We start from the raw sequence: 57,671 nt of genomic DNA, 5'->3' as shown, positions 1-57,671 counted from the left end.
GCAGGGCCGGCAGCTCGGGAAGCACCCGGTCGGCCAGGCCGGTCCCGACGAGCAGGGTGAGCCCCTTGCGCGGGAAGGCGGACAGGACCAGCTTGTTCAGCTCGTCCCGGACCCGCTCGGCGGAGACGATCTCGATCCGTCCCGCCATCTCCTCCATCGCCGTGACGACCTCGGGAGCGACCTCGAAGTCGAGCTGGGCGGCGAACCGCGCGGCCCGCATCATGCGCAGCGGGTCGTCGGAGAACGAGTCCTCGGGGGCGCCGGGAGTGCGCAGCACCCGCGCGGCGAGGTCCTCCAGGCCGTGGTGCGGGTCGATGAACTGCTTCTCCGGCAGCGCCACCGCCATCGCGTTGACGGTGAAGTCCCGCCGGACCAGGTCCTCCTCGATGGAGTCGCCGTAGGACACCTCGGGCTTGCGCGAGGTGCGGTCGTAGGCCTCGGACCGGTAGGTCGTCACCTCGATCTGGTAGCCCGCCTTCTGGGCGCCCACCGTGCCGAAGGCGATCCCGACCTCCCACACCGCGTCCGCCCAGGGACGCACGATCCTCAGCACGTCCTCGGGCCGGGCGTCCGTCGTGAAGTCCAGGTCGTTGCCGAGCCGGCCGAGCAGCGCGTCACGGACCGAGCCGCCGACCAGGGCGAGCGAGAACCCGGCCTCCTGGAAACGGCGCGCGAGGTCGTCGGCGACGGGGGCCACGCGCAGCAGCTCGCTCACCGCGCGCTGCTGTACCTGGCTCAGGGCAGGGAGGGTGTCATCGTTGGCGTTCGGCACAACAGAAAAGGGTACGTGCCCCGGACGCGGCCCCGTGTCGCCCTCGACGACGCCAGGTCCCGCATCGCCCTCGACGGCCCCCGCTCCCGCAATCCCCGCCTTTGTGAGGTAACGAACAGCATCCTTGGATACGCGGATATGCGGGGCGGCTCCCGCTCGCAGGCGATCTTGAGGTGGGCTCCGCGGCACTTCCCCTCGGCGCGCATCGTTACCATGCGGGGACGTACATACAGACGACCACTGACGACGAGGGACGGGCGAGCGCGTGGCCGAGCCGGCAGACTTCCAGGCGACCAGTCCCTCACCTGCCGGGCGTCTGCTGCGGCGGGCAGGTGCACTGCTCGCCGGAGCGCCTCTGCTGACCGGACTGCTCCAGGCCGGCGCCGCCCCCGCCGCGCACGCCTCCGGTCAGGACGCGTCCGCAGCCGCGTCGGGGTCGCGCACGGTGGCCGTCTCCCTCGACTCGATGACCCCCAGCGCTCCCGCGGACGGGGACACGGTGACCGTCTCCGGAACGGTGACGAACAACGGCGGGCAGGCGGTCACCGGCGCCCACGTGGGCCTGCGCGTGGGCCCGGAGGCGAACAGCCGCTCGGACATCGACTCCCTCGCCCGCCGCACCTCGTTCGACCCGGGCGAGGACGGGGCCGAGATCGGCGGGAAGTACGTCCAGAAGTTCCCGCAGCTCGCTCCCGGCGTCGCCCAGCACTTCAGCATCGCGGTGCCGGTCGACAAGCTGAACCTCGGCGAAGACGGCGTCTACCCGCTCTCCGTCTCGCTGTCCGGCCAGACCTCCGCACAGCCGTGGGAGCAGGTCCTGGGCATCCAGCACACGTTTCTGCCCTGGCGGCCGGACGCGGCGTCGGCCAAGACGAAGACGACCTTCCTGTGGCCGCTGATGTCCTCCGTCCATATGACGGCGGAGACGGGCCCGGGAGCGCAGCAGACGCCGGTCTTCCGCGACGACGACCTCGCCCAGGAGATCGCCCCGGGAGGCCGCCTGGAGCGGATGCTCACCCTGGGCAAGGATCTCGACGTCACCTGGGTGATCGATCCCGACCTGCTGGCCTCCGTCGACGCCATGACGCGCGACTACCGGGTGCAGACGAAGTCGTCCCCGAACCCCGTCGCCGGCACGCATCAGGACATGGCCAAGCGGTGGCTGGCCGAACTCCAGCAGGCCGTGACCGGCAAGGAGGTCGTGGCGCTGCCCTTCGCCGACCCGGACGTGGCCTCCCTCGCCCACCACGGCACGAGCGTGACCGGCTCGCTCAGCGAGCTCAAAGACGCCACCGACGTCGCCGCCAGCACGGTGGAGACGGTGCTCCACGTGAAACCGTCCACGGACTTCGCGTGGCCCGTGGACGGCGCGATCGACCCGTCGATCGTCAGGGTCGCCACCTCTGCGGGCGCCGACAAGGTCATCGCGCGCAGCGACAGCCTCGAGGATCCGCACGGGCTGTCCTCCACGCCCTCCGCGGCCCGGCCGATCGGCGGAGGCACCACGGCGGTCGTCGCCGACGCACGGCTGTCCACGGCCTTCCAGCGAGACCTGACACGGCCCGGCGCCGACACCCTCGCCGTCCAGCGGTTCCTGGCCCAGAGCCTGGAACTGGCCGACCAGACCGGCCGTCAGCGCAGCTTCGTCGTCGCACCGCAGCGTCTCCCCGACGCGAGCCAGGCGCAGGTCATGGCGAAGGCCGCCACCGCGTTGCAGCAGAGCACGTGGTCGCAGCCCGACACCCTGGCCTCGGCGGCCGCGGCCAAACCGGACCCGGGCGCCGCGACGGCCGTCCCCCCCACCTCGGATTACCCGTCCTCGCTGCGCAGGCGGGAACTCAGGCGCTCCGCCTTCGCGGCCATCGCCCGGACGCAGGACAAGGTCGACGACTTCAAGACCGTGCTCACCTACGAGTCCCGCGTCGTCACCCCCTTCGGGCGGGCCATGAACCGCGAGATGTCGACGTCCTGGCGCGGCGAGAGCGGCGCGGCGGAGACCTTCCGGGACGGCGTGGAGGCGTACCTCGACGACCTCTCCGGGCAGGTCAAGCTGATCGACAAGTCGGAGACCAAGCTCTCCGGCCACAGCGCGACGATCCCGGTGACCGTGCAGAACAGCCTGGTGCAGGGCGTCGACCACCTGGTGCTGCGGCTGACGTCGACCAACCCCACCCGGCTCAACATCGGCGGCAAGAGGTACGCGGAGCAGCCGGTCACGGTGTCGGGCGGCCACAGCCAGTCGGTGAAGTTCACCACCTCGGCCAACGCCAACGGCCCGGTGACGGTGATCGCCCAGCTCTACACCCAGGACGGCCGGCCCTACGGCGCTCCCGTCACCTTCGACGTGAAGGTCACCGAGATCACCGCCACGGTGATGCTGGTCATCGGCGGCGGCGTGCTGCTCCTGGTCCTCGCCGGCTTCCGCATGTACACGCAGCGCAAGCGGGCGGCGGCCGCGGAGTCGGCCGCGGCGCCCCAGGGCGAGGGCGCCGCCCCGGCGAGCGGCGGACCGGAGACACCGGCCGGCGACCGGGCAGGAGACCCGGAGCAGGCGAGTGACCCGACACCGGACACCGCAGCGGAAAGCGCCGACCCGTCCGGCACGGGTGAGAAAGTGGACCGTTGAGGATGTCGTGGCCCGGAGGGCCCGGGACGATGAGGTGGGGTAAGCATGAACGCGCCGTACGACGGTGACCGCGGCCAGGCCGTGGGCGGCTCGGGTCACCCCGACGCCCCGCCGCCCGAGCACGGCCAGACGCCGGAACAGCCCCCGGCGGACATGTACCTCCAGGACGCCTACGCCGACGACCCCTACCGGGCGCGGGACCTGACCGCTCAGGACCCGGTCGGCGAGGCGCTGTACGACCGCGCCGCCCACCCGCCGCCGCCCCCAGGCGCCTACGCGCCGCAGCAGCCGCTGTACGGCAGCCCTCCGCGGTCGCCGCACGCCCCCGATCCCCACGTGTGGGCCCAGACCCCGCCCCCGGAGCCGTCCGGCGCCACCCAGTACCTGCCCCACGGCGAGGACCCGCGCACCACGCAGTTCGTGGGCGTCGACGACCTGGTCAGCCACTCCGGCGAGGACCAGCGGCAGGACGCGTTCGCGCACCTGTTCCGCGACCAGCAGCAGGGCGGCTACCAGGACCCGCGCCAGGGCTCCGCCCCGCAGCAGGCCGCGCAGCACGGCTACGACCCCCGCCAGGGCGGCTACCCGGCGCCCATGTGGCAGCAGGGCCGTCCGGCCCCGCAGGAGGCGGCCGGCGGCCCGCTGGTGGAGGCGCCCGCCGTGCCCGGTCCCGCTCCGGCGCCTGCCGGCGCCGAGCCCCTCGTCCCGCCCGCCGCGACCGCGCCCGTCCCGGCCACGAAGGGCGGCAAGGCGTCCGGCCTGCTGAAGTCGAGTGCGGTGATGGCGGCGGGCACCCTAGTCTCCCGCCTCACCGGCTTCGTCCGGTCCGCCCTGATCGCGTCGGCGCTGGGCATCGGCCTGCTCGGCGACACCTTCCAGGTCGCCTACCAGCTCCCCACCATGATCTACATCCTGACCGTCGGCGGCGGCCTCAACTCGGTCTTCGTGCCGCAGCTCGTCCGCTCCATGAAGGAGGACGAGGACGGCGGCGAGGCCTACGCCAACCGGCTGCTGACGCTCGTCATGGTGGCCCTCGGCGTGCTCACCGTGCTCGCCGTGGCCGGCGCTCCCTACCTGATCCGCATGCTGTCGGACTCCGTCGCCGGCGATCCCGCGGCGAACCACGTCGGCGTCACCTTCGTCCGGTACTTCCTGCCCTCGATCTTCTTCATGGGCGTCCACGTGGTGATGGGGCAGGTCCTCAACGCGCGCGGGAAGTTCGGCGCGATGATGTGGACGCCGGTCCTGAACAACATCGTCATCATCGTCACGCTCGGCACGTTCATCTGGGTGTACGGCACCGCCGCGCACTCCGGGATGCAGGTCACCAGCATCCCGCCGGAGGGCCAGCGGCTCCTCGGCGTCGGCGTCCTGCTCGGCATGGTCGTCCAGGCCCTGGCGATGATCCCGTACCTGCGGGAGTCCGGTTTCCGCCTGCGTCCGCGGTTCGACTGGCGGGGGCACGGCCTGGGCAAGGCCATGACGCTGGCCAAGTGGACCGTGCTGTTCGTGCTGGCCAACCAGGCCGGCGCGCTCGTCGTCACGCAGCTTTCCACGTCCTCGGGCAAGCAGGCGCACCTCGACGGCACCGGCTTCGCCGCCTACGCCAACGCCCAGCTCATCTGGGGCCTGCCGCAGGCCATCATCACGGTCTCCCTGATGGCCGCCCTGCTGCCCCGGATCTCCCGCTCCGCGAACGAGGGCGACGCCGGCGCCGTGCGCGACGACATCTCGCAGGGCCTGCGCACCACGGCCGTCGCCATCGTCCCGGTCGCCTTCGCGTTCGTCGCCCTCGGCGTCCCCATCTGCACGTTGATCTTCGGCACCGCCGGAACGGGCGCGGCCACCAACACGGGCTACATGCTGATGGCCTTCGGCCTCGGCCTCGTGCCGTACTCGGTGCAGTACGTCGTGCTGCGCGCCTTCTACGCCTACGAGGACACCCGGACGCCCTTCTACAACACGGTCATCGTGGCCGCGGTCAACGCGGGCGCGTCGGCCCTGTGCTACTTCCTGCTCCCGGCCCGCTGGGCTGTGATCGGCATGGCCGCCTCCTACGGTCTCGCCTACGCCATCGGGGTGGGCGTCGCCTGGAACAGGCTGCGCAAGCGGCTCGGCGGCGACCTCGACGGCGCCCGTGTGATGCGCACCTACACGCGGCTGTGCATCGCCGCGGTGCCGGCGGCCCTGCTCAGCGGCGCGGCCTGCTACGGCATCGGCAGCAGCCTCGGCCAGGGCGTGATCGGGTCGTTCGCCGCGCTGCTGGCCGGAGGGGCGCTGCTGGTCGGCGTCTTCTTCGTCGCCGCCCGCCGGATGCGCATCGAGGAGCTGAACTCGCTCGTCGGCATGGTGCGCGGCCGTCTGGGGCGCTGAGGCAGGGGTAGGCGCACAACCATCGTCCGCCGCCGCATGTCGTGCATAGCGGCGGACTGTGGGCACAATTGGTTTCGGCGGCGGACAGCACGCGATGACCGGGGAGGCAGGAGCGACGGTGGCGGAACGGAGCACGGCTGCCGTCGACGTGGCAGACAACAGCGGCGACGAGCCGCTGACCGCCGAGGCGGACCAGGCCACGGCCGACGGGGTGGCGGACACGGACCACGACAAGGCGCAGGGGAGCTCAAGGATGCAGCGTCCGGGCGCGAGGCCCTCGCCGCCCGAGCTGCACAGCGGTCACAAGCTGGCCAGACGCTACCGTCTCGAGGAGTGCCTCACCCGTCTGGACGGCTTCAGCAGTTGGCGTGCGGTGGACGAGAAACTCCGCCGTGCCGTCGGCGTGCACGTCCTGCCGGCGGACCACCCCCGGGCCCGCTCCGTGCTGGCCGCGGCCCGCTCCTCCGCGCTGCTGGGCGACCCCCGTTTCGTCCAGGTCCTCGACGCGGTCGAGGAGAACGACCTCGTCTACGTGGTGCACGAGTGGCTGCCGGACGCCGTCGAGCTGACCGCCCTGCTCTCCACCGGCCCGCTGGAGCCGCACGCGGCCTACCAGTTGGTCAGCCAGGTCGCCTCCGCGATGGCCGCCGCGCACCGTGAGGGACTGGCCCATCTGCGGCTGAACCCCAATGCCGTGCTGCGCACCTCCAGCGGTCAGTGGCGCATCCGCGGCCTCGCCGTGAACGCTGCGCTGCGCGGCGCCAGTTCCGACACCCCGCAGCGCAGCGACACCGAGGCGATCGGCGCCCTGCTGTACGCGGCGCTCACCCAGCGCTGGCCGTACGAGAGCGACGCCTACGGTCTGACCGGACTGCCCAAGGACATCGGTCTCGTCGCGCCCGACCAGGTCCGCGCCGGCATTCACCGCGGCCTGTCCGAACTCGCCATGCGCGCCCTCGCCAACGACGGCGCCACCGCCTCCCGCCACGAGTCCGCGTGCACCACGCCGGAGGAACTGGTGAAGGCGATCGGCGAGATGCCGCGGATCCGTCCGCCGGAGACCGCGTTCGCCGCGCCCCCGGAGTACCCGAGCACGGCCTACCAGCAAGGGGCCTACGGACGGACGGCGCCTCACCTGGGCGCCGCTCACTCGGTGCCGGCCCCGCCGCCGCCGTTGCAGAGCCGCACCGGCAAGATCCTGAAGTGGGCCGTCTCCGCCCTGCTCATCGCCGCGCTGGGCCTCGGGAGCTGGCAGCTTGCCGACGCCCTGATGGACCGGGGCGGCAAGGCCACCAAGGACGGGCGCACGCAGACGCGGGACGGCAGCGGCAAGGACGACAAGCAGCCCAAGCCGCTCCGGCCCCTGTCGATCCAGGACGCGCAGGAGTACGTCGCGAGCGGCGACGCCCAGGCGCCGGGCGCCGTCGCCAACACCTACGACGGCGACAGCTCCACGTACTGGCGGACCAAGCGCTACAACAGCGGCCCCGCCCTGGCGCCCTACAAGCCGGGCGTGGGCATCGTCTACGACCTCGGCGCGGCCGGGACGGTCTCCAAGGCGACCATAGGGCTCCGGTACGCGGGCGACCACACCACGGTCCACCTCTACGCCACCGACTCCCTGAACCCCTCGACCGGGATCGACGGGATGCGGGAGATCGGAACCACGACCACGCAGGGTTCTTCCGTCTCGGTGAAGGCGGCGAAGCCGGTGACCACGCGGTACGTGCTGCTGTGGATCACGGATGTGCCCATGGCGCCCGGCGACGGCTACAGCGGCCCCGGCTACAAGCAGGCCGTCACCGACGTGAAGTTCGAGGGCTGACGCCTCGCCGAGGGGGAGGAGGTCCGATGGCGGACGACACCGCCTACCGCGGGGTGAGCGACCAAGACCTCCTGGCCCGTCATACGGCCGGCGAGCCCGACGCCTTCGGCGAACTCGTGCGGCGCCACCGCGACCGGCTGTGGGCGGTGGCCCTGCGGACCCTGGGGGACCGCGAGGAAGCCGCCGACGCCGTGCAGGACGCGCTCGTCTCCGCCTACCGGGCCGCGCACACCTTCCAGGGGCGGTCGGCCGTCACGACCTGGCTGCACCGGATCACGGTGAACGCCTGCCTGGACCGCGCCCGCAGGGCGGCCACCCGGAAGACCTCGCCGGTGGACGACACCGAGCGGCTGGAGCAGTTGCTGGAACCGCACGAGTCGGCCGCGGCGCCCGCCGAGCGCCACGACGTACGACGCCAGCTCATCGAGGCGCTGAGCACCCTGCCGCCCGACCAGCGGGCCGCCCTGGTGCTGGTGGACATGCAGGGCTACCCGGTCGCCGAGGCCGCGCGCGTCCTCGACGTGCCCACTGGCACGGTGAAGAGCCGCTGCGCCCGCGGCCGGGCCCGGCTCCTGCCGCTGCTCGCCCACCTGCGGCCGGGAAGCGGCGGCGACGGGAGACCTCCCGGCGACGAGGCTCAGCCTGGGCGGAACCGGACGCAGGGGCCGACCGTCCCACCCGCGGCGGGTCCTGCGCGCGAGAGCGCGCGGGACGACGGACCGAGTGATTCGACCGCGGTGAAGGGCGGAGGTGGGCGAGCGTGACATCCACGGACACGGCCGGGCATCCGGACGTCGCAGAGATCTCCGACCTCACCGAGGGCCTGCTCCCGGCCTCCCGCGCCGAGGACGTGCGCCGACACCTGCACGCCTGCGCCTCCTGCACGGAGGTGTGGGCTTCACTAGAGGAGATCCGCGGCCTGCTCGGCGCCCTACCGGAGCAGGAGGAGATGCCCCATGACGTCGCCGAGCGCATCGATGCGGCGCTCGCCGCCGAACGCGACGCCGTCGCATCCGGCACCGAGGGGGGCGCCGAGGACGGCGGCACGCATGTTTCACGTGAAACACCGGTCGCGAACCGGCCCGCAGGCCATGCCCGCCCCTCGCGCACGGGTCCGGGTCGCAAGCCCGACCGGCCCCGGGGGCGGCGCAGGGTCGCCGTCCTGGGCGCCGCCTTCGCCGTCGCCGCGCTGGGCGTCGCCTCCGCGGTGATCGTCTCCCACCAGGACGACCAAGGGCCCGGCACCCAGGCGCAAGGTCGGCCCAGCGCCTCCGCCGACGCCTTCTCCGAGGCGACGCTTCAGAACCGGGTCACCCAACTCCTGGACACGGCCTCGACGGCGCCGGGGGCGGCCCACACTCCGCACAGCTTCGGAGCGGACTCCGAGACAGGCGGTCCCCGCGTCCTCAAGAGCGCTCCGACCGCCTCGGTGCCCCCCTGCGTCCGGCAGGGCATCGACGACCCCGGCGCCGCGCTCGCGGCACAGAGAGGCGTCTACCGAGGCACGGACTCCTTCCTCGTGGTGCTGCCCGACGCCTCGGGCGACGGCGCCCGTGTCACGGCCTACGTCGTCGACGCCGCCTGCGTCCACCGTCCGTCAGCCGCCGCCAGGGTCCTGTTCACGCACTCCTACCCTCGTTCGTGACCACCAGCGCCTGATCACCGCCCTGCCGTCTACTGCCGCGACGGTCCACCCCCGTGTGCCCGAACGCAGCGGGAATGCGGGCCCCGTAGGATCCGTTGGGTGAGGTGAGAGCAACGAGACAGGCTCCCACCGGCAGTAGGACGCAGTCCAGAGACGAGGAATCAAGCCGTGAGCGACGTCCGTAACGTGATCATCATCGGCTCCGGGCCCGCCGGCTACACGGCGGCGCTCTACACCGCGCGCGCGTCCCTGAAGCCGCTGGTGTTCGAGGGCGCGGTGACCGCGGGCGGTGCACTGATGAACACCACCGAGGTCGAGAACTACCCCGGCTTCCGCGACGGCATCATGGGCCCGGACCTCATGGACAACATGCGGGCACAGGCCGAGCGCTTCGGCGCCGAACTCCTGCCGGACGACGTCGTGTCCGCCGACCTGACCGGTGCGATCAAGACCGTGACGGACACGTCGGGCACGGTCCACCGCGCCAGGGCCGTGATCGTCACCACCGGATCGCAGCACCGCAAGCTCGGCCTGCCGAACGAGGACGCCCTCTCCGGCCGCGGCGTCTCCTGGTGCGCCACCTGTGACGGCTTCTTCTTCCGGGACCAGGACATCGCCGTGATCGGCGGCGGCGACACCGCGATGGAGGAGGCCACCTTCCTCTCGCGCTTCGCCAAGTCTGTGACGATCGTCCACCGCCGGGACACCCTGCGCGCCTCGAAGGCGATGCAGGAGCGCGCGCTCGCCGACCCCAAGATCAAGTTCGCCTGGGACAGCGAGGTCGCCGAGGTCCAGGGCGAGCAGAAGCTCACCGGTCTGAAGCTGCGCAACGTCAAGACAGGTGAGCTGTCGGAGCTGCCGGTGACGGGGCTGTTCATCGCGATCGGCCACGACCCGCGGACCGAGCTGTTCAAGGGCCAACTGGACCTGGACGAGGAGGGCTACCTGAAGGTCGCCTCCCCGTCCACCCACACCAACGTCACCGGGGTCTTCGGCGCCGGCGACGTCGTCGACCACACCTACCGGCAGGCCATCACCGCGGCCGGCACCGGTTGCTCCGCCGCTCTCGACGCCGAGCGCTTCCTCGCGGCCCTCGCGGACCACGAGCCGAAGGCCGAGCCCGAGAAGACCAACGTCTGACTCTCCCACCACCCCACCGCACCTCACTAAGGAGCCCGCCGTGGCCGGCACCCTGAAGAACGTGACCGACTCCTCCTTCGAGCAGGACGTCCTCAAGAACGACAAGCCCGTTCTGGTGGACTTCTGGGCCGCCTGGTGCGGCCCCTGCCGTCAGATCGCTCCGTCCCTGGAGGCGATCGCCGCCGAGTACGGCGAGAAGATCGAGATCGTGAAGCTGAACATCGACGAGAACCCGGGCATCGCCGCCAAGTACGGCGTCATGTCGATCCCGACGCTGAACGTCTACCAGAACGGCGAGGTCGCCAAGACCATCGTCGGCGCGAAGCCGAAGACCGCGATCCTGCGTGACCTTGAGGACTTCATCGCCGAGTGACACCGTCCGCCGTCGCTCAGACGGCATGTGTTTCACGTGAAACACGCGAAGGGGCCGACCCAGCCGGGTCGGCCCCTTCGCGTTTCATGACCGCACGTCCTACAGCGGTCGGAGCGCCGGTTCCTTCTGCACGGCGCCGAGCAGCCGGTCGATCGCCATCTCGACGTCCTCCTTCCAGGAGAGGGTCGAGCGCAAGTCCAAGCGCAGCCGGGGATGGACCGGGTGGTGCCGGACCGTCTTGAAGCCCACGGCGAGCAGGTGGTCGGCCGGCAGCAGACACGCGGGCTCCTTCCACCGGGCGTCCCCGAACGCCTCGACGGCCCGGAAACCCCGGCGCAGCAGATCCTTGGCGACCGTCTGGACCATCACTCGTCCTAGTCCCTGCCCCTGGTAGCCCGGCATGACGTAGCCGGTGATCAACTGCACCGCGTCGGGAGAGACCGGACTCGTGGGGAACGCCGTGGCGCGGGGAACGTAGGCAGGGGGAGCGTAGAGCACGAATCCCACCGGCACGTCGTCCACGTAGACGACGCGGCCGCAGGATCCCCAGTCGAGCAGGACGGCGGAGATCCAGGCTTCCTTCTCCGGCGTCGCTCGGCCCGCCTTGAGCGCGGCCTCGCCGCTGACGGGATCCAGCTCCCAGAAGACGCACGCGCGGCATCGCTGCGGAAGGTCCTGGAAGTTGTCCAGGGTGAGCGGCAGGAGCTTGCGGCCCATGAAGGCTGTTCCTCGCTTCCTGCGCCCGTGGCCCCGAGAGCGGCCGTCAACCGGAGGTGCTGCCGGGTGGATGCGTCCTACCCGCTCGCATCGTATCCAGGCGACGATTCACCCGGCACCGGCGAAAAGCAAAAGGCGGACCGCTTTCCGAATCCTCACCGAAAGCAGCCCGCCCTCTGTCGGGCTTCGTCTGCGCCGGGGCGTCCCCGGGCGCGACCTCAGCCCTCCGCCTCCTGCCCGCCGCCGTCCGCGAGCCTCTCCAGCACCGAGCCCTCGCCCGGGGCCAGCGCCCCGAGGATGCGCTCCAGATCCTTCATGTCCGCGAACTCGACGGTGATCTTGCCCTTCTTCTGCCCCAGGTCGACCTTCACCTGGGTCTCGAAGCGGTCGGACAGGCGGGTCGCGAGGTCCGACAGAGCCGGGGAGATCCGGCCGCCGGGACGCGGTCCCTTGGAGCGCGGCGCCGACTGGGGACGGGACCCCATCAACTGCACGATCTCCTCGACCGCCCGCACCGACAGCCCCTCGGCGACGATCCGGCGAGCCAGCCGGTTCTGCTCCTCGGAGTCCTCGACCGAGAGCAGAGCGCGAGCATGGCCCGCGGACAGCACGCCGGCGGCGACCCGGCTCTGCACGACCGCCGGGAGCTTCAGCAAACGCAGGGTGTTGGTCACCTGCGGCCGCGAGCGGCCGATCCGGTCGGCGAGCTGGTCATGGGTGCAGTGGAAGTCCTTGAGCAACTGGTCGTAGGCGGCCGCCTCCTCCAGCGGGTTGAGCTGAGCCCGGTGCAGGTTCTCCAGCAGGGCGTCCAGGAGGAGCTTGTCGTCGTCCGTGGCCCGCACGATCGCCGGGATCGCTTCGAGTCCCGCCTCACGGCAGGCACGCCAGCGCCGCTCACCCATGATGAGTTCGTAGCGCTCGTGGCTGAGCTGCCGTACGACGACCGGCTGGAGGAGCCCGACCTCCTTGATCGAGGTGACCAGCTCGGCCAGCGCGTCGTCGTCGAAGACCTCACGCGGCTGGCGCGGGTTCGGCGTGATGAACTCCAGAGGGATCTCCGCGAAGTGCGCGCCGACCGGCGGCGCCGGGATCTCCAGAGCGCCGCTCGCGGACGAGTCCTCTGTTTCACGTGAAACATCGGACAGGGTGGTCACCTTCGCCGCGGCCACCCCACGATCGCCTCGGTCGGCGGTCAGGACCGGGACGGCCGAGGGCGACGTGGAAGCGGCGCCCCCCGCGGCGCCGGCAGCCGACGCCCGCTCTCCGGTCGGGGCAGCAGGGATCAGGGCGCCGAGACCTCGGCCCAACCCCCTCCGTCGTTCGCTCACTGGATCCCCTCCACCATGTTCGGGTCGCTCTGTGCGCCGATGTGGGCCTGCGAGGCGTCGTAGCTGACGCCGACGCCCCTCAGCGCGATTTCTCGTGCCGCCTCCAGATAGGAGAGGGCACCGCTCGAACCTGGATCGTAGGTCAGCACCGTCTGCCCGTAGCTCGGGGCCTCGGAGATGCGGACGGAGCGGGGAATGCTCGTCCGCAGCACCTCGTCGCCGAAGTGGCTGCGCACCTCCTCGGCCACCTGGGACGCCAGACGCGTCCGCCCGTCGTACATGGTGAGCAGGATGGTCGACACGTGCAGGGTGGGGTTGAGGTGCCCCCGGACGAGGTCGACGTTGCGCAGGAGCTGCCCCAGGCCCTCCAGTGCGTAGTACTCGCACTGGATCGGGATGAGGACTTCCTGGCCCGCGACCAGTGCGTTGACCGTCAGCAGCCCAAGGGAGGGCGGGCAGTCGATGAGGACGTAGTCCAGCGGCTGCTCGTACGCCTGGATCGCGCGCTCCAGCCGGCTCTCCCGCGCCACCAGAGACACCAGCTCGATCTCCGCACCGGCGAGATCGATCGTGGCGGGGGCGCAGAACAGACCCTCGACGTCGGGGACAGGCTGGACCACATCGGCCAGCGGCCTGCTCTCCACCAGCACGTCATAGATGGAAGGCACTTCGGCGTGGTGGTCGATCCCCAGCGCCGTGGAGGCGTTGCCTTGCGGATCGAGGTCGATCACCAGGACCCGGCCGCCGTGCAGAGCCAGCGAAGCCGCGAGGTTGACGGTCGTCGTCGTCTTGCCGACGCCGCCCTTCTGGTTGGCGACCACGATGACGCGCGTCCGCTCCGGCCGCGGGAGACCTTCACCCGCACGGCCTAGAGCTTCGACGGCCAGTTGGGCAGCGCGACCGATGGGAGTGTCGTCCATCGGGGGCGGTGTTTCACGTGAAACATGCTCCCCGATCGACTCGGTACGGGGACCGGGGACCGGATCGGTCATCGGTCCCGCGATGTTGGCGTCGGACCGCAAGGATTCACTCTCCTCGACTTCAGGCTCGCAATGAACAGAGCCTCCCATGCCTTCGGGGTCGCGAACCAGTGAGGCCGGACGTTCTGTGGAGAAATCCACCTCTGTGGACAACTTCGTTCCCGCTCCGGGGGAACGAAGGGGCTTTCGGTCACGCGGTTCGGCCGCGGTGCGGCCCCGGTTGATGATGCCGTGCAGCAGTGAGCGACGTTTCACGTGAAACACGATGCACAGCACCCGTGGCCGAACTGTCGCGACACTCCGTCATGCGAGGCTTGGGCAGCTTAGGTGGAGTACGGCCGCCTCGCCGAACTCCTCCGGTCACCTCGCTAGCGCCGCCGACGGGCCCGGCCGGTCCGGGCGGCCTTCGCCCGTTTGGCGGCGAAGCGTACGCCCCCCGGGCTCTCCCCGACCTCGACCCGTACCACCGTGGACAGCGGATCCACCACGCCCTCACCCACATGCAGCACGGAGGTCTCGACCGCGCCCAGTTTGCTCAGGGCGGTGGCCGCGCTCTTCAGTTCCTCCTCGGCCGTGTCGCCCTTGAGCGCGAGCATCTCGCCGTACGGACGCAGCAGCGGGATGCCCCAGGCGGCCAGCCGGTCCAGCGGCGCGACCGCACGGGCGGTGACGACATGGACCGGCGTGAGCTTGCCCATGACCTCCTCGGCGCGGCCCCGGGCCACGGTGACGTGATCGAGGCCCAGCAGCTCGACGACCTCGGTGAGGAACGTGGTGCGCCGCAGCAGCGGCTCCAGCAGCGTGATCTTCAGGTCCTCGCGCACCAGCGCCAGTGGGATGCCCGGCAGACCGGCGCCGGAGCCCACGTCGCAGACCGTCACCCCCTCGGGGACGACCTCGGAGAGCACCGCGCAGTTCAGCAGGTGCCGCTCCCACAGCCGGGGCACCTCGCGCGGCCCGATGAGCCCGCGCTGCACTCCTGCCTCGGCCAGCAGCTCGGCGTAGCGGACCGCGTCCGCGAAGCGATCGCCGAATACCTCACGTGCCTGCTCGGGCGCAGGGGGGAGCTCCGCTGCCTCCGTCACGGGGACCGTCCTTCCGTACCGCACCGGCGCGCTCGGCGCCGACCACCAGAACTACCAGGCTGACAAGAACGCGGCCCCGCCTGCGCTACAGACGGGGCCGGTGGAACGTGGAACCGCTCAGGCGGGCAGCACGACGACGAAGCGCTGCGGCTCCTCGCCCTCGGACTCGCTGCGCAGGCCCGCGGCCTTGACCGCGTCGTGCACGACCTTGCGTTCGAACGGGCTCATCGGCTTCAGCTTCACCGGCTCGCCGCTGCTCTTGGCCTCGGCGGCGGCCTTGGCGCCCAGCTCGGACAGCTCGGCGCGCTTCTGGGCGCGGTAGCCCCCGATGTCCAGCATCAGGCGGCTGCGGTCGCCGGTCTCCCGGTGCACCGCCAGACGCGTCAGCTCCTGAAGAGCCTCCAACACCTCGCCGTCCCGGCCGACCAGCTTGTGCAGGTCCCGGCCGCCGGACTCACCGACGATCGAGACAGAGGCGCGGTCGGCCTCGACGTCCATGTCGATGTCGCCGTCGAGGTCGGCGATGTCCAGCAGACCCTCAAGGTAGTCCGCCGCGATCTCGCCCTCCTGCTCCAGGCGGGTGAGGGCGTCCGCGCCCTCGGCAGCGGCGGAGGTGGTGCCTTCCGTCACGGGATGGGCTCCTTCTTACTTCTTGGACGGGGACTTGGGCCGCTGCGGGCCCTTGCGCTGGCCGGACTGGGCCTTGCTGCGGGCGCCGCTACCCGGCTTCGGGGCGGCCTTCCGCTCGGCGGCGGGCGCGGCGGCCTGCGGCTCGCCCGCGTCGGAGTCGCTCAGCGACGCAGCCGGCTCCGGCTCCGGCGCCGTCCCGGTGTCACCGGCCGCCCGAAGCCCGCCCGACTGCCGCTGGGCCTTGCTCTGCCGCTTGGGCTGCTGGCGCCGGGCCGCGGTGTCGGTCACGGCGGCCGTGCCGTCCTCGGCCTGAGCCACGGCGCCGGCCTCGGTCTTCACCACACTGCCGTCGGCCTGCGCCGTCAGGCCGGCCTTGGTCAGGCCGTTGACGAACTTGCGCTCGAACTCGTTGCGGTCGCGGCCCTTGGCGACGATCGCCTTGACGATCGCCTTCTCCCGCCGGTTGCGGACCTCGCCGTGGTGCGTGACGTGCTTGGAGAGGCGCTCCAGGTAGGCGGCCTGGGCCGTGGAACCCGGGGTCGGGTTGTTGCGGATGACGTACATCTGCTGGCCCATGGTCCACACGTTGGTGGTCAGCCAGTAGACGAGGACACCGACCGGGAAGTTGATGCCGAAGACGGCGAACATGACCGGGAAGACGTACATCAGCATCTTCTGCTGCTGCATGAACGGCGTCTTCACCGTGGTGTCGACGTTCTTGGTCATGAGCTGGCGCTGCGTGTAGAACTGCGAGAACGACATCATGATGATCATGACCGCGGTCACGATCCGGACGTCGGTCAGCGTGGCGCCGAGCGCCGCGACCTTGTCCGAGCCGTCCATGAACTTCGCAGCGAGCGGCGCGCCGACGATGTGCGCCTTACGGGCGCTCGCGAGGAGCTGCTCGTCGATGACGCCGATCGTCTTGCCCGTCGCGATGCCGTTGAGCACGTGGTAGAGGGCGAAGAAGAACGGCGACTGCGCCACGATGGGAAGGCACGAGGAGAGCGGGTTGGTGCCCGACTCCTTGTACAGCTTCATCATCTCTTCGGACTGGCGCTGCTTGTCGTTCTTGTAGCGCTCCTGGATCTTCTTCATCTCGGGCTGGAGCGTCTGCATCGCCCGCGTCGCCTTGATCTGCTTCACGAAGAGCGGGATCAGGCAGATGCGGATCAGGATCACCAAGGACACGATGGACAGGCCCCAGGCCCATCCGGTGTCCGGTCCGAAGAGCGCCCCGTACACCGTGTGGAACTGGACGATGACCCAGGAGACGGGTGTCGTGATGAAGCTGAAGAAGCTGGCAATCGTGTCCACTAATCATGCTCCTTGGGCATGGGACGAGGTCTCTGCGGCCGGGCTCGGCGGAGAGGTTCCGCCGGTGACCGGTTCGGCGGCGGAGGGCCCGCCCTTGCGCGTGCGCCACGCGTCGCGCAGCGTTTCATGCCACCGCGGGCGCTTGCGCGGCGGTACGTGGTCCACACCGCCCGGCGACCACGGGTTGCACCGCAGGACGCGCCAGGCGGTGAGCGCCGTTCCCTTGACCGCGCCGTGCCGGTCGATGGCCGTGTAGCCGTAGTGGGAGCAGGACGGGTAGTACTTGCACACCGGCCCGAGCAACGGGCTGATGGTCCACTGGTAGAGCTTGATCAGCGCCAGCAGCGGGTACTTCATCGTGCGCCCCCTCCCAGCAGTCGTTGAAGGGCGGCATCCAGATCCAGCGCCAGATCTGCGTGGCCGGCGTCGCCCGCACCGGGCAGCGCTCGTACCACTACCAGGCTACCGGGGGGCAGCAGGGCGATCCGGTCCCGCATCAGATGGCGAAGCCTCCGCTTCACCGCGGTGCGCACCACCGCTCCGCCCACGGCCTTGCTCACGACGAAACCCGCACGCGTCGAGGGAGCGCTCTCCCCAGGCGCGTGCGGGTTCGTGGCACCGCTACGAAGGTGGACGACGAGGAGCGGGCGTCCTGCCCGGCGACCTCGTCGCACCGCGGTCGCGAAGTCCTCGCGCCGCCTCAGCCGGTTCTCGGTGGGCAGCACGACGTCATGACCTGACCGGGATCAGGCGGACAGACGGGCGCGACCCTTGCTACGGCGGGACGCGAGAATCGCGCGGCCGGCACGGGTGCGCATACGCAGCCGGAAGCCGTGGGTCTTCGCGCGACGACGGTTGTTCGGCTGGAAGGTGCGCTTGCTCACTCGGGGGCTCCAGAAAAGAATCGGTGGTGGCGGGGTGCCGTCTTGGCTGTCACCGTGCGCCCACGAGTAGCTCGCAGTCACGCCCGAGTGTGCACCGCTTCCCGATCACCTTGGCGCGATCAGTGCCCATCGGAGGCAGGCGGCAGCAGCCATCGACAACTCGACCTGGTTACGGTACGCGCGGCTGAGCCATCCGGTCAAACCAGCGCCGCCGGGCGGACACTTGTCCACAGCCTGGGGACAACGACTTGAACCCTAACGGCTGCCCTGACTACCGTTACTGGACTCCCCTTCGTTCCCCTGTCCTCGTTGAGATCCCGACCCGTCCCGAACCACACGTTCGTGGGACCCCCGTGAGAGAGCGTGCCCTGTGGCTGACGTACCTGCCGATCTTGCCGCAGTGTGGCCACGCGTACTGGAGCAGCTCCTCGGGGAAGGCCGCGGGCAGGGCGTCGAGACCAAGGACGAGCACTGGATCCGGCGCTGCCAGCCGCTCGCGCTCGTCGCGGACACCGCGCTGCTCGCCGTGCCGAACGAGTTCGCGAAGGGCGTACTGGAGGGGCGGCTCGCCCCGGTCGTCAGCGAGACGCTGAGCCGGGAGTGCGGGCGCCCGATCCGCATCGCGATCACCGTCGACAGCTCCGTCGGCGAAGCCCAGCCCCCCGCCCCGCCGGCCCCCCAGCCGCGCTATGAGGAGCAGGAGCTGCCGGCCGGCCAGGGCGGCTACGAGGGCTACGGCCGCCACCGCGGCGAGGCCCACCGCAGCGAGGCCCACCGCAGCGAGCCACGCGGCGGCGAACAACGCGGCGGCGAACAACGCGGCGGCGAACAACGCGGCGACGGCAACCGCGCCGGCCGCGACCAGCACGCCGGCGCCCCCGGCGACCAGCTCCCGCTCCCGCGCACCGACCCGCAGGCCGCCGACTCCGACGCGCTCCCGACCGCCCGCCCCGCCTATCCCGCCGAGTACGCCGACTACCAGCGCCCCGAGCCCGGCGCGTGGCCGCGCCCCGGGCAGGACGACTACGGCTGGCAGCAGCAGCGCCTCGGCTTCCCCGAGCGCGACCCGTACGCCTCGCCCGCCCAGGACACCTACGGCTCACGCGACGCCTACGCCTCCCAGGACACCTACGGCGCACAGGAGTCCTACGGCTCCCCCGACTCGTACGGATCGCAGGACGGCTACGGCCCCGGCAAGAACGCTTACTCCCCCGCCCAGGACTACCGGCGCCGGCCCGCGGAGCGCCCCTCTTACGAGCAGCAGCGCTCCGACTACGACGCGTCCCGCGCGGACTACGACCGGCGCGACTACGAGCAGCGCGAGGGGGCGCGCCGGCAGCTGCCCGAGCCGCCGCCGGGCGCCGGGCCGGGGCGCCGCGGCGGCCCGGGGGGCCCGAACGCGTCCGGCGCCGGCGGCCACGGCCCCTCGGGCGACCGCCCCGCGCCGTCCGGCGGACCGGGCGAGCCGACCGCGCGGCTGAACCCCAAGTACCTCTTCGACACGTTCGTCATCGGCGCGTCCAACCGCTTCGCCCACGCGGCCGCGGTCGCCGTCGCCGAGGCGCCGGCCAAGGCGTACAACCCTCTTTTCATCTACGGCGAGTCCGGGCTCGGCAAGACGCACCTGCTGCACGCCATCGGGCACTACGCGCGCAGCCTGTACCCGGGCACGCGGGTGCGGTACGTCAGCTCGGAGGAGTTCACCAACGAGTTCATCAACTCCATCCGCGACGGCAAGGGCGACAGCTTCCGCAAGCGCTACCGCGAGATGGACATCCTGCTCGTCGACGACATCCAGTTCCTGGCGGACAAGGAGTCGACGCAGGAGGAGTTCTTCCACACGTTCAACACCCTGCACAACGCCAACAAGCAGATCGTGCTCTCCTCCGACCGGCCGCCCAAGCAGCTCGTCACCCTGGAGGACCGGCTGCGCAACCGCTTCGAGTGGGGCCTGATCACCGACGTCCAGCCGCCGGAGCTGGAGACGCGGATCGCGATCCTGCGCAAGAAGGCGGTCCAGGAGCAGCTCAACGCCCCGCCGGAGGTGCTGGAGTTCATCGCCTCCCGCATCTCGCGCAACATCCGCGAGCTGGAGGGCGCGCTGATCCGGGTGACGGCGTTCGCCTCGCTCAACCGGCAGCCGGTGGACCTGGGCCTGACCGAGATCGTGCTCAAGGACCTCATCCCCGGGGGAGAGGACTCCGCCCCGGAGATCACCGCGACGGCCATCATGGCGGCCACGGCCGACTACTTCGGCCTCACGGTCGAGGACCTGTGCGGCATCTCGCGGGGCCGCGCCCTGGTCACCGCCCGGCAGATCGCCATGTACCTGTGCCGGGAGCTGACCGACCTGTCGCTGCCGAAGATCGGGGCGCAGTTCGGCGGCCGCGACCACACGACCGTCATGCACGCCGACCGCAAGATCCGCGCGCTGATGGCGGAGCGACGCTCCATCTACAACCAGGTCACCGAGCTGACCAACCGCATCAAGAACGGCTGAGACGCCGCACGGCCGCGCAGAAGGGGGCGCCCCGGGGATCCCGGGGCGCCCCTTCGTCTGCCGCCTGCCCCCCCTCTAGGGCACGGATCGACGCTCCTCGGCGTCCGCCCGGGGCCCCTTCGACGTCCGCCCGAGACCCCCTCGGCGTCCGCCCGGGACCCCCTGCGCACCGCCCGGGACCCCCTCGACGTCCGCCGGGGACCCCCTCCGCGCCGCCCGAAGCGCCCCCCGGTGTTCGATTAAGGGCCGGGTTACGGCCTCTCTCCACAGATCTGGCGACTTTTTTCGGTCCACAAGCTGGGGACTGCGAAGTTGTCCCGAACGGTGTCCACAAGCTGGCGTCTCCGTCGCCATCGCCGCAGCTCAGGTGCCTGTGGATTCGTGGACGAACGATCTCCACAGGCTGTGGAGAAAGCAGCGATCCACAGGCTGTGCATGAAGTTATCCACGGACTACCCACAGGCTGTGGGCTGTTGTCCCCAGCGAACGGCCCGTTCTCCACATGGCTGTCCACTGTTCGGCAACACGATGCTCCGCATCACCGAGTCGAGTGAAAGCCGTCACATCAAGGTGCCGGATTGGCTTGTGGGAAACCTGGGTAAACCTGGGGACACGGCTGGGGAGAACTGCCCGCTGCCTGTGGGCGGCGTGTGCAGAACTTTCTGTTCTCCACAGATCCGCCGAGTTGTCCACGGGCTCCACCCACAGGGTCGGTGGATAAAACTTCCGCGCTGAGCTGGGCAAACGGGGTTATCCACGGTATCCACAGCCCCTACTACTACTGCCAACCAGTAAGAGTGCGGGAATCGATTTGAAGCGGGGCCTGTGCACAACTCGCCTCTTCGAGCCCGGCTGCCCCTCCGAGCGACTTGACCCCGACAGGCGCCTGCTGTCAGCGGTGTGCGTCAGACTGGTCCCCGGTGGCCTTCCCGTCGCAGTGGGCTGGGACACCGAGTCGGAGGACTCAGAGGCAACAGCACGCAGGAGGCGGCTTACGGTGAAGATCCGGGTGGAACGCGACGTACTCGCGGAGGCAGTGGCCTGGGCGGCGCGCAGCCTTCCGGCCCGTCCGCCGGCGCCTGTTCTCGCCGGCCTGCTGCTGAAGGCCGAGGACGGCCAGCTCAGCCTCTCCAGCTTCGACTACGAGGTCTCCGCGCGGGTGTCGGTGGAGACCGAGGTCGAGGAGGACGGCACGGTCCTGGTCTCCGGCCGCCTGCTCGCCGACATCTGCCGCGCCCTGCCCAACCGCCCGGTGGAGATCTCCACAGACGGTGTACGGGCGACGGTGGTCTGCGGGTCCTCCCGCTTCACCCTTCACACCCTGCCTGTGGAGGAGTACCCGGCGCTCCCGCAGATGCCGAACGCGACGGGCACGGTGCCCGGCGAGGTCTTCTCCTCCGCCGTGCAGCAGGTCGCCATCGCCGCCGGCCGCGACGACACGCTGCCCGTCCTCACCGGTGTGCGCATCGAGATCGAGGGCGACACGGTCACGCTGGCCTCCACCGACCGCTACCGCTTCGCGGTCCGCGAGTTCCTGTGGAAGCCGGAGAACCCCGACGTGTCCGCGGTCGCGCTGGTGCCCGCCAAGACGCTCCAGGACACCGCCAAGGCGCTGACCAGCGGCGACAGCGTGATCCTCGCGCTGTCCGGCTCGGGCGCCGGCGAGGGCCTGATCGGTTTCGAGGGCGCCGGTCGCCGGACGACCACGCGCCTGCTCGAAGGCGACCTGCCGAAGTACCGCACGCTGTTCCCGACCGAGTTCAACAGCGTCGCCGTCATCGAGACCGCCCCCTTCGTGGAGGCCGTCAAGCGCGTCGCGCTGGTCGCCGAGCGCAACACCCCGGTGCGGCTCAGCTTCGAGCAGGGTGTGCTCATCCTGGAGGCCGGCTCCAGCGACGACGCACAGGCTGTGGAACGCGTCGACGCGCAGCTCGAGGGCGACGACATCTCTATCGCCTTCAACCCGACGTTCCTGCTGGACGGTCTGAGCGCGATCGACTCCCCGGTGGCCCAGCTCTCCTTCACGACGTCCACCAAGCCGGCCCTGCTCAGCGGCAAGCCGGCGGTGGACGCCGAGGCGGACGACGCCTACAAGTACCTGATCATGCCGGTGCGGCTGAGCGGCTGACGCCAGAGGCAGAGGCGGCGGGACCAAGACGTGGTCCACAGGCATCGCGATCCTGTGGACCACGGTGCCCGCGCCGCCGGAAACCGCAGGTCGGAGCGTACGTCTGAGCGCGTACGCCCACGGATGTGCGCGAAGGTCCGGGTCTAGGCTCGGACGCGGCACGCAAGTGCCCTCACGCCACGTCGGACACCTTAAGGACACAACTGATGCAGCTCGGTCTCATCGGCCTCGGCAAGATGGGCGGCAACATGCGCGAGCGGATCCGCCGCGCGGGCCACACCGTCGTCGGATACGACCGCGACCCCGACCTCGCGGACGTCCACAGCCTCGAAGAGCTGGTGGGCAAGCTGGACGGCCCTCGCGTGGTCTGGGTCATGGTCCCCGCCGGCGCGCCCACCCAGTCGACCGTCGACGAGCTGGCCGCACTGCTGGAGCCCGGCGACGTGGTCGTGGACGGCGGCAACTCCCGCTGGACGGACGACGAGAGGCACGCCGAGGAGCTGGCCGCCAAGGGCATCGGCTTCGTCGACTGCGGCGTCTCCGGCGGCGTCTGGGGCCTGCGCAACGGCTACGCGCTGATGTACGGCGGCGACGCCGAGCACGTGGCGAAGGTGCGGCCGGTCTTCGACGCGCTCAAGCCCGAGGGCGAGTTCGGCGCGGTGCACGCGGGCAAGGTGGGCGCCGGGCACTTCGCGAAGATGGTCCACAACGGCATCGAGTACGCGATGATGCAGGCGTACGCCGAGGGCTGGGAGCTGCTGGAGAAGGTCGACTTCGTGGACAACGTCCGCGAGGTCTTCCGCTCCTGGCAGGAGGGCACCGTCATCCGCTCCTGGCTGCTCGACCTCGCCGTCAACGCGCTCGACGACGACGAGCACCTGGACAAGCTGCGCGGCTTCGCGCAGGACTCGGGCGAGGGCCGCTGGACGGTGGAGGCGGCGATCGACAACGCGGTGCCGCTGCCCGCGATCACAGCCTCGCTGTTCGCGCGGTTCGCCTCCCGTCAGGAGGACTCGCCGCAGATGAAGATGGTCGCCGCGCTGCGCAACCAGTTCGGCGGCCACGCCGTGGAGACGAAGAAGTAGTCCGCAGGACCGCTCGGCGGTCCGCGACGCTGGAGGAGGCCGGCGCACGCCCATGCACGTCACGCACCTGTCGCTGGCCGACTTCCGCTCGTACGCGCGGGCCGAGGTCCCTCTCGACCCGGGCGTCACCGCCTTCGTGGGGCCCAACGGTCAGGGCAAGACCAATCTCGTCGAGGCGGTCGGCTATCTCGCCACCCTGGGCAGCCACCGCGTCTCCTCGGACGCGCCTCTGGTCCGGATGGGCGCCGAGCGGGCGGTGATCCGCGCGCAGGTGCGGCAGGGCGAGCGGCAGCAGCTCGTGGAGCTTGAGCTGAACCCGGGCCGCGCCAACCGCGCGCGCGTCAACCGGTCCTCGCAGGTCAGACCGCGTGACGTGCTGGGCATCGTGCGGACCGTGCTGTTCGCGCCCGAGGACCTCGCCCTGGTCAAGGGCGACCCCGGGGAGCGGCGCCGCTTCCTGGACGAGCTGATCACGGCGCGCTCGCCGCGCATGGCGGGGGTGCGCTCGGACTACGAGCGGGTCCTCAAGCAGCGCAACACCCTGCTGAAGTCGGCGGCGCTCGCGCGCCGGCACGGGGGCCGTTCCATGGACCTGTCCACGCTGGACGTGTGGGACCAGCACCTCGCGCGGGCCGGGGCGGAACTGCTGGCCCAGCGGCTGGATCTGATCGCCGCGCTGCAACCGCTGGCCGACAAGGCGTACGAGCAGCTCGCGCCGGGCGGCGGTCCGGTCGCCCTGGAGTACAAGCCGTCCGCGCCCGGCGAGGCGCACGCGCGCGAGGCCCTCGTCGAGCAGCTCACGGCGGCGCTCGCCGACGCGCGCAAGCAGGAGATCGAGCGGGGCGTGACCCTGGTCGGCCCGCACCGCGACGACCTGGTCCTCAAGCTGGGGCAGCTCCCGGCGAAGGGGTACGCCTCCCACGGCGAGTCCTGGTCCTTCGCGCTGGCCCTGCGGCTGGCCTCCTACGACCTGCTGCGCGCGGAGGGCAACGAGCCGGTGCTGGTGCTCGACGACGTGTTCGCCGAGTTGGACGCCCGCCGCCGCGAGCGCCTGGCCGAGCTGGTCGCCCCCGGAGAGCAGGTCCTGGTGACGGCCGCGGTCGACGACGACGTGCCGGACGCGCTGGCGGGCACGCGGTTCACCGTCGCGGACGGGGCGGTGGAGCGGCTGTGAGCGCCGGAACCACGAGCGCCGCGACCGTGAGCGCCGCAACTGTGAGCGCCGCGACGGTGAGCGCCGCGGGGACCGTACGCGCCGCAGCGGCCGAGGGGGCGGGGCGCGGATGAGCGCCGAGAACGACCCGGCGCCGGGGGACTCCGCTGCGCGGCCGCCCGAGCCCTCGGGCGTCGACCTCGCGCGCGTGGCGCTGCGGGCGGCGAAGGAGGCGGCCCGCGCGCGGGGGGACGCGGCGCAGCAGAAGCGGCAGGCGCGGCGCGGCGGCCTGCGCTCCGGCGCCCGCGCCGACGGCCGGGATCCGATGGCGCTGGGCGCGGCCGTCAACCGGCTGATCGCCGAACGCGGCTGGGAGACGCCGGCCGCGGTGGGCGGGGTGATGGGGCGCTGGCCGCAGATCGTCGGCGCCGACGTGGCCAAGCACTGCGTCCCGGAGCGGTACGACGAGGACGAGCGGGTGCTCGTGGTGCGCTGCGACTCGACGGCCTGGGCGACGAACCTACGGCTGCTCGCGCCGACGCTGGTGGCCCGGCTGAACGAGGATCTGGGGCACGGCGCGGTCCGGTTGATCAAGGTGAACGGTCCCGGCGGGGGCGCGCGCCGGTACGGTCCGCTGCGGGCGCCCGGCAGCACGGGACCCGGTGACACCTACGGGTGACAGACGTCACACCGGTCGGCGCCGGGGGGCGTGCGCGGGCCCGTGGAGAGGGTCCGTCGCGCAACCGCACGCCCTTGCGAACGTGCACCCGGCCCTGGTGTGGCGAGGGGTTGACGGTTCGAAGCGCTGAGCGCCGCTGTGAGGCTCCCGGAGCCCCCTTCCCTATATCGGGACCCGGCCAAGACCGGTTCAGGGCGGCACATGCGGACTCAGGTACCGGCAAACCCCCATCAGTGTCGGCGCTACCGGTAGACTGGGAGCCAATCCCGCCCCGCCCGTGGGGATCGTCCGGGAAAAGCTGAGCAACGCTGATCAAGGCTGACCAACGCAACATGCCGCAGCCGCTCCGGCAGCCCTCCGCACAGGAGGGGGCACCTCCAGGAGCCCGGCTCGTGCTGTGCCAGAAAGGGCGCTTCGTGGCCGATTCCGGCAACCCCAACGAGAACATCCCCTCCACCGACGCCGACGCCGTCGCAGAACCGGCCGCCGCACCGAGCGGCGGGACCGGCGCCTCGTACGACGCCAGCGCCATCACCGTCCTCGAGGGTCTGGACGCGGTCCGCAAGCGACCCGGCATGTACATCGGCTCCACCGGCGAGCGCGGCCTGCACCACCTCGTCTACGAGGTGGTCGACAACTCCGTCGACGAGGCGCTGGCCGGGCACGCGGACACCATCGACGTGACGGTCCTGCCCGACGGCGGCGTGCGGGTCGTGGACAACGGCCGCGGCATCCCGGTCGGCATCGTCCCGTCCGAGGGCAAGCCGGCCCTAGAAGTGGTGCTCACCGTGCTGCACGCGGGCGGCAAGTTCGGCGGCGGCGGCTACGCGGTCTCCGGCGGTCTGCACGGCGTCGGCGTCTCCGTGGTCAACGCCCTGTCCAACAAGGTGTGCGTCGAGGTGAAGACGGACGGCCACCGGTGGACGCAGGAATACAAGATGGGCGTCCCGACGGCCCCGCTCGCCCGGCACGAGGCGACGGACGAGACCGGCACCTCGGTGACCTTCTGGGCCGACCCGGACATCTTCGAGACGACCGACTACTCCTTCGAGACGCTGTCGCGGCGCTTCCAGGAGATGGCGTTCCTCAACAAGGGCCTGACGATCAAGCTCACCGACGAGCGCGAGTCGGCGAAGGCGACCACCGGGGCGGACGAGGCGGGCGCCGACCAGAAGGACGAGGTCAAGACCGTCGAGTACCACTACGACGGCGGCATCGTCGACTTCGTGAAGTACCTCAACTCCCGCAAGGGCGAAGCGGTGCACCCCACGGTCATCGACCTGGAGGCCGAGGACAGGGAGAAGAGCCTGTCCCTGGAAGTCGCGATGCAGTGGAACGGCGGCTACAGCGAGGGCGTGTACTCGTTCGCCAACATCATCCACACGCATGAGGGCGGCACGCACGAAGAGGGCTTTCGCGCCGCGCTGACCTCCCTGATCAACAAGTACGCGCGCGACAAGAAGCTGCTGCGCGACAAGGACGACAACCTCACGGGCGACGACATCCGCGAGGGCCTGACCGCGATCATCTCGGTCAAGCTGAGCGAGCCGCAGTTCGAGGGCCAGACCAAGACCAAGCTGGGCAACACCGAGGCGAAGACCTTCGTGCAGCGGGCGGTCTACGAGCACCTCAACGACTGGCTGGACCGCAACCCGGTCGAGGCGGCCGACATCATCCGCAAGGGCATCCAGGCGGCCACCGCGCGCGTGGCGGCCCGCAAGGCCCGCGACCTCACCCGCCGCAAGGGGCTGCTGGAGTCGGCGTCGCTGCCCGGCAAGCTCTCGGACTGCCAGTCCAACGACCCGGTCAAGTGCGAGATCTTCATCGTCGAGGGCGACTCCGCCGGCGGCTCGGCCAAGTCCGGCCGCAACCCGGAGTACCAGGCGATCCTCCCGATCCGCGGCAAGATCCTCAACGTCGAGAAGGCGCGGATCGACAAGATCCTCCAGAACCAGGAGATCCAGGCGCTGATCTCCGCGTTCGGCACGGGCGTGCACGAGGACTTCGACATCGAGAAGCTCCGCTACCACAAGATCATCCTCATGGCGGACGCCGACGTCGACGGCCAGCACATCAACACCCTGCTGCTGACCTTCCTGTTCCGCTTCATGCGGCCGCTGGTCGAGGCCGGGCACGTGTTCCTGTCCCGCCCCCCGCTGTACAAGATCAAGTGGGGCCGGGAGGACGTCGAGTACGCGTACTCCGACCGCGAGCGGGACGCGCTGCTGGAGCTGGGCCGCCAGCGCGGCAAGCGCATCCGCGAGGACTCGATCCAGCGCTTCAAGGGCCTCGGCGAGATGAACGCCGAGGAGCTGCGGGTGACCACCATGGACCAGGAGCACCGCGTCCTCGGCCAGGTCACCCTGGACGACGCCGCCCAGGCCGACGACCTGTTCTCGGTCCTGATGGGCGAGGACGTCGAGGCCCGCCGCCAGTTCATCCAGCGCAACGCCAAGGACGTCCGCTTCCTCGACATCTGAGTCGGTCTTTCGCTGACCGCACCAGGAAGGATCCTCACCAGCAATGGCCGACGAGAACACCCCTGTCACCCCGCAAGAGGGCGGCGAACTCGTGATGCGCGTCGAGCCCGTCGGGCTCGAGACGGAGATGCAGCGCTCGTACCTCGACTACGCGATGTCCGTCATCGTCTCGCGCGCGCTGCCCGACGTCCGGGACGGCCTCAAGCCCGTCCACCGCCGGGTGCTGTACGCCATGTACGACGGCGGCTACCGCCCCGACCGCGGCTTCTACAAGTGCGCCCGCGTCGTCGGCGACGTCATGGGCAACTACCACCCGCACGGCGACTCCTCGATCTACGACGCGCTGGTCCGCCTGGCGCAGCCGTGGGCGATGCGGATGCCGCTGGTGGACTCCAACGGCAACTTCGGCTCGCCGGGCAACGACCCGGCGGCGGCCATGCGCTACACCGAGTGCAAGATGGCGCCGCTGTCGATGGAGATGGTCCGCGACATCGACGAGGAGACCGTCGACTTCACGGACAACTACGACGGCCGCTCCCAGGAGCCGACCGTCCTGCCCTCCCGCTTCCCGAACCTGCTGATCAACGGCTCGGCGGGCATCGCGGTCGGCATGGCGACCAACATCCCGTCGCACAACCTGCGCGAGGTCGCCGCCGGCGCCCAGTGGTGCCTGGAGAACCCGGAGGCCGGCCAGGAGGAGCTGCTGGACGCGCTCATCGAGCGCATCAAGGGCCCGGACTTCCCGACCGGCGCGCTGGTCGTGGGCCGCAAGGGCATCGAGGAGGCGTACCGCACCGGCCGCGGCTCCATCACCATGCGCGCGGTCGTCGAGGTCGAGGAGATCCAGAACCGCCAGTGCCTGGTGGTCACGGAGCTGCCCTACCAGGTCAACCCGGACAACCTCGCGCAGAAGATCGCCGACCTGGTGAAGGACGGGAGGGTCGGCGGCATCGCCGACGTCCGCGACGAGACCTCCTCGCGCACCGGCCAGCGCCTGGTGATCGTCCTGAAGCGGGACGCGGTCGCCAAGGTCGTCCTGAACAACCTCTACAAGCACACCGACCTCCAGACGAACTTCGGCGCCAACATGCTGGCGCTGGTCGACGGCGTGCCCCGCACCCTGTCCCTGGACGCGTTCATCCGCCACTGGGTGACGCACCAGATCGAGGTCGTCGTCCGCCGCACCCGCTTCCGGCTGCGCAAGGCCGAGGAGCGCGCCCACATCCTGCGCGGTCTGCTGAAGGCCCTGGACGCGATCGACGAGGTCATCGCGCTGATCCGGCGCAGCGAGACCGTCGAGATCGCCCGCGGCGGCCTGATGGGCCTGCTGGACATCGACGAGATCCAGGCCAACGCGATCCTGGAGATGCAGCTTCGCCGCCTGGCGGCCCTGGAGCGGCAGAAGATCGTCCAAGAGCACGACGACCTCCAGACGAAGATCGACGAGTACAACCAGATCCTGGCCTCCCCGGTCCGCCAGCGCGGGATCGTCAGCGAGGAGCTGGCCGCGATCGTCGAGAAGTTCGGCGAGGACCGCAAGACCAAGCTGATCCCCTACGAGGGCGACATGTCCATCGAGGATCTGATCGCCGAAGAGGACATCGTCGTCACGGTCAGCCGCGGCGGCTACGTCAAGCGGACCAAGACCGACGACTACCGCGCGCAGAAGCGCGGCGGCAAGGGCGTGCGCGGCACGAAGCTGAAGGAAGACGACATCGTCGACCACTTCTTCGTCTCCACCACGCACCACTGGCTGCTGTTCTTCACCAACAAGGGCCGGGTGTACCGGGCGAAGGCGTACGAGCTGCCGGACGCCGGCCGGGACGCGCGCGGCCAGCACGTCGCCAACCTGCTGGCCTTCCAGCCGGACGAGGCGATCGCCGAGATCCTCGCGATCCGCGACTATGAGGCGGTGCCCTACCTGGTGCTGGCCACCAAGGCCGGACTGGTCAAGAAGACGCCTCTCAAGGATTACGATTCGCCGCGCTCCGGCGGTGTCATCGCCATCAACCTGCGGGAGCAGGAGAACGGGATCGACGACGAGCTGATCGGCGCCGAACTCGTCTCGGCCGACGACGATCTGCTGCTGATCAGCAAGAAGGCTCAGTCGATCAGGTTCACCGCATCGGACGACACGCTGCGCCCCATGGGCCGCGCCACCTCGGGCGTCAAGGGCATGAGCTTCCGCGAGGGCGACGAACTGCTCTCGATGAATGTTGTCCGAGCCGGTACGTTCGTGTTCACTGCCACGGACGGCGGATACGCGAAGCGGACCGCCGTCGACGAGTACCGCGTCCAGGGACGCGGCGGCCTCGGCATCAAGGCCGCCAAGATCGTGGAGGATCGCGGTTCGCTCGTGGGCGCGCTGATCGTCGAGGAGACGGACGAGATCCTCGCGATCACGCTCTCGGGCGGTGTGATTCGCACGCGAGTCAGCGGGGTCAGGGAGACGGGCCGTGACACCATGGGCGTCCAACTGATCAACCTGGGCAAGCGCGACGCCGTCGTGGGCATCGCGCGCAACGCCGAGGCGGGACGCGAGGCGGAGGAAGTCGACGGCGACGTGGCCGTGGACGAGATCGCCGAAGATGCCGCGACCACCGGCACGGACGAGGGTGAGGCGCCCTCTGCCGAGTAGCACGAGGAGTGAGTCATCGTGAGCGGAGCCACGGGCGCCGGATCGGCCGGTACCTCCACTGGTACGGGAGCGGACGGCGGCGGCCGTGGCGCCGCCGCGCGGGCGTCCGATCCGCACACGACCAACCTGAAGGCGATCACGCCGCCCGCCGGCGACCCGAACGGATCCCAGGGGGCGAGGGTGACGGACACCCGAGGTCAGCAGGCCCAGTCCACCCGGCAGGCCCAGGGGAGCGCCTCCCCGCTGCCGGGCGAGCGGCAGCCGCAGCAGGCCGCCGGGCCCTACCACCCGCCGCAGGCGTACCCGGCCGGGCAGCAGGGCGCGGTGCGCCGGCCGCGCACGGGCGCCCGGACGACTCCGCGCACCCGCAAGGCGCGGCTGCGGGTGGCCAAGGCCGACCCGTGGTCCGTGATGAAGGTCAGCTTCCTGCTCTCGGTCGCGCTGGGCATCTGCACGGTCGTCGCCGCGGCCGTGCTGTGGATGGTCATGAACGCCATGGGCGTCTTCTCCACGGTCGGCGGAACGATCTCGGAGGCCACCGGCTCCACCGAGTCCAACGGCTTCGACCTCCAGTCCTTCCTGTCCCTCCCGCACGTGCTGACGTTCAGCGCGATCATCGCGATCATCGACGTGGTCCTGGCGACGGCGCTGGCCACCCTCGGCGCCTTCATCTACAACCTCTCCGCGGGCTTCGTCGGCGGCATCGAACTGACGCTGGCCGAGGACGAGTGACCGGAGGGCGCCGGGCACGGGGGACGGGCGCCTCGCTTCGGGGGACGGCGCCCCGCTTCCGCCCCTGGCCGCGCCCGTCGGCCCCCCGCCAACCGATTTTGGGACTGCCCCCCTCGTGCGCTAATCTTCAGGAGTCAGCGCGCGGGACGTACACCGCACAGCGCGGCGGGGCTATAGCTCAGTTGGTTAGAGCGCATCCCTGATAAGGATGAGGCCACAGGTTCAAATCCTGTTAGCCCCACCAGCATGAAGACCTCCGGTCCCCAGGGCCGGGGGTCTTTTGACATCCACGAGTGACACCGCGGGCGGCGGTCAGCCGATGAGCGGGTCTTCCACCTCGACCGTCACCGCCTTCGTCGCCCGATTCCCCAAGCCTGTCGTCCCTGCCCCCATGCCGGCAGCCGACGGCCGGAGCGACAAGACCGCGTCGCACCGCAGCGGGCCGCGCGACCTCGGGTGTGACAATCATCGCCCGAACAGACTCAGGAGGGGATCGTGATCCGGACCGAACCGGCATGGACTTGGCAGCAGTGGGTCCAGGGCGCCGTTTTCCTCGCTTGGGGAGTCGTGGTCGGACAATCCGACGGTCACGGTTGGTGGTTCTTTCTGAGCCTCCTGGCCATGGCGGCGCAACTCGCGTACCTGCCCCGCACCGCGCCGTTCCGTCGAGTGAAGCCCGACGCCGTCGACTGAGCGGCGACCGCTCACAGTTGGGTTCGCGGCGTCCCGGGTGACATGAGGGTGCAGTACTGGAGCCGTAGCGGCGCTGTACGGAGATCTGTATGAGGGCAGAGGAAGACCCCGGTCGGCGGTGACCGGGGTCTTCGGACAGGGCGGTGACGCTGTACGCAGTTCGCCGTCGAGTGAGGGGTCAGAAGGGGCGGCCGCGGCGGGGCCGGGCCGGGGCTGTCAGCGCTGGAGCGGGATGGTGGGCCGGGCCGGAGGCTCGGCGGTGTCGCACTCGGGGGCGGTGGCGAGCGCCGAGGTCTCGGCCAGCGCGTGATGGCGGCAGCTTGGGGACTTTCCGTGGGCCTCGGCCCGGATCCGCTGTTTCATCGTGGGGGGCAGGGACCGGGCTGGGGATGCGATCTCGGACCATGGCGCCGTCGTCTGTGCCGGCACCCGGGCGGTGGTGCTCTGGGGCGCCGTCTCGGGCTGCGGCGCGGCGGTGGCCGCACCGGCCGTCGTGGCGATGAGTCCGAGCGCCGTGCAGAGCGCGAGGAAGGCGGTGACGATGGCGGTCCACAGTTTCCTGGCCTTGAGCTGGTCCATGACCCCTCACTTTCGGATTGGGCGATTTGCGTACATTGCTCATCATGTGTATGCGGGCCGCGAAGTGGTGGACCGACGCCCGCGGCGCATCGATCTTCGGATGAACACCACTCGGATGGGCCCATGAAGGGAAGAAAGCTCCGAGGGGGGCGGGTGCGGGAGGCGGAAGGCGCCGAGTGACCGTCCGTGCGGACGCGCTCACGCTCCGAGCGGCGCCCCGGCGCCCGCCTCTACTGCGTTCCGGCACCCGGAAGTTGAGGGCCTGTGCAGGTCACCGGCCTGTATGGGGCGGTGTGTATAGTCGGGCGCCAGAGGTCCCCTACGTCAACGAAAGACGAGGTCGCGCGGTGAAGAAGCTTCTCCTGGTCGCACTGGCCGCCATCGGCGGGCTCCTCGTGTACCGCCAGATCCAGGCGGATCGCGCCGAGCAGGACCTGTGGACGGAGGCTACTGACTCCGTGCCCACGGGTTCGTGATCACCGACATCCGATACCGAGAGACCCCGACCGCCGTAGCGGTCGGGGTTTTGTGCGTCTGGCGCCCTTCGGGTTGCGCGGTCGGGAACCCTGGGGTAGTCGCCGCCTCGTGAGGCGGATGTTTCGGACGCGTGCCCGGAAGACGCGGATGGCGCAGCGGCGGGCGGGGCAATATGGGCCACGTCCGGAGCGGCGGCTGACGCGAGGGGTGGCGCGGATGGGACGGCCTGGTGCGGGACAGGAGCCTACGGCCGCGCCGCGGCGCCCGGGGACGGTCGGCCCGCGGAGCCTGGGGGCGGGGCGAAGAGCCCGGATCTCCGGCAGAAGCACAGGCGCGCGCGGGCGGCTGGTGGCCGCAGTGGCCGCGGCGGTCGCGGTGCTGTGCCTGCTGGCGGCCACCGCGTCCGTGGGGAGCGCCGCCGCGGCCGGGGCGCCGGGACCGTACGCCTTCGTCGACGGCGCGCCGTCCGTCGACGGCGCCGCGACCGCATCGGGCGCCGCCCGGCTGGAGCCCGGCCGGGTCTACCGCAGCTCCCTCCCGGCCGACGGCCGCCTGTACTACGGCCTGCGCCTGCACGCCGCGTCGACCGTGTACGTCTCCGCCACCGCCGTTCCCGGCGCCGGCGCCGCCGTCTCCGCCACGGACGGCCTGCGCCTCTCCCTCCAGGACGCGGGGGGCGCCTCCTGCTCCTACCAGGCCACCCGCTTCGGCCCGGACCGCAGCCCGCATCCGATCGCCGCGTGGGCCGTGCGCGAGGCGTCCCCCGGCCACACCCTGTGCCAGGGGGCCGGCCGCTACACCGTGCTGGTCGAACGCATCGGCGCCACCGGATCCTCCCGTGACGCCTGGCCCCTCGAACTGACCGTCGCGACGGAGTCCCCCCTGCGGGCGGCAGGCGCCACGACGGCGCCCGCGCCCGGGGACTCGGCCCTGCCCGAGCCGCTCGCCGGACAGCCGGCGGACCGCGCGGGCGGCGCCGGGTTCGCCGCGGCCGCCGTGATCGGGCAAGGGGTATGGCGGACCAGGATCGTGCCCGGCCGCACGCTCTTCTACCGCGTCCCGGTCGACTGGGGCAGGAGACTGGACGCCACCGCCGACATCGGCGCCGCGAGCACCGGCGGCGGCTATGCGGACGGCGCCCTGACGATGTCGCTCTACAACCCCGTGCGCGGCTACGTGGAGGACGCGTACGCCGGGTACAGCGGACGGGCCGCCTCCACCTCGCTGGCGCCCCTGCCGCCCGTGGCCTACGCCAACCGCTACGGCTTCGCCGACCCGGTGAAGGCCATGCGGTTCGCCGGCTCCTACTACCTGGTGGTGCACCTCGCCGCACAGACGGCCGACCTCTTCGGCGCGGGGCCGTACGCCGTGACGCTGCGGGTGCGGGTGAGCGGGACGGCCCAGCCGGGGCCGGGCTACGCGGGCCGCTCCGAGCCGCGCGGCCTGTTCGAGGTGACGGCCGGGGACCGTGCGGCGGCGGCGATGGGCGGGGCGGGCGGCGGCGCGGCGCTGCGTGCGCTGGCTGTGGGCGGCATCGGCGCGGGAACCGCCCTGCTGGCGGTCCTCGGGGCATGGACCGTTCTCGCCCGGCGGCGCGTGGGCGCGGCGGCCGGCGGGGGCGACCTGCCGGAGTCTCACAGACGCGTCAGCGCCCAGAAGCCCACGGCGTAGCAGACCAGGGCGAGCAGCAGCAGCGTGAGCGCCACCTTGGCGGGCGGGCCGGGACGGGCCGGCCGGACGGCACGGTGCGCACGGCGCCGGGAGACCGCCCGCGCCGGGGCGTGCGACGGGGACCGGGGGTCCTGGGCGGTGTACGACGCGGTGGAGGGCTCGGCGCGGAGGCCGGGCTCGCGTGGTGCGTCAGGGCGGTCGCTGCGAGGGGATTGCGGGGGGTGGGTGCGGTGCGGGGCCTGAGGGGGGTGGTGGGGGCGCGCGGGGTCAGCCTCGTGCGCCGGGGCGTAGGGGTGCTGGGGGGCGACCGTGGGCGCGGAAGTCTGGGAAGTCTCCGGGGTCTGAGGGGCGACCTGGTGCGTGGGGTCGTGAGGGCGCCCCGGGTGGGGAGCGGCGAGGGGCTGGGGGGAGCCGTTGCCGGTGGCTGAGGGGAAGCCGAGGTGGTGGGGGGCGGGCCCGTAGTCACGCGGACCGCGGTCGGAGGGAGAGGGATTGTCGCGGGACGTCGCGGGGGTGGGGGAAGCGGTGTCCGTCGTCCGGGGGGCGGGCGCGGACCTCTCGTCGGCGGCCTTGTCCACGGAGTTCCCGGCGCCGGTCCCGGACCCAGCGGCCTGGGGCGGTCCGTACGCCCCGTCGGCGGCCGCCGACCCGCGCCCGACCTGGCCGCCCGGAGCACCCGCACCCGGACCGCTCTCAGCGCTCGGGCGGTCCTGGAGGCGGGGGCCGTGCGGCCAGTCCTGCGCGTCCGTACGCGGGGTGAAGGGATCGTCGGGGCCGTGCGGGGCGTCCTGGCCGGGACGCGGCGGCAGGGAGCTGCCCTGGCCGCTCCAACCGCTTTGTCCACTCCGGGCGTTGTCGCTGGACCCCGAAGACAGGGTTCCGACCGGTCCGTTCGGTCCCTCCAGTCCGTTCGATCCCTCTGGGCCGTCTGGGCCGTCCGGACCGAACCCCTTCGGAAGAGGCCCGAGTTGGTCGAAGATCTCGACCTGCTCGTCCTCCGGGCCCGGTTCCGGCAGCAGTTCGGCGGCGGCGGCGAGGGCCTTGCGGGCGCCTGTGGCCGTACGGAAGCGCGCTTGGGGATCGGGTTGGAGCAGCGTGGCCACGACCTGCCACAGGGGCTCGGGAACTCCCGTGGGCGCGTGGGGCGTTCCGTGCTCCGTGAAGTGCTCCACGAGCGCTTTGGCGTCCGGTCGGGCGCCCTGGAGGAGGTAGAGGGCGACCAGTCCGGTGGCGAACAGGTCGGCGGGAAAGTCGGGTTCGGCGCCCCACATCTGCTCGGGCGCGAGATAGCCGGGCGTGCCCACCACGAGGTCGGTCTCCGTCAGGCGCGGCTCGCCCAGCCGCATGGCGATGCCGAAGTCGGACAGCCGCAGCCGGGGTCGGCCGGCGCCGGTCGCCTCCAAGAGGACGTTGGCGGGCTTGATGTCGCGGTGCACGACGCCCTCGGCGTGCACCGCGGCGAGACCGGACAGCAACTGGTCGAGCAGGGTGCACACGAACGGCGCGGGCAGGGGGCCGTAGTCGTTGACCAGGTGGACCAGCGAGCCGCCGGCCACCAGGTCCATGGTGAACAGCACTTTGTCGTCGTCGGCGGCCCAGCTAGCGGGCGCCAGCACGTGGGGATGGTCGATCCGCAGCGCCTGCTCCCGCACGAAGCGCAGCAGGGAGTGCGCGTCCCGCTGCTGGAGGACCTTCGCCGCCACGTAGCGGCGGCGCCTGCGGTCCCAGGCGCGCCACACCGCGCCCACCCCGCCGCGCCCGATCGGGTCGGCCAGTTCGTACCGCCCGGCGAAGATCTCACCCATGCCCGCGTGCCGCTCCTCCCCGTGGGGTCGCTTCCCGCCCTCTCCGGCCGCCGCTCTCCGCCTGTCGCTCCCCCGGAGGCGGCGCCGCGACGGCTCGCGAAAGCGTCAGCTCTGGTGGGCCTGGTAGTGGGCGACGGCGTCGGAGGTGCGGCCCGCGCCGTACACGCGCAGGAAGTCGGCCAGTTCGGGATGGGCCAGGGCGAGAGCGTCCGCCGCCTCGATGATGTCGCCGGCCGCGGCGACCGACCGGAGCAGCGACTGGATCTCGCGGACCACCCGCTTGACCGTCGGCGCCCCCGAAGCGGTCGTGCTCTGCGTGGTGTTGCTCAGCACCGATCCCCCTTGGGACTGCTTGATCTCGTCCATGCGCTCGGTCGCCTCGGCCGCGCTGACGCTGCCGTCCGACACCTGTCCCGCGAGGTCCTGGAGCAGTTGCACCCGCTGGACCACCGCCGGGTTGCCGATCTTCGCGCGCTGGCCGCTCATGAGCTGCGACAGCATCGGCGCGGACAGCCCCAACACGGCCGCCAGCCGGGCCTGATTCAGCCCGAGGTCGTCTATGAGCTTCCGGAAGAGCGCCCCCAACGGCTCTCCGTACCAGTTCCGCTGCAGTTCCCGCGCTCTTGCGGTGGCTTCCTGCTGTGCGGCGTCCATTGCGTCTCCCCATCGCTGCACCGAGTACGGCGGTTCGCCGTAGCGAACCCCGCGGAGCATCCTACGGAGCACGGTCGGCCGCGGGGAGCCCAATCCTTTTGCGGAATCACGGGGGTGACCCGGTACTCTGGTCACCGGCACCCGGCCGGCGGACGCTGCGCCCGGACGGATGCTCCGTTTCGGGGCCTTAGCTCAGTTGGTAGAGCGCTGTCTTTGCATGGCAGATGTCAGGGGTTCGACTCCCCTAGGCTCCACCGCAGGTCAGACGCCCTCTGAGACTCGTCTCAGGGGGCGTTCTGCTGCCCAGAGTCCGCATAGAGTCCACAACGCCACCAGATCACGTTTAGACGGTCACCCGTTTGGGAGACTTGATCGAAGGCGGTATCTGCTTAGAGTGCCGACTGTGACGAGGACGGCGCGACTCCCCTCGCGTGCCAGGCGCTGGCTCGTCCCTACCTGCGGAGCCCGGGAGGGGAGACCCGGACCGCAGGCGGCGACCCCCGCCGTCTAAACCGGCGGGGGTCGTCCGACACAACGTAGACCGCCCCACCCCGTGCAGGGGGTGGGGCGGCTTGCTCTGGCCGAAGCCAGAGCGGCGGTGGCTCAAAAGCGGCGGACGCTGGTACGCCGCTGGGGCCACCGGTCCCGCCCGGCAGCCGGGCGGGAGCTATGAAGAAGTCGTCGGAGCGATGCCCCCACCAGTCATGATCGGAAAATTTGCCTGACCAGGCAAAGACAATCATTCATGATCAATACAGCGTGGGCGGGTGCCGCTCGATCCCATGCCCGACTGGGTATCCGCCCGCCGTCGGGTGATCGGCGCACGCATCCGCGCGGCGTGCGAGAGGGCCGGCCTCACACAGGTCCGGCTCGGCGAGCTGGTCGGCCGCGATCACTGGACGATCCACCGCTAGGAGTACGCGCAGCGCATCCCGGATCTGTCGGATCTGCTCTTACTCGCGCACGTCCTCGACCTCCCACTCCCCGAACTCGTCCGCGATTGATCGGCGGTCCCCCGACGGGGGGCGGGGGACCGCCGCCTTCCCGCTACCGGCGCTGCCGGGCGCGGGAGCCTGTGGGCTCCGCAGTGAGGACCACTGGGCGGTCGCTCGGGTACTCCTGGTGCGGGACCGGCGGGCAGCGCTCCGCGTGCAGGTACGCGGTGGCGGCCGCGCCGGTGGCGGAGTCGGGGATGAAGCAGGTGTACGGCTGATCCGGGTGGATCGGCTGGTCGCAGTGGCCGCAGATCATCGGCGTCCTTCCCGGGTGAGCCGGATCAGCTCGCGTCCGAGGGCGCAGCCGGTCGGCTCGTCGACGCACTGCTCGCACATCGGGGCGTGCGCGTGTAAGAGGCGGTAGGCGGCCTCGCCGACGCGACTGCGGCAGCCCCGGGGAAACCACTGGCCCCCGCCGGGGAGTTCGCGGGGCCCGAGGTCGACGGCGTCCGCTGCGCTGAGGCCGATCCCGTCCCACACACAGGTGATCCCGCGCCGCTGGTAGTCGGACAGCGTGGCCGGGTCGGGCAGCGGCAGCAGCGTGAGCGCTGCCGTAATCGCCTCGTGAGCAATCGCTACGGCTTCGCTCGGCATGGCTGGACCTCCACAGTCGCGGTGACCTGTCTCACACATGCGACCGTAGGTGCAGCCCTGCAAGGGCAGGGGCACAAATTGTGCCCCCTCCCTCTCAGACTCTCAGGCGGCCAGCAGGCCGAGCTTGACCGCCAACTCCGACGCGTGGCGTCGCCGCGCGGGGCTCTTCGCTTCTGTCTCCTCCAGCACGATTCGCCGCGCGTAGCCGTTGTACTTGATGGTCTCGGGCGCGGCCTCATACGCCTGCGCCAGCGTCGCCAGCGCGACATCCGGCCGTCCGTCGAGCTGGTAGCCGCGGGCCTCCTCGATCCGGTGCCGGGCCCGGCGCGGCCTGGACGGGATCACCACTGCGTCCGCCGCGGCGGCCTGACGCACAGACTCGCCGCCTTGGTGCAGCTCCACTGCGACGGTGACGGCGTGCGCGCCCATGATGGCCTGCGAGAACGACGTGATCGGGTCGTAGTAGGTCTCTGGGAGGCGGCCCGCCATCTCGCGGGCCTGGTCCCAGTGCCGCCACGCGGTGCCGGTCTCGCCGCGGCGGGCCGCCGTGTAGCCGGCCTCGAAAGTCAATGCCCCGGCGATGGCGAGGACATCGGCCGACGCGTCCGGGAGCAGGGGGTCGAGGTATGCGAGGGTCGCGTGGGTGACCTCGTCGGCGGCGTCGTAGTGGGCGGGGCCGGAATCGCGGTGTGCCTGTGCGGCAAGCCATGCGGCGACGCCGATGGCGTGGGCGTCCTCGGACTCCTGTGCGGCGATGAGGCCGCGCTCGGCCACGCGCCAGAGCAAGGCGGCGTCGGGCTGGTAGGCGACGAAGAACTGTGCGAGCGAGTACGTCTCGGCGAGCACCCCGTGCGCGGCCCGTCGGTCAGACGCTGTCTCCGCTTGTCGCACGGCTGCTTGCGTGTCGCGGATCAGGTCCGGCAACAGGGCCCCGATGACGTCCCGGTGGTTCGGCGCGGAGTGGCGCGCGGCCCACGCGCGGGCGAGCCGGGCGCGGAGGTGCGCAGCCGGCGGTGCCTCGCGTTGGGCACCGAGTGGGAACGCGTCTACCGCAGCTTTCACAGCGGGTAGGCGGGCATGGCCTGGGCCCGTGAAGAGGTCGACGTGCGCGGCCTGATCCCCGGTGAGGTCGGACAGGACGCGGACGCGGAGAATCTCGGCGAGCCGCAGCACGATCTCCAGCTTCGGGGTTTGCAGGCGGCCGGTCTCCACTCCTTTCACCCAGGAGCCGGATCGACCGACGAGTCCACCGAGTTGCTCGCGGGTCAGGCCGCGGCGAGTACGGAGGATTTGCAGGCGCTGTCCGAGCACCAACGGGTCGGAGTACGGGTCAGGGGTAGCATCAGAAGGCATGGTCTCGCCCCACTCTCTGATCAGGTCGCACTGTCAGGGTAGGGGCGGGGCCACTTTCATGTCGGGCGACCGAACATGACGAAGCGGCCCCGCCCTCCCGGAGGAGGACGGGGCCGCGGTCAGCGCCAGGGCGTGAGGTCGAGGTTCTCGGGCGGCGGCGGGGGCGGTCCGGCCGGGGTGTCCGGTCCGACCTGTTCGGCCCACCGCCAGATGTCCAGCACGTAGCTGGTGAGCACGCGGCGTTGCTTCCGCTCGCTGTTGAGGTCGGTGCGCAGCTCGGCGGCGATGGTGGTGAAGTCCGAGCGGCGCGCGGCCCGCTGGCCCTGCGTCCAGGTGAGCATTCCGACGAGCAGCGCGACTCCCCCCGTGGCTACTGCTTGGCCGAGCGCTCCCGTGTCCACGCGCGTGCCTCCCCTCTGCTGGGCTCGGCGTCGTCCATGCCGCTGATCCACACGATGGCCAGCGCGAAGCCGAGCCAGCCGCACGCACTGCCGGCCCCCTTCGGGTAGGCGCCCGTCACCTTGGCGGTGAGGTAGGCCGTGCCCCACAAGGCGGCGGGCATGGCCAGGGCGACGAACCCGAAGGACTGGAGGCGCGGGCAGCGGCCGGCGGGCGGCACAGCGGAGACGATCGACAGGGCGCCGCAGGCCACCCACACCCAGCCGAGGACGCTCATGGGCACCCAGTGGGTGACGGAGTCGAGCCCTCGGCCGGTCCCGTAGCGGGGATCGCCGAGGACGCCCCAGATCCCGTAGCCGGTCCAGCCGTCGCCGAGGATGGCGAGCACCGCGGCGCCGCCATCGGCGCACGGCCGCCGCCATCAGGCGCCTGTCTTCGGCCGGTTGGGGACGGCGTAAGAGATGCCCCACGCGCCGAGGACGGCGAGCGCGATGGCGACGTCCTCCCCGGTGGTGATCACGCCGTCCTCCTGGACGGCGGTCACCGCGGCGGTCGCGCCGGCCGGGCAACCCCCCTCCGACACCACGGGCCGCCATCCGGCCCGACCCCGGCCGTACGCGGAGGGCCAGTACCGGGTCATCGAGAACTTCTGCCGAGGAACATCCCATGCCTGAGACCGCGTCCCCCCTCCGACGCCAAGTCCCCCCTCGCAGGAGACCCGTCTTCGCAGACCTGTGTCAGAGTCGCCAGGCTGGCCGCGATTCTTGCCGTCACTGCGGCCGACGACGCTATGACCGCCGTGTGCCGCAGTCGATCCGGAGCCGTCGCCCGCCTGGAGACGGTCATGCACGCGGTCATGCACGCGGTCATGCACGCGGTCATGCACGCGGTCCATAAGGAAGCCGTCGAAGCCGAGGGTCACGCCGACCGTGCCGAGCAGTGCGCCGGCGACCCCACCATGCCGAACAGCGCGCCCTTGTCATGCGCCCGTGAGGCGGTCGACCACGCTGTTCGGGCACAGTCGGCCCCCCGTCGTCACCGACGACATGCTCCGCACCGTGTGGGAGGACCGGCCCACTCGGTGACCAAGCGGATCTTCGAGCCGGACTTGCTCCGATCGGCGGGACGCGGACCCGTCAGGTCCCCCCTTTGCTCGGAGAGAGTGGCTGGTCAGGGCGTGAGGATGATTTTGCCGAGATCGGTGCGCGCGGAGGATTCGGCGAGTTCCATGGCCGCGGCCACCTCGTCCAGCGGGAACCGCGCGGCGATCCGTGCGGTGAGAACGCCGTCACGCAGCAGGCCGAAGATGTGCGTGAGGTCAGTACGAACCCGCGTCCGGAACGCTTCGCGCTTGGCCGAGTCCGGCTTTCCGGCGCCGGCCCAGACGTCGAAGAAGGTCGCGTGCCTGCGCGTGGGCAGGTAGTTCCAGAACGTCAGCTTGGCCAGCAGCGGCAGGAAGTCGAGAAGCAGGGGCCGAGTGTCGTCGAGCTTGGCCGCGATGCTGTAGGAGACCAGCGTCCCGCTGCGGTTGAGCAGTCGGTAGGAGAGACTCACGCTCGCGCCGCCGAGATGGTCGAACACGGCGTCCACGCCGTCGGGCGCCAGTTCCCGGACGCGGGCGGCCAGATCGGGATCCCGGTAGTCAATCGGCTCCACGCCCAGCGCGCGCAGCGGCTGGTGATGGCGCGGACTAGCTGTGCCGATCACGCGTGCCCCTGCGTCCTTGGCGAGCTGCACCAGCACCGAGCCCACACCGCCGGCGGCGCCCAGGACGAGCACGGTCTGCCCGGCTCGTACTTTCGCACTGCGGTGGAGCATCTGATAGGCGGTCAGCCCGTTGACGATCAGTGTCTCCGCCTCGTCGGGATCGATCGCGTCGGGTACTTCCACCAGGTCGGCGGCGGTCAGCAGGGCGGCGGTGGTCCAGCCGCCGGTTTTCGTCAGTGCGGCGACCCGTCGGCCGACCAGCTCGGGATCGACTCCGGGGCCGACGGCCTCGACGACGCCGACGAGGTCGTAGCCGGGCACGAAGGGGAAAGGGGGCTGACCGTAGTAGCGGCCCCGGCTCATCGCCCTCTCGGCGAACGACACGGCGGTCGACTCGACGCGCACCCGTGCCTGGCCGGCGGCAGGCGCTGGGAGTGCACGCCTGACCAACCGCAGGCCGGACGGCGCGACCTTGTCGGGCAGCAGCACCTCGGTGACGGTCACGGTGGCCTCAGCAGATGCTTCCATCTCGGACATGTCCGACTCCTCAATCACATTGCGACTGCCAGTTACTTAGTTAATGGACGTAACAGTGCACTTGGGTATCGCACTACGTCAAGTCGTAAGCCGAGTTACGATGTGGCAATGACGAACGAGGTGCGGACGGTGAGCAGGCGCGCGCGACTGAGGGCCCAGACGTCCCGGGAGATCGAGGAAGAATCCTTCGCGATCATCGACGTGGGCGGCGTGCACGCGCTGTCGATCGCGGCGCTGGCCCGCGCGATGGCCATGTCCGCACCGGCCGTCTACCGCTATTTCCCCTCGCGGGACGCGCTGGTGGCGCACCTCACGACGCAGTCGTACCAGCAGCTCGCGACAGCGATGAGCCAGGCCGTCGCGGGCAGTCGACGCGCACCGCGCGCGCAAGTAGGGCTACTGGTCGCCGCCTACCGCGACTGGGCGCTGCGCCACCGGCGGCGCTACGGCATGCTGTTCGGCGAACGACCCGCCGACGCCCCCGGTGACGTCACTGCCCGTACCCCGCTCGACAAGGCAATGTCCCTGCTCATCGACCTGCTGGCCGCCATTGAGGATCCGGCGCCCGCCGAAGCCGGCAGTGGTGACCGGACACTGGACGGCCAGCTACGGCTGTGGGCCCACGCGCAGGAACGGCCCGACGCCATGCCGCACACCGCCCGCGCCGCCATCCTGCTCTGGACGCGAGTCCACGGCATCGTGAGTCTCGAACTCACAGGCGTCTTCGCCAATCAGGCCATTGACGTTCAACGCCTCATCGACCTGGAGATCGACGACGTCGTCCGGTCACTGGGTCAGAACCGTTGACGACGCCGAACCCGCCCCGCCCCGCCCCGCCCCTCGCAGCTCGACGCGCTCGCGGGACACGGCATCCTGAGGGACAGGATCTTCAGCGAGAAGATCAGCACCCGCGTCCGGGTCCGGCCCCAGTTCGGGGAGGCGCTGAGGACGGCACGGGAGGTTGGCGGGCAGCCGTACGTGGGCGCCGGCCCCGGACCCGGACGACATCCCATGACCGCGCCGAGCGGACATGACCGCGACCAAGAACAGGAGGCGACGGTGTCCCCGAAGACCGGCCGCACGCTCCACTCACGCGCGGACCTCCGCCAGGTCCACGGCATCAGCGAGCCGACCCTTCAGAACCTCTGGACCGACCGGGAGAACAACGGACACCCGCCCCTCGCGGACACCATCGACGGCGTCATGCACTGGGACGGCGACGTATGGGCGACGTGGCACCACGAGCTTCAGCGCAAGCGCGCCGCCGCCAGCACCACCAACCCGCCGAAGCTCGACGGAGACCCCGAGGAGATGGTCGGCCCCGCCGAAGCCGCGAAGGTCTGCGGGTTCGCCGACTCCACCACCGTCTCCCACTACGTCAAGAACCCGCCCGAGGGTTGGCCAGCACCGGACGACTGGGACGAGCTACCGACCCGGCGACGGCCGAAGTGGAAGCGCTGGAGGCTGTGGCAGTACCTCGCGGACCGCAAGGGCCGCGGGCACGCCGGCGGACGGCCCGCCGGCCGCCGCGGACTCGCCTACCCCTACCAGGGAGACGATCGGCTGACCCTCGCCCGGCAGGCCATCGCGGCGAACCCCACGGCGAAGAACGCCGAACTGATCCCGCAGCTCCAGGGGCAGACGGAGAAGACCTACTCCCGCCCGACCTGGAACCTCATCCTCAAGTCCGCCCGCGAGCACCCCGAGGAGTGACCCATGTCCGACACCCGCTGTCCGCGCTGCGGCGGCCTGCTCGGTGAACGGCCCGCACGTTCCCGGCTGACCGCCGACCGCGAGGTCTCCATCTGCACCACGTGCGGTACGGACGAGGCCGTGCGTGAAGCGCACGGTCAGGCTCCGGGGCCACCAAGAGCGTGCACGCGACCCACAGTGCGCCCAGCCCGATGTACGCGATCAGCGGCACTGCCGTGATCCGTCGCCGTTCCTTGCGGGACAGTCCCTCGAACCAAGGGCGCATCAGCCGACTGCTGCCGACGGCACAGGTCACCGACAACGCCAACCCCACGATCGACCAGGCGGCTGAGGGCGGCGCTCCGTACGTCCGAGCCCTCACCTGCCCGCCGCGCTCCGGCCGGTCGCCGGCGACAGCACGCCCGGCCCGACCGCTCAGCTCTTCAGGAACTCGGCCAGACCCGCGACCAGGCGCTCCACGTCCGACGCGTCGTTGTAGGGCGACAGCCCCACGCGCAGCCCGCCGACGTCACCGAGGCCCAAGTGCCGGGAGGCTTCGAGCGCGTAGAAGGATCCCGCCGGCGCGTGGACGCCGAGCGTCCCGAGGAAGCGGTAGGCGTCTACGGCGGGGCGGTCGCGGAAGGTCAGCAGGAGCGTGGGCGTCCTGTCCGCGGCCCGTGAGTGCGCGACCACTCCGTCGAGGGCGTACAAGCCGTTCTCCGCGGACTTGCGGAGGGCGGTCTCGTGGGTCTCGATCGCCGCGTAGGCCGACCGCAGCCGGTCCCGCCTGCTGCCCTGCCGGTCGGGAGCGAGGTCCGCGAGGAAGTCCACGGCCGCGGTGGTCCCGGCCAGCGTCTCGTAGGGCAGGGTGCCGAGTTCGAAGCGCTCGGGGACGGCGTCGCTGGAGGGGGCGAGCTTGTCCGGGCGCAGCGTGCCGAGGAGCGCGGGGTCGGCCGCGAGCACGCCGTGGTGGGGGCCGAAGAACTTGTACGGGGAGCAGACTGCGAAATCGGCGCCGAGCTGACGCACGTCCACGGAGGCGTGCGCGGCGAGGTGCACGGCGTCGACGTGGAGCAGCGCGCCTGCTTCGTGCACGAGGGACGCGAGGGCCGGGAGGTCGGGCCGGGTCCCGATCAGGTTGGACGCGCCGGTCACGGCGACCAGCCGGGTGCGCGGGGTGAGCACCGCGCCCACGGCCTCCGGCGGCAGCTCACCCGTGGCCGGGTCGAACTCCGCCCAGCGGACGACCGCGCCGGCCCGCTCCGCGGCCTGGATCCACGGCCGTACGTTGGCGTCGTGGTCGAGGCGCGAGACGACCACCTCGTCGCCCGCCGTCCACTGCGCGGCGAGGGTGCGGGCGAGATCGTAGGTCAGTTGGGTGGCGCTGCGGCCGAAGACGACGCCGGCCGGATCGGCGCCCAGCAGGTCGGCCATCGCCCGTCGAAAATCGCCCACGATCCGCTCGGCGTTGATCTCGCCGGGAGCGACCGCGCCGCGGATCGAGAGCGGCCTGCCGAGGGCGCCCGCGATGGCCTCGATGACGGGCGTCGGGGTCTGGGTGCCGCCGGGGCCGTCGAAGTGCGCGATGCCGGCCCCGAGGGCGGGGAACTGAGCGCGCAGGGCGCTGACGTCGTAGGTCACGAAGGGTCCTCACGTCGCGGTGCCGGGGACGCTCCGCCCGGCGCGGACGACCGCCGGTCCGCTACCGCACCCGCGGCACGCGGGAGCGGCCCGGTGCGATCATCGCAGAGGGCTCCCGCCGCCGACAGACCGCCTGCGGCGAGTGCGCTCTTCTGGTTCGGCGCCGGTGGCAGGGAAGGACGCGCCTCGCGCGGGCGCGGCAGCCCCTGCCCTCGCGCCGGGCGCGACGGCGCGCGGAACCGATCGTCCCTCACCGCCCGCGCCGGTGGTGCGGCGCCGGCCGATTCCCCTCGCGTGGGTGGAATGTGGCTGCGCGGGGAATATCCGGTCCTGCACCGAGGGAGGGGGGCGGCGATGGGGCTGGATGACTTCGTCGGGCGGTTCCGGGCGGGCGTCCGAGCGGAGCTCGACTGGACGCGGCTGGCCGCGGAGCGGGTCGAGACGGGGGTCGAGACGCTGGACGGAGCGGCGGCCAGGCGGCGGTTGGCGGAGCTGTACACCGTCTGGTACGCCGATGGGGCCGGGACCGAGAGCAGATGGGACGCGCCGGGGAGCCGGCCGCTGCGGGTCGCGACGGCCGCGCGGGCCCTGTCGGCCTGGCCCGAGGAGCGCAGGCGTGCCGTCGCCTCGGTGACGCGGTCCTTCGCCGCCGGACGCGGGCCCTTGGCGCTCACTCTCCCGACGTACCAGGTCGGCGAAGGCCGTCACGTCCTGCTCGACGGGAATCACCGCGCGGTCGCCGCGCACCTGACGGCCGACCGGGACGTACGGCTGACGTTGTGGTCGCTGTCCGGGCCGGTGTGCGAGGCCATCCTGCCGGATCTGCGCCACTACGCCGCTTCACTCGGCTGAACAACGTCTCCTGCGGCGCCGGAGTGCGCCGCCGGGGACGACGGACCGGCGGCCGGGCTGGCGGCTGGGCCGGAGGGAGCGGCGGGCGGTTCGGCGGCAGGGCTGGATGGAGCGGCGGGCGGTTCGGGCGGCTCCACGGGCGCCCTGGTGTTCGCCGGGAGCCGGTCGGCGGCCAGCCGCATCTCGTGGTCCTCCAGGAGGTTGCGCAGCGCCTCCCAGCACTCGATGCGGCGCAGACGCAGCACCTGGGTGAAGGTGAGGGCGGTCACGGCCCCGGCCGCCAGCGTGGTCGCCGTGGCGACGGTGACGCCCAGCGGCGCCAGGGCGTTGAGGGTCCAGGTGCCGAGGACGATCGGCAGGAGAGTGGAGAGCAGCACGTTGATCTCCGCCTCGACGGCGTCCGGCGCGAGTTCGGGGCAGTGCGTGCGCAGCCAGGACTTGGCGTAGTTGAACGCCTCGTAGGCGTTGCCCACGCGCAGCGCGCCGCCGGGCTGCCGCATGGTGTGCGGGAGTGCGCCGGTGCGGCCTGCGGCGTTCAGCAGGTGGTCGAGCAGGGGGTGGGCGCTCAGGCAGCGGCCCAGCGCCGGGGCCCCGTAGATGGCCTCGAGTTCCGTGCGCAGCGTGCCCAGGGCGGTCCGGCGGCGACGGCTGAACCGCTCCGCGATGCCGAGGACACGGAACGCCAGTTCCCTGCCGACGTAACCGATCACGAACGCGGCGGCCAGCCAGGACACGTCGACGAGGATCATGGCCGGTCCGTGCAGCGTGCGCAGGACGCTCTCGGCGGACCGGCCGAGGTGCCGCGGATGGCGGGCGTGCAGCAGGAGCGCGGTCAGGCAGGTCACGGTGACCAGGCCGGGCAGCAGGACGGAGGTCAACTGCACGGAGAGGTAGAACGCGAACCGGCGCCCCGCCGCCGCGCGGCCCGCACTCATCGCCGTCAACGGATCCACGCTTCCCCGCCCCCGTCCCGGCCGCCCACCGCACCGCCGCGGACACGGCCGTCCCCCAACTGCCCGCGCTCTTCGGCAAGACGCTACCGAGCGGCCGGGGGCGAGCCATAGGGATACGCCCAGACAGAACGAGAGCCCGCGGCGTTTCGGCCACGCCGCGGCGCTCCCCGACGGTCGCCACGCTGCACCGGACGCCGGATCCGGCACTGATCGGGCACTGTCAGGCGACAGTGCGTTCGACCGCCCGACGGAAGACGCTCAGGCCGGAGCGGTGCTCCCCACCTCGCTCGGCGGGTGACCTGGACCCTCTTCGCCGAACTGGAAGCGCCGCCCAGCTCTTGAGCTGCGGAGAAGTCACCGATGGTCCGAGGGCAGGAGGCCGTCCAGGTCGATGTCGATGGTGAAGGGCGCGGAGGTCTTCAGCCGGCCCCGGTGGATTCCGGTGGGCACGTAGGAGCTGGTCATGGCGTCCAGTTCGTACGTGTGGACAGCGGGGGCGCCGTTCTCGTCCTCGACGCGCCAGAAGTGGGCGATCGCAGCCTGCGCGTACTTGAAGGGTTTCAGAGAGCGGTCGCGGTCGGCTGACTCGTCGGAGACCACCTCGACGACGAGAGCGACGTCCTCGGGCGCGTACCACGTGCGGTCGGGATCGAAGGCGGCGGTGGTGACCAGGATGTCGGGCTCGGGGCGGCTCTTGCCGTCGAGCCGGACGGTCATCTCCCGCTCGGCCTCGAACCCCGCGATGGCCGCCTGCCGCAGGGCGAAGGTCATGTTCTCCACGATCCGGGAGTGCCAAGACCGCTGTGGCGACACCGGGAAGATCAAGGTTCCGTCGATCAGTTCGGTGTGCCGGGGTGCTTGCGGGAGGCGGTCGAGGTCGTCCGCTTCCCAGCCGCTGGGCCGGGGCGGGATCATCCAGTCGGGGAGTTCGGCGGTCACGGCTTCCCCCAGGCGCCTCGGAGCAGCGGTCAAGAACCTTGATCCAGATCATGGACGCGGGGCATGCACCTGGCGCCAGCGTAGTTGACGTCACCGTCCGCCGAGCCCCGCACGCCGAGCGGCGCGATCCCCGCCGCGGTGTGCCAAGGGGGCTTCTGGGACGGAATTGACATCCCGCTGACGCGGCGACGAGAGCCGCGCGCCGGACGCGGCGAAGCTCCCCGCCCGTCCACCATGACGTGGACCGGCGGGGAGCCTCCCCGCAACGAACCGGCGGCCGAACCGCCGTCCCGCGGACTCGCGTGATCAGCCGGACGGCGGCCAGGGGACCCGCGCCGTCAGGCGGCCGCCGCGATCAGCCGGACATGGCCGAGCCGCCGCGGCTAAGCGGATGCGTTCCGCCTGGCCGCGGTCAGGTCGCTGCGGGCCGAGCGGATGCGGTCCGCCCGGCCCGACGCGGCCTACTCGTCGCGCTCGGCCGACGGCTCCTCGGAGTCCTCCTTGGCCTGGACCTCCGGGTCCAGTACCGAAACCGGCTGGCCGCTGCCGTCCACCGACGTGAGGCGGCCGGTCTCCGGAACCTCGGTCGGGGCCGGCGGCTCCACCAGCCAGTCCGGGTTGGCCTGCTTGTCCCACCACTTCCAGGCGGCGAAGGCGCCGGCGGCGAGCACGCCCGCCACGGCGAGCGCCTTCGTCACGCGGCCGGCCCGGCCCCGCCGGCTCTGCTTGCGGGCCAGCTTCTGGATCTTCTTCGCCGGCACCTGGCCGCGCAGCGCGACCAGCGCGGCGGCGCCGCGTGCGGCGGCCTCGTCCGCGACCGGCCCGGCCGCGGCCCGCGCCTGATCGATCCGCGGCTTCGAATACTCCGCCGCCTGGCGGGCGGCCTTGCGGGTGTACTCGGCGGCGTCCTGCGCCGCTTGGTCGATCTTGGGCGGCACATGAGACATGGCCTGGGTGCGAGCCTGCTCCAGCTTCGGTGCGACATAGGCGTCGTACTGGACGCGGGCCTGGTCGGCGGCCTGCGACACCTTCGGCGCGAGCCGCACGCGAGCCTCGTGCGCGTAGTGCGCGGCCCTCTCCTTGGCCGTGTCGGCGTAGGGCGCCACCACGTCCGCGGCGTGCAGCACGCTGTCCTTCGCCGAGCCGCTCGCGGCGCGCACGCTGTCGATGCGGGTCACGGGATCCTCCTCCTCGGTGGCGTACGGTAACTCGACTGTCCACCCTTCACCGGATCATGCCTGCCATCGGGCCCGAGAGCCTGTACGCACGGGCATCCGGGTCACGGCCGGGACGTCCGCCCCAGGCGGCGCGGACGCCTCATCCGTCGCCGCACTCGTCATTCGGCTCCGCTCAGCGGGCCGCCGGGCCGTGCTCCCGCGGACGCTGGAGCGGCTCGGATCGCGCGCGGGAGCACGAGACATCGCGCGGACGAGCGGACGAGCGGACGAGCGGACGAACGCATGGACATTGACGCGGACGAGAGCATTGACGACGAGCGAACGAAAGCACTGATATCAGGCCACAAGGGCATGTCGTCGACAATGCCACGAATCGCCGCTCCGCGCTCCCGACACGGCGGCGGACGCGCTGCCGACCCGAGAACACGCGACCGCGTTCGCGCAACCGGTTTCGGCGGATCGCCGCCCATACGCGGCCGCCGCACGACGCGCGGCGCCCGCCGTGCGAGGATCGGAGGGTTAAGGGAAGACTACGGAAGGCAGATCGTGGCTGAGCAGCTCTACGCCACCCTGAAGACCAACCACGGCGACATCCAGATCCGGCTGCTGCCGGACCACGCCCCCAAGACGGTCCGCAACTTCGTGGAACTCGCCAACGGCGAGCGCGAGTGGACGGACCCCCGTACCGGCCAGAAGTCCTCGGACCGGCTGTACGACGGAACGGTCTTCCACCGGGTGATCAACGGCTTCATGATCCAGGGCGGTGACCCGCTGGGCAACGGCACCGGTGGCCCCGGCTACCAGTTCGAGGACGAGTTCCACCCGGACCTCTCCTTCAACAAGCCCTACCTGCTGGCGATGGCCAACGCCGGTCCGGGCACCAACGGCTCGCAGTTCTTCATCACGGTCTCCCCGACGGCCTGGCTGACCCGCAAGCACACCATCTTCGGCGAGGTCACCGACCCGGCCAGCCAGAAGGTCGTGGACGCCATCGCGACCACGGGCACCAACCGCAACGACCGTCCTCTCGACGACGTCGTCATCGAGTCCGTCGTGGTCGAGAACCGCGCGGCCTGACAGGCCGACGCCCCGGCGGACCCCGCGACGCACCGCGAGGGGACCGAAGGGAACCAAACGCCCCGCTCATCCGTAAGGATGGGCGGGGCGGTGCGTTGGACACGCCCCGCGCACGCCGCCCACGACGAGGCCGCACGACCGGGCCGCACGGCCACCTGTACGGCACCGCCGGCGCCGACACCGGCATCGGCGCCGACCAGCCCGCCCCGGAAGGCGAAGGGATCCCATGGACCAGGCACCAGGCAGCCCGCAGCTCGGGCAGGGCGCCCACGACGTGCCCGTCTGCTACCGGCACCCGGGCGTCGAGACCGGCATCCGCTGCACCCGCTGCGAGCGCCCCATCTGCCCCGACTGCATGGTCAGCGCCTCGGTCGGCTTCCAGTGCCCCGACTGCGCGCACGGCCGCTCCGGCGCCGGACGCGCGGCCGCCGACTCGCGCCCCCGCACCCTCGCAGGCGGCGCCGTCGCCGCCGACCCGCGGCTGCTCACCAAGATCCTCATCGGGATCAACGTCGCCGTGTTCATCGCGATCCACGTCGACTCCTCGCTCGTCGAGCGCCTGGTGCTGATCGGCGCCTGGCCGCCGGCCCCGTACACGCCGACCACGGGGGTCGCGGAGGGCCAGTGGTACCGCCTGGTGACCTCGATGTTCGCCCACCAGGAGATCTGGCACATCGCCTTCAACATGCTCAGCCTGTGGTGGATCGGCGGCCCCCTGGAAGCGGTGCTCGGCCGCGTCCGCTACCTCGCGCTGTACTTCGCCTCGGGGCTCGCGGGCAGTGCGCTGACGTATCTGCTGGCGTCGCCCGGCCAGGCGTCGCTGGGCGCCTCCGGCGCCATCTTCGGGCTGTTCGGCGCGACCGCCGTGCTCATGCGGCGGCTCCGCTACGACATGCGCCCGGTCATCGCGCTGCTGGTGATCAACCTGATCTTCACCTTCGGCTGGGGCAACATCGCCTGGCAGGCCCACATCGGCGGCCTGGTCGCGGGCGTGGCGGTCGGCTACGCGATGGTCCACGCGCCCCGCCAGAACCGGGCCCTGGTGCAGTGGGGCGCCTGCGCGCTGGTGCTCGCCGTCGTGGTGGTCATGACCCTGGTCCGAACGGCCCAGCTCACCTGAGCAGAAGCCCGGGGCACACCCGCTGAGCCGAAGCCGGGGCAGAGCCGCTGAGCCGAAGCCGGGGCGGAGCCGCACAGGACCGGGGGCGCCGCACAGGCCGGTGGGCTGGCACGCGCAGCCAGCCCCACCCCACCCCAGCCCGCCTCGCTCCCGGCAGGCCCCCGACAGACCCCCCGGAAGGCCGCCGCGCGCCCCAGCGCGCTCCGGCGCACCCCGCGGAGACAGTGACCGACTGCGTCCCGCATCGTTGTCCACAGTCTGTGCCCACTCTTGTGCATAGTGTGCGCGGACACCTGTGCGGGTGCCCGCTCACCTGTATTCATGCAGGTCAGACTGGGCGCGCGACCGGGTAGCGGGGTGGTGTGACAGTCTGACCGGCGTCAACGGCGGACTGGTTATCCACAGATCGTCGGGTTTTCCCCAGGCTTCGTGTGGATATTCGAGCGAGCTGTGGATAACTCAGCGGATAGCCGTGGGCAAGGCCGCCGTCCGCGCCGCTACTTCCACTGCGTGGAGACGCCGAACCCGGCCGCGATGAACCCGAAGCCCACCACGATGTTCCAGTTGTCCAGCGCGTTGATGGGCAGCGAGCCGTCGGTCACGTAGAAGACGACGATCCAGGCCAGGCCGATGACGAACATGGCCAGCATCACGGGCGCCACCCAGCCGCGGCTCTCCAGCTTGATGGCGGTCGCCTGCCTGGCGACCGGCGGCGTGTAGTCGGCCTTCTTGCGGATACGTGACTTCGGCACGAGGGTCTCTCCTGTCGATGCGCTGCGTGGCCGCGCAGGGAACGGGGCTGGCTCCGGGGCAGCGTACAAGGGGCTGCGAGGGGATACCGAGCGCTCCCCGGGCGTCCGTTAGCGTAGTGCTTCCACGGCGGCTAAGGAGATAAGGGTACGTTGAGCAATTCTGCCGACTCTCCGCAGACCGGCCCCAGGCCGTCCCGCGTGCGCCGCCTCCGGCCCGCGCGGCTGCTCACCGCGGCCGTCTTCGCGCTCGCCGGGCTGATGTTCCTCACCAGTTTCAACACGGCCAAGGGCACCGACATCCGCACGGACTCCTCCCTGCTGAAGCTGTCCGACCTGATCCAGGAGCGCAGCCGCAAGAACAAGGAGCTGGACGAGTCCGACGCCGCCCTGCGCGGCAGCGTGGAGGGGCTGGCCCGGCGCGACGACGGCAGCGGCACGGCCCAGGGCGAGAAGCTCAGCGGGCTGGAGAAGAGCGCGGGCACCCGGAAGGTCACCGGCAGGGCGGTCACCGTCACCCTGAACGACGCCCCGCCCAACGCCACCGCCAAGCTCCCCGGCTACCCCGAGCCGCAGCCCGACTACCTGGTCATCCACCAGCAGGACCTCCAGGCCGTCGTCAACGCGCTGTGGCACGGCGGCGCCCAGGGGATCAAGGTCATGGACCAGCGGCTGATCTCCACCAGCGCGGTGCGCTGCGTGGGCAACACCCTGATCCTCCAGGGCCGCGTCTACTCCCCGCCGTACAAGATCACGGCGGTCGGCGACCCCGACCGGCTCCAGAAGGCGCTGGCCGACTCTCCGGCGATCCAGAACTACATGGTCTACGTCAACGTCTACGGACTGGGCTGGAAGGTCACCGACGACGGGACGTCGACCCTCCCCGGCTACTCGGGCGCCGTCGACCTGCACTACGCCCAGCCCGCCCCCTAGGCGTATCGCCCCGCTCACCAGTGCGACGACCCCTCCCCCCGCGCATCCGGACGGAAGGGATCTTCAGGGTCGCGTATCGGATCGGCCAAGAGCGCCGCAAGTCCGCGCCCGCGCACGCCGGGACCGCCGATCCTGGGCGGGTCGCATCCGGGCGCGCGGCCGCCGCGCGAGCCGGGGAACCGGGGGCGCCGCGCCGTTAGTCTGGTGGCGTACGGCGCGACCGCGGCGCCGTGGGAGACGGGAAGGGACGGCATGTACGGCTGGATCTGGCGGCATCTGCCGGGAAACGCGTGGGTGAGGGCGCTGATCTCACTGCTGCTGGCGCTGGCCGCGGTGTACGTCCTGTTCCAGTACGTCTTCCCCTGGGCCGAACCGCTGCTCCCCTTCAACGATGTGACGGTGAACAACAGTTGAGTGCCCGGATTCTCGTCGTCGACAACTACGACAGCTTCGTCTTCAACCTGGTCCAGTACCTGGGCCAGTTGGGCGCCGAGTGCGAGGTGCTGCGCAACGACGAGGTGTCGACGGCGCACGCCCAGGACGGCTTCGACGGCGTGCTGCTCTCGCCCGGCCCCGGCACGCCGGAGCAGGCCGGGATCTGCGTGGACATGGTCCGGCACTGCGCCGCGACCGGCGTCCCCGTCTTCGGGGTGTGCCTGGGGATGCAGTCCATGCAGGTGGCGTACGGCGGCGTCGTCGACCGGGCGCCCGAGCTGCTGCACGGCAAGACCTCGCCGGTGGAGCACACGGGCCGGGGCGTCTTCGCCGGGCTGCCCTCCCCCTTCGTCGCCACGCGCTACCACTCCCTGGCCGCCGAGCCGGCGACCGTCCCGGCCGAGCTGGAGGTCACCGCCCGCACCCGCGACGGCGTCATCATGGGGCTGCGGCACCGCGAACTGCCGGTGGAGGGCGTCCAGTTCCACCCGGAGTCGGTGCTCACCGAGCACGGGCACCGGATGCTGGCCAACTGGCTCGCGGAGTGCGGCGACCAGGACGCCGTGGCGAGGTCTGCGGGGCTCGCCCCGGTGGTGGGCAGGGCCACGGCGTGACCGCGCTGCGCCCCGGGCGCGACCCCGGCGCCGACGGGCGCCGCCCGCAGGCCCAGGGCGCGCCCGAGGACGCCTACGCCCCCGCGCCCGAGGACGCCTACGCTCCGGCGTCCGGAGACGCCTACGCCGCCGCGCCCGCAGACGCGTACGCCGCGGCGCCGTACGACGCCCGTGAGGGGGCGCGGTACGCACCCCTCGGCGACGACGCGACCATGGCGCTGCGGCTCCCCGCACCGCGGCCGTCCTCCGCGGCCCCAGGAGCCTCTTCCGGCACTGCGACGACCGGAGACGCGCCGGAAGGCCGCGCGGCCCGCAGAAAGGCCGCCAGGGGCCGTCACGGCCGTCACGGCGGCGCCCGCCCGGCGCCCGGGACGGAACAGGACGCGCGGGAGACGCGAGACGCGCGGGACTCGCGAGACGCGGGTGAGGCGCCGTCCGCCCCCCTCTCCCGGATGGAGGCGCGGCGGCTGGCCCGCGCCCGCAGGCCGGGGCCGCTCGTGATCGCGAGCCGGACCGTCGGCGAACTGTTCATCACCACCGGTCTGGTGATGCTGCTGTTCGTCACCTACCAGCTCTGGTGGACCAACGTGCGGGCGCACCAGCAGGCGGGCAGCGAGGCGCACCAGTTGCAGGACGACTGGGCGAGCGGCAAGCGCAGCCCGGGGGTGTTCGAGCCGGGGCAGGGCTTCGCCATCCTGCACATCCCGAAGCTGGACGTGGTGGCGCCGATCGCCGAGGGCACCAGCAAGTCCGCCGTGCTGGACAAGGGCATGGTCGGGCACTACGGCCGGGGCGATCTCAACACGGCGATGCCGGACGCGAAGACCGGCAACTTCGGGCTCGCGGGCCACCGCAACACGCACGGTGAGCCGTTCCGGTACATCAACCGGCTCACCCCGGGCGACCCGATCGTCGTGGAGACCCAGGACACGTACTACGTCTACAAGACGACGTCGACGCTGCCGGTGACGTCGCCGGCAAACACCGCCGTCCTGGACCCGGTCCCGAAGGGGTCGGGCTTCACCGCGCCCGGCCGGTACATCACGCTCACCACCTGCACACCGGAGTTCACCAGCCGATACCGGCTGATCGTCTGGGGCAGGATGGTCGAGGAACGGCCGCGCAGCAAGGGCAAGCCGGATGCGCTCGTCAGTTAGAAGGCGGATGGACAGTGGCAGCGACCACGGACGACACGGCAGGGCACACCGTCGGCGGCCCGGACGGCGGCCCCGCGCCGCGTCCGCGCCGCCGGGGCAGGACGCGGCTGGCCTTCGCCGTCAGCGTCCTCGGTGAACTCCTCATCACGGGCGGCCTGGTACTCGGCCTGTTCGTCGTGTACTCCCTGTGGTGGACCAACGTGATAGCGGACCGCACGGCCGACCGGCAGGGCGACCGGGTCCGCGCGCACTGGGCCCACGCGGCGCCTCGCGGCCCCGGCGCGCTGGACACCAAGGACGGCATCGGCTTCCTGCACGTGCCGTCCATGGAGAACGGCGAGGTCCTGGTCAGGAAGGGCACCTCGGTCGACGTCCTCAACGACGGCGTGGCCGGCTACTACCAGGACCCGGTGAAGGCCGCGCTGCCGACGACCGGCAAGGACGGCAACTTCGCCCTCGCCGCGCACCGCGACGGCCACGGCGCGAAGTTCCACAACATCGACAAGGTGCGCGAGGGCGACCCGATCGTCTTCGAGACCCGGGACGAGTGGTACGTCTACAAGGTCTACGACATCCTCCCGGAGACCTCGAAGTTCGACGTCAAGGTCCTCGCGCAGGTGCCGAGGCAGTCGGGCGTGACCAAGCCCGGCCACTACATCACCCTCACCACCTGCACGCCGGTCTACACCAGCCGCTACCGGTACGTGGTGTGGGGGGAACTGGTCCGCGTCGACAAGGTCGACGCCCGGCGCACCCCGCCGAGGGAACTGCGGTGAGCGCGGCCGGCCGTCCGGGCCGGTGACGCGCCGCGGCCCCGGCCGCCCTCGCGAGGAGGGCGCCGGGGCCGCGGGGCGATTCGCCGCGAGGAGCGGCCGGTTAGCCGAAGATGCCTCCGCCGCCGTTGCCGCCGCCCCCGTTGCCATTGCCTCCGTTGCCGCCCGGGTTGCCGCCGAAGGTGGTCAGCGTGATCGCCGTGCCGCCCGGGTTGTCGACCGGCTGGTTGGGCTGCGGGTCCTGGTTGACGACGATCGCGTTGTCGTCCTGGCTGCCGTTGATCGCGATCTGGGTGAAGCCGGCCTGCGCGAGGATCTGCTTGGCCTCCGCCAGCCGCTTGCCGCGCACGCCGGGCACCGGCGTCTTCTGCGGCGTCGGCGGCTGCACCTGCTTGCCGACCTGGATCGTCACCTTGGAGCCCTTGTCGACCTGCTGACCGGGGCCGGGGACGGTCTGGAGCACCTTGCCCGCCTGGTTCGGGTCGCTGTTGTCGACGTCGGTGCACTCGCCGACCAGGTTGTTGGCCTGCATCTGCTGCTTGGCGCTGTTGCAGTCCGCGCCGGTGACCTGGGGCACGGTGGCCTTCTCGGCCGCCTTGGCGACGACGAGGGTGATCGTGGAGCCCTTCTGGACCTCCTTGCCGTTCACCGGGCTCTGCTCCAGGACCGTGTTCGGGTCCTCGGTCGACTCCCGGTACCGCGGCTCGACCTTGAACTGGTAGTCGTCGCCCTGGAGCTTGGCCTTGGCGTCGTCCAGGCTGAGCCCGAGCACGCTGGGCACGGCCACCTTCGGCGCCCCGGTGGAGAGCACCAGGTTGACGACGGTCCCCTTCTTGACGCTGCCGCCCTTGGCGGGGTCCTGGGAGCAGACCTTGCCCTTGGGCTCGTTCTCGCAGGTCTTCTCGGTGAAGGTCAGCTTCAGGCCGACGTTGTCCGCCTGGGACCGCGCGTCCACCCGGGTCTGGTCGACGAAGTCGGGCACGCTCACCGCGCTGTCGCCCGGC

55 protein-coding genes and 2 tRNA genes (2 of these 57 cut by a window edge) are annotated in these 57,671 nt (G+C 71.5%); 31 read left to right on the top strand and 26 right to left on the bottom strand.

The window, feature by feature from the left end; translation table 11 throughout:
• Positions 1–772 carry the 5' portion of a CCA tRNA nucleotidyltransferase gene (locus tag ABZ861_RS14860; protein WP_361629319.1) on the bottom strand. 671 nt of this gene lie to the left of the window's left edge, so the window shows 772 of its 1,443 coding nt (coding positions 1–772); its start codon is at positions 770–772; the stop codon falls past the left edge of the window.
• 265 nt (positions 773–1,037) lie between these two features.
• On the opposite strand from ABZ861_RS14860, the gene ABZ861_RS14855 reads away from it, so the two are divergent.
• From ABZ861_RS14855 to trxA, 7 genes are all read left to right on the top strand, one after another.
• Positions 1,038–3,398, top strand: a complete 2,361-nt coding sequence (locus ABZ861_RS14855) for a DUF6049 family protein (protein ID WP_361629316.1) — start codon at positions 1,038–1,040, stop codon at positions 3,396–3,398.
• A gap of 45 nt (positions 3,399–3,443) precedes the next feature.
• Positions 3,444–5,771, top strand: coding sequence for a murein biosynthesis integral membrane protein MurJ (murJ, locus tag ABZ861_RS14850; RefSeq protein WP_361629313.1), 2,328 nt, complete (start codon positions 3,444–3,446; stop codon positions 5,769–5,771).
• A gap of 118 nt (positions 5,772–5,889) precedes the next feature.
• Positions 5,890–7,596 carry a protein kinase family protein gene (locus ABZ861_RS14845; protein ID WP_361629310.1) on the top strand — a complete coding sequence of 569 codons (1,707 nt, stop codon included), beginning with the start codon at positions 5,890–5,892 and terminating at the stop codon, positions 7,594–7,596.
• A 26-nt stretch (positions 7,597–7,622) separates the two neighbouring features.
• Positions 7,623–8,360, top strand: coding sequence for an RNA polymerase sigma factor SigM (gene sigM, locus ABZ861_RS14840; protein WP_361629307.1), 738 nt, complete (start codon positions 7,623–7,625; stop codon positions 8,358–8,360).
• Positions 8,357–9,241, top strand: coding sequence for a hypothetical protein (locus tag ABZ861_RS14835; RefSeq protein ID WP_361629304.1), 885 nt, complete (start codon positions 8,357–8,359; stop codon positions 9,239–9,241). The genes sigM and ABZ861_RS14835 overlap by 4 nt, the downstream gene beginning before the upstream one ends.
• 168 nt (positions 9,242–9,409) lie before the next feature.
• Positions 9,410–10,381 carry a thioredoxin-disulfide reductase gene (gene trxB, locus ABZ861_RS14830; RefSeq protein WP_361629301.1) on the top strand — a complete coding sequence of 324 codons (972 nt, stop codon included), beginning with the start codon at positions 9,410–9,412 and terminating at the stop codon, positions 10,379–10,381.
• A gap of 40 nt (positions 10,382–10,421) precedes the next feature.
• Complete coding sequence (gene trxA / locus ABZ861_RS14825; protein ID WP_361629298.1) at positions 10,422–10,754, top strand: thioredoxin; 333 nt, start codon at positions 10,422–10,424, stop codon at positions 10,752–10,754.
• A gap of 99 nt (positions 10,755–10,853) precedes the next feature.
• On the opposite strand, the gene ABZ861_RS14820 is transcribed toward trxA, so the two are convergent.
• From ABZ861_RS14820 to rpmH, 9 genes are all read right to left on the bottom strand, one after another.
• Positions 10,854–11,471, bottom strand: a complete 618-nt coding sequence (locus ABZ861_RS14820) for a GNAT family N-acetyltransferase (protein ID WP_361629295.1) — start codon at positions 11,469–11,471, stop codon at positions 10,854–10,856.
• A 218-nt stretch (positions 11,472–11,689) separates the two neighbouring features.
• Positions 11,690–12,799 carry a ParB/RepB/Spo0J family partition protein gene (locus tag ABZ861_RS14815; protein WP_361629292.1) on the bottom strand — a complete coding sequence of 370 codons (1,110 nt, stop codon included), beginning with the start codon at positions 12,797–12,799 and terminating at the stop codon, positions 11,690–11,692.
• On the bottom strand, positions 12,796–13,869 hold the full coding sequence (locus ABZ861_RS14810) for an AAA family ATPase (protein ID WP_361629289.1): 1,074 nt from the start codon (positions 13,867–13,869) through the stop codon (positions 12,796–12,798). The genes ABZ861_RS14815 and ABZ861_RS14810 overlap by 4 nt, the downstream gene beginning before the upstream one ends.
• 278 nt (positions 13,870–14,147) lie before the next feature.
• Complete coding sequence (gene rsmG, locus ABZ861_RS14805; protein ID WP_361629286.1) at positions 14,148–14,864, bottom strand: 16S rRNA (guanine(527)-N(7))-methyltransferase RsmG; 717 nt, start codon at positions 14,862–14,864, stop codon at positions 14,148–14,150.
• A 117-nt stretch (positions 14,865–14,981) separates the two neighbouring features.
• Positions 14,982–15,494: a R3H domain-containing nucleic acid-binding protein gene (locus ABZ861_RS14800; RefSeq protein ID WP_361629283.1), complete on the bottom strand. Its 513-nt coding sequence runs from the start codon at positions 15,492–15,494 to the stop codon at positions 14,982–14,984.
• Positions 15,495–15,509: 15 nt separating this feature from the next.
• On the bottom strand, positions 15,510–16,811 hold the full coding sequence (gene yidC / locus ABZ861_RS14795) for a membrane protein insertase YidC (protein WP_361629280.1): 1,302 nt from the start codon (positions 16,809–16,811) through the stop codon (positions 15,510–15,512).
• 3 nt (positions 16,812–16,814) lie between these two features.
• The gene (gene yidD / locus ABZ861_RS14790; protein WP_361629277.1) at positions 16,815–17,168 is read right to left on the bottom strand and encodes a membrane protein insertion efficiency factor YidD; all 354 of its coding nucleotides are present in this window, start codon (positions 17,166–17,168) and stop codon (positions 16,815–16,817) included.
• Positions 17,165–17,536 (bottom strand): ribonuclease P protein component, encoded by a 372-nt coding sequence (gene rnpA, locus ABZ861_RS14785; protein ID WP_361629274.1) that lies wholly within the window; start codon positions 17,534–17,536, stop codon positions 17,165–17,167. Before rnpA ends, yidD begins: the two co-directional genes overlap by 4 nt.
• A 21-nt stretch (positions 17,537–17,557) precedes the next feature.
• Positions 17,558–17,695 (bottom strand): 50S ribosomal protein L34, encoded by a 138-nt coding sequence (rpmH, locus tag ABZ861_RS14780; RefSeq protein ID WP_003956500.1) that lies wholly within the window; start codon positions 17,693–17,695, stop codon positions 17,558–17,560.
• 370 nt (positions 17,696–18,065) lie between these two features.
• On the opposite strand from rpmH, the gene dnaA reads away from it, so the two are divergent.
• The 10 genes from dnaA (at position 18,066) to ABZ861_RS14730 (ending at position 31,783) form a co-directional block, all read left to right on the top strand.
• Positions 18,066–20,195 carry a chromosomal replication initiator protein DnaA gene (gene dnaA / locus ABZ861_RS14775; protein ID WP_361629271.1) on the top strand — a complete coding sequence of 710 codons (2,130 nt, stop codon included), beginning with the start codon at positions 18,066–18,068 and terminating at the stop codon, positions 20,193–20,195.
• Positions 20,196–21,192: 997 nt separating this feature from the next.
• Positions 21,193–22,323, top strand: coding sequence for a DNA polymerase III subunit beta (dnaN, locus tag ABZ861_RS14770; protein ID WP_361629268.1), 1,131 nt, complete (start codon positions 21,193–21,195; stop codon positions 22,321–22,323).
• Positions 22,324–22,529: 206 nt separating this feature from the next.
• A complete protein-coding gene (gnd, locus tag ABZ861_RS14765; protein ID WP_361629265.1) occupies positions 22,530–23,408 on the top strand; it encodes a phosphogluconate dehydrogenase (NAD(+)-dependent, decarboxylating) in 879 nt (292 codons plus the stop codon).
• A 52-nt stretch (positions 23,409–23,460) separates the two neighbouring features.
• Positions 23,461–24,582: a DNA replication/repair protein RecF gene (gene recF / locus ABZ861_RS14760; RefSeq protein WP_361629262.1), complete on the top strand. Its 1,122-nt coding sequence runs from the start codon at positions 23,461–23,463 to the stop codon at positions 24,580–24,582.
• Between the two features lie 109 nt (positions 24,583–24,691).
• On the top strand, positions 24,692–25,240 hold the full coding sequence (locus ABZ861_RS14755; RefSeq protein WP_361629259.1) for a DciA family protein: 549 nt from the start codon (positions 24,692–24,694) through the stop codon (positions 25,238–25,240).
• Positions 25,241–25,632: 392 nt separating this feature from the next.
• Positions 25,633–27,720: a DNA topoisomerase (ATP-hydrolyzing) subunit B gene (gene gyrB, locus ABZ861_RS14750; protein ID WP_361629256.1), complete on the top strand. Its 2,088-nt coding sequence runs from the start codon at positions 25,633–25,635 to the stop codon at positions 27,718–27,720.
• A 43-nt stretch (positions 27,721–27,763) separates the two neighbouring features.
• Positions 27,764–30,358: a DNA gyrase subunit A gene (gyrA, locus tag ABZ861_RS14745; RefSeq protein ID WP_361629253.1), complete on the top strand. Its 2,595-nt coding sequence runs from the start codon at positions 27,764–27,766 to the stop codon at positions 30,356–30,358.
• Between the two features lie 18 nt (positions 30,359–30,376).
• Complete coding sequence (locus tag ABZ861_RS14740; RefSeq protein WP_361629250.1) at positions 30,377–31,090, top strand: DUF3566 domain-containing protein; 714 nt, start codon at positions 30,377–30,379, stop codon at positions 31,088–31,090.
• 167 nt (positions 31,091–31,257) lie between these two features.
• Positions 31,258–31,334 (top strand) — tRNA-Ile (locus tag ABZ861_RS14735).
• A gap of 251 nt (positions 31,335–31,585) precedes the next feature.
• On the top strand, positions 31,586–31,783 hold the full coding sequence (locus ABZ861_RS14730; RefSeq protein WP_361629247.1) for a hypothetical protein: 198 nt from the start codon (positions 31,586–31,588) through the stop codon (positions 31,781–31,783).
• Positions 31,784–31,999: 216 nt separating this feature from the next.
• Here the strand turns inward: ABZ861_RS14730 and ABZ861_RS14725 are convergent, their stop codons facing one another.
• Positions 32,000–32,362, bottom strand: a complete 363-nt coding sequence (locus ABZ861_RS14725) for a DUF6344 domain-containing protein (RefSeq protein ID WP_361629244.1) — start codon at positions 32,360–32,362, stop codon at positions 32,000–32,002.
• Between the two features lie 347 nt (positions 32,363–32,709).
• Here ABZ861_RS14725 and ABZ861_RS14720 point away from each other — a divergent pair, with 347 nt between their 5' ends.
• Positions 32,710–32,838, top strand: coding sequence for a DLW-39 family protein (locus ABZ861_RS14720; RefSeq protein ID WP_003999697.1), 129 nt, complete (start codon positions 32,710–32,712; stop codon positions 32,836–32,838).
• 349 nt (positions 32,839–33,187) lie between these two features.
• Positions 33,188–34,510, top strand: a complete 1,323-nt coding sequence (locus ABZ861_RS14715; protein ID WP_361629241.1) for a hypothetical protein — start codon at positions 33,188–33,190, stop codon at positions 34,508–34,510.
• Here ABZ861_RS14715 and ABZ861_RS14710 read toward each other — a convergent pair.
• Positions 34,474–36,315: a protein kinase gene (locus tag ABZ861_RS14710; protein WP_361629238.1), complete on the bottom strand. Its 1,842-nt coding sequence runs from the start codon at positions 36,313–36,315 to the stop codon at positions 34,474–34,476. The genes ABZ861_RS14715 and ABZ861_RS14710 overlap by 37 nt on opposite strands.
• A 105-nt stretch (positions 36,316–36,420) precedes the next feature.
• Entirely contained in the window at positions 36,421–36,969 is a 549-nt protein-coding gene (locus tag ABZ861_RS14705) for a DNA-binding protein (RefSeq protein WP_361629235.1), read from the bottom strand.
• Between the two features lie 181 nt (positions 36,970–37,150).
• On the opposite strand from ABZ861_RS14705, the gene ABZ861_RS14700 reads away from it, so the two are divergent.
• Positions 37,151–37,223 (top strand) — tRNA-Ala (locus ABZ861_RS14700).
• 528 nt (positions 37,224–37,751) lie between these two features.
• Positions 37,752–37,883 carry a hypothetical protein gene (locus tag ABZ861_RS14695; RefSeq protein ID WP_361629232.1) on the top strand — a complete coding sequence of 44 codons (132 nt, stop codon included), beginning with the start codon at positions 37,752–37,754 and terminating at the stop codon, positions 37,881–37,883.
• A 133-nt stretch (positions 37,884–38,016) separates the two neighbouring features.
• Here the strand turns inward: ABZ861_RS14695 and ABZ861_RS14690 are convergent, their stop codons facing one another.
• The 7 genes from ABZ861_RS14690 to ABZ861_RS14660 form a co-directional block, all read right to left on the bottom strand.
• A complete protein-coding gene (locus tag ABZ861_RS14690; RefSeq protein ID WP_361629229.1) occupies positions 38,017–38,220 on the bottom strand; it encodes a hypothetical protein in 204 nt (67 codons plus the stop codon).
• Positions 38,217–38,558, bottom strand: coding sequence for a hypothetical protein (locus ABZ861_RS14685; protein WP_361629226.1), 342 nt, complete (start codon positions 38,556–38,558; stop codon positions 38,217–38,219). Before ABZ861_RS14685 ends, ABZ861_RS14690 begins: the two co-directional genes overlap by 4 nt.
• A 102-nt stretch (positions 38,559–38,660) precedes the next feature.
• Positions 38,661–39,911 carry a helix-turn-helix transcriptional regulator gene (locus tag ABZ861_RS14680; RefSeq protein ID WP_361629223.1) on the bottom strand — a complete coding sequence of 417 codons (1,251 nt, stop codon included), beginning with the start codon at positions 39,909–39,911 and terminating at the stop codon, positions 38,661–38,663.
• A 119-nt stretch (positions 39,912–40,030) separates the two neighbouring features.
• Positions 40,031–40,312, bottom strand: a complete 282-nt coding sequence (locus ABZ861_RS14675; RefSeq protein ID WP_361629220.1) for a hypothetical protein — start codon at positions 40,310–40,312, stop codon at positions 40,031–40,033.
• A complete protein-coding gene (locus ABZ861_RS14670; protein WP_361629217.1) occupies positions 40,282–40,698 on the bottom strand; it encodes a hypothetical protein in 417 nt (138 codons plus the stop codon). Before ABZ861_RS14670 ends, ABZ861_RS14675 begins: the two co-directional genes overlap by 31 nt.
• Before the next feature lie 33 nt (positions 40,699–40,731).
• Positions 40,732–40,950: a hypothetical protein gene (locus ABZ861_RS14665; protein ID WP_361629214.1), complete on the bottom strand. Its 219-nt coding sequence runs from the start codon at positions 40,948–40,950 to the stop codon at positions 40,732–40,734.
• 530 nt (positions 40,951–41,480) lie between these two features.
• Positions 41,481–42,545: a medium chain dehydrogenase/reductase family protein gene (locus ABZ861_RS14660; RefSeq protein WP_361629360.1), complete on the bottom strand. Its 1,065-nt coding sequence runs from the start codon at positions 42,543–42,545 to the stop codon at positions 41,481–41,483.
• Between the two features lie 117 nt (positions 42,546–42,662).
• Here ABZ861_RS14660 and ABZ861_RS14655 point away from each other — a divergent pair, with 117 nt between their 5' ends.
• Both ABZ861_RS14655 and ABZ861_RS14650 read left to right on the top strand, forming a co-directional pair.
• Complete coding sequence (locus ABZ861_RS14655) at positions 42,663–43,361, top strand: TetR/AcrR family transcriptional regulator (RefSeq protein WP_361629211.1); 699 nt, start codon at positions 42,663–42,665, stop codon at positions 43,359–43,361.
• 252 nt (positions 43,362–43,613) lie between these two features.
• Positions 43,614–44,267: a hypothetical protein gene (locus ABZ861_RS14650; protein WP_361629208.1), complete on the top strand. Its 654-nt coding sequence runs from the start codon at positions 43,614–43,616 to the stop codon at positions 44,265–44,267.
• 414 nt (positions 44,268–44,681) lie between these two features.
• Here ABZ861_RS14650 and ABZ861_RS14645 read toward each other — a convergent pair whose 3' ends face one another.
• Positions 44,682–45,887, bottom strand: a complete 1,206-nt coding sequence (locus ABZ861_RS14645; protein ID WP_361629205.1) for a cysteine desulfurase-like protein — start codon at positions 45,885–45,887, stop codon at positions 44,682–44,684.
• Positions 45,888–46,241: 354 nt separating this feature from the next.
• Here ABZ861_RS14645 and ABZ861_RS14640 point away from each other — a divergent pair, with 354 nt between their 5' ends.
• Complete coding sequence (locus ABZ861_RS14640) at positions 46,242–46,739, top strand: hypothetical protein (protein ID WP_361629202.1); 498 nt, start codon at positions 46,242–46,244, stop codon at positions 46,737–46,739.
• Here the strand turns inward: ABZ861_RS14640 and ABZ861_RS14635 are convergent.
• The 3 genes from ABZ861_RS14635 to ABZ861_RS14625 all read right to left on the bottom strand — a co-directional run bounded on the left by ABZ861_RS14635 (position 46,718) and on the right by ABZ861_RS14625 (position 49,809).
• Positions 46,718–47,674 (bottom strand): hypothetical protein, encoded by a 957-nt coding sequence (locus ABZ861_RS14635; RefSeq protein ID WP_361629199.1) that lies wholly within the window; start codon positions 47,672–47,674, stop codon positions 46,718–46,720. The genes ABZ861_RS14640 and ABZ861_RS14635 overlap by 22 nt on opposite strands.
• A 372-nt stretch (positions 47,675–48,046) precedes the next feature.
• Positions 48,047–48,631, bottom strand: coding sequence for a Uma2 family endonuclease (locus ABZ861_RS14630; protein WP_361629196.1), 585 nt, complete (start codon positions 48,629–48,631; stop codon positions 48,047–48,049).
• A gap of 461 nt (positions 48,632–49,092) precedes the next feature.
• On the bottom strand, positions 49,093–49,809 hold the full coding sequence (locus ABZ861_RS14625; protein ID WP_361629193.1) for a DUF5324 family protein: 717 nt from the start codon (positions 49,807–49,809) through the stop codon (positions 49,093–49,095).
• A 546-nt stretch (positions 49,810–50,355) separates the two neighbouring features.
• Between ABZ861_RS14625 and ABZ861_RS14620 the strand changes: the two genes are divergently transcribed.
• Both ABZ861_RS14620 and ABZ861_RS14615 read left to right on the top strand, forming a co-directional pair.
• Positions 50,356–50,886, top strand: coding sequence for a peptidylprolyl isomerase (locus ABZ861_RS14620; protein ID WP_361629190.1), 531 nt, complete (start codon positions 50,356–50,358; stop codon positions 50,884–50,886).
• A gap of 226 nt (positions 50,887–51,112) precedes the next feature.
• Entirely contained in the window at positions 51,113–52,006 is an 894-nt protein-coding gene (locus ABZ861_RS14615; RefSeq protein WP_361629187.1) for a rhomboid family intramembrane serine protease, read from the top strand.
• A 497-nt stretch (positions 52,007–52,503) separates the two neighbouring features.
• Here the strand turns inward: ABZ861_RS14615 and crgA are convergent, their stop codons facing one another.
• Positions 52,504–52,758 (bottom strand): cell division protein CrgA, encoded by a 255-nt coding sequence (gene crgA / locus ABZ861_RS14610; RefSeq protein ID WP_361629184.1) that lies wholly within the window; start codon positions 52,756–52,758, stop codon positions 52,504–52,506.
• A gap of 150 nt (positions 52,759–52,908) precedes the next feature.
• Here crgA and ABZ861_RS14605 point away from each other — a divergent pair, with 150 nt between their 5' ends.
• From ABZ861_RS14605 to ABZ861_RS14585, 5 genes are all read left to right on the top strand, one after another.
• Positions 52,909–53,688: a DUF881 domain-containing protein gene (locus tag ABZ861_RS14605; RefSeq protein WP_361629181.1), complete on the top strand. Its 780-nt coding sequence runs from the start codon at positions 52,909–52,911 to the stop codon at positions 53,686–53,688.
• 204 nt (positions 53,689–53,892) lie between these two features.
• Entirely contained in the window at positions 53,893–54,102 is a 210-nt protein-coding gene (locus ABZ861_RS14600; RefSeq protein ID WP_361629363.1) for a hypothetical protein, read from the top strand.
• The gene (locus tag ABZ861_RS14595; RefSeq protein WP_361629178.1) at positions 54,099–54,737 is read left to right on the top strand and encodes an aminodeoxychorismate/anthranilate synthase component II; all 639 of its coding nucleotides are present in this window, start codon (positions 54,099–54,101) and stop codon (positions 54,735–54,737) included. Before ABZ861_RS14600 ends, ABZ861_RS14595 begins: the two co-directional genes overlap by 4 nt.
• Positions 54,668–55,894 (top strand): class E sortase, encoded by a 1,227-nt coding sequence (locus ABZ861_RS14590; RefSeq protein WP_361629175.1) that lies wholly within the window; start codon positions 54,668–54,670, stop codon positions 55,892–55,894. The genes ABZ861_RS14595 and ABZ861_RS14590 overlap by 70 nt, the downstream gene beginning before the upstream one ends.
• Before the next feature lie 14 nt (positions 55,895–55,908).
• Complete coding sequence (locus tag ABZ861_RS14585) at positions 55,909–56,670, top strand: class E sortase (protein WP_361629172.1); 762 nt, start codon at positions 55,909–55,911, stop codon at positions 56,668–56,670.
• A gap of 100 nt (positions 56,671–56,770) precedes the next feature.
• Here ABZ861_RS14585 and pknB read toward each other — a convergent pair whose 3' ends face one another.
• Positions 56,771–57,671, bottom strand: partial view of a Stk1 family PASTA domain-containing Ser/Thr kinase gene (gene pknB / locus ABZ861_RS14580; protein ID WP_361629169.1) — the 3' portion only. It continues 1,121 nt past the right edge of the window; 901 of the gene's 2,022 nt are visible here — the last part of the coding sequence; its start codon lies off the right edge, out of view — the gene reads right to left on this strand; its stop codon occupies positions 56,771–56,773.

Origin of the sequence: Streptomyces sp. NPDC046985 (assembly GCF_040644415.1) — a bacterium.
Classification (GTDB): domain Bacteria; phylum Actinomycetota; class Actinomycetes; order Streptomycetales; family Streptomycetaceae; genus Streptomyces.
Note: the sequence above shows the minus strand (reverse complement) of the source record. Positions and strands in the feature narration are given on the sequence as shown.

Excerpts from the sequence above, each read along its gene's own strand:
- murJ (WP_361629313.1), top strand. The coding sequence starts at position 3,444 with ATGAACGCGCCGTACGACGGTGACCGCGGCCAGGCCGTGGGCGGCTCG.
- sigM (WP_361629307.1), top strand. The coding sequence starts at position 7,623 with ATGGCGGACGACACCGCCTACCGCGGGGTGAGCGACCAAGACCTCCTG.
- ABZ861_RS14820 (WP_361629295.1), bottom strand. The coding sequence starts at position 11,471 with ATGGGCCGCAAGCTCCTGCCGCTCACCCTGGACAACTTCCAGGACCTT.
- ABZ861_RS14810 (WP_361629289.1), bottom strand. The coding sequence starts at position 13,869 with ATGGGAGGCTCTGTTCATTGCGAGCCTGAAGTCGAGGAGAGTGAATCC.
- yidD (WP_361629277.1), bottom strand. The coding sequence starts at position 17,168 with ATGAAGTACCCGCTGCTGGCGCTGATCAAGCTCTACCAGTGGACCATC.
- gnd (WP_361629265.1), top strand. The coding sequence starts at position 22,530 with ATGCAGCTCGGTCTCATCGGCCTCGGCAAGATGGGCGGCAACATGCGC.
- recF (WP_361629262.1), top strand. The coding sequence starts at position 23,461 with ATGCACGTCACGCACCTGTCGCTGGCCGACTTCCGCTCGTACGCGCGG.
- ABZ861_RS14755 (WP_361629259.1), top strand. The coding sequence starts at position 24,692 with ATGAGCGCCGAGAACGACCCGGCGCCGGGGGACTCCGCTGCGCGGCCG.
- gyrA (WP_361629253.1), top strand. The coding sequence starts at position 27,764 with ATGGCCGACGAGAACACCCCTGTCACCCCGCAAGAGGGCGGCGAACTC.
- ABZ861_RS14725 (WP_361629244.1), bottom strand. The coding sequence starts at position 32,362 with ATGGACCAGCTCAAGGCCAGGAAACTGTGGACCGCCATCGTCACCGCC.
- ABZ861_RS14710 (WP_361629238.1), bottom strand. The coding sequence starts at position 36,315 with ATGGGTGAGATCTTCGCCGGGCGGTACGAACTGGCCGACCCGATCGGG.
- ABZ861_RS14705 (WP_361629235.1), bottom strand. The coding sequence starts at position 36,969 with ATGGACGCCGCACAGCAGGAAGCCACCGCAAGAGCGCGGGAACTGCAG.
- ABZ861_RS14695 (WP_361629232.1), top strand. The coding sequence starts at position 37,752 with ATGCCCGACTGGGTATCCGCCCGCCGTCGGGTGATCGGCGCACGCATC.
- ABZ861_RS14690 (WP_361629229.1), bottom strand. The coding sequence starts at position 38,220 with ATGATCTGCGGCCACTGCGACCAGCCGATCCACCCGGATCAGCCGTAC.
- ABZ861_RS14685 (WP_361629226.1), bottom strand. The coding sequence starts at position 38,558 with ATGCCGAGCGAAGCCGTAGCGATTGCTCACGAGGCGATTACGGCAGCG.
- ABZ861_RS14680 (WP_361629223.1), bottom strand. The coding sequence starts at position 39,911 with ATGCCTTCTGATGCTACCCCTGACCCGTACTCCGACCCGTTGGTGCTC.
- ABZ861_RS14665 (WP_361629214.1), bottom strand. The coding sequence starts at position 40,950 with ATGACCCGGTACTGGCCCTCCGCGTACGGCCGGGGTCGGGCCGGATGG.
- ABZ861_RS14660 (WP_361629360.1), bottom strand. The coding sequence starts at position 42,545 with ATGGAAGCATCTGCTGAGGCCACCGTGACCGTCACCGAGGTGCTGCTG.
- ABZ861_RS14655 (WP_361629211.1), top strand. The coding sequence starts at position 42,663 with ATGACGAACGAGGTGCGGACGGTGAGCAGGCGCGCGCGACTGAGGGCC.
- ABZ861_RS14640 (WP_361629202.1), top strand. The coding sequence starts at position 46,242 with ATGGGGCTGGATGACTTCGTCGGGCGGTTCCGGGCGGGCGTCCGAGCG.
- ABZ861_RS14635 (WP_361629199.1), bottom strand. The coding sequence starts at position 47,674 with ATGAGTGCGGGCCGCGCGGCGGCGGGGCGCCGGTTCGCGTTCTACCTC.
- ABZ861_RS14615 (WP_361629187.1), top strand. The coding sequence starts at position 51,113 with ATGGACCAGGCACCAGGCAGCCCGCAGCTCGGGCAGGGCGCCCACGAC.